This is a genomic window from Pseudonocardia terrae, assembly GCF_021343995.1.
Lineage (GTDB): Bacteria > Actinomycetota > Actinomycetes > Mycobacteriales > Pseudonocardiaceae > Pseudonocardia > Pseudonocardia terrae.
This window is the reverse complement of record NZ_JAJTTE010000052.1, coordinates 1-46575: the sequence shown is the minus strand read 5'-3', so window position 1 is coordinate 46575 and position 46575 is coordinate 1. Positions and strand designations below refer to the sequence as shown.

General features: G+C 73.6%; 41 protein-coding genes and 2 pseudogenes. 15 read left to right on the top strand and 28 right to left on the bottom strand.

The window, feature by feature from the left end; genetic code table 11:
- Positions 1-128 precede the first annotated feature (128 nt).
- The 6 genes from LWC33_RS27375 to LWC33_RS27350 form a co-directional block, all read right to left on the bottom strand.
- Positions 129-860: a DUF4389 domain-containing protein gene (locus LWC33_RS27375; RefSeq protein WP_372476703.1), complete on the bottom strand. Its 732-nt coding sequence runs from the start codon at positions 858-860 to the stop codon at positions 129-131.
- Between the two features lie 123 nt (positions 861-983).
- The gene (locus LWC33_RS27370) at positions 984-1664 is read right to left on the bottom strand and encodes a CBS domain-containing protein (RefSeq protein WP_233307564.1); all 681 of its coding nucleotides are present in this window, start codon (positions 1662-1664) and stop codon (positions 984-986) included.
- Positions 1661-2167, bottom strand: a complete 507-nt coding sequence (locus tag LWC33_RS27365; protein ID WP_233307563.1) for a universal stress protein — start codon at positions 2165-2167, stop codon at positions 1661-1663. Before LWC33_RS27365 ends, LWC33_RS27370 begins: the two co-directional genes overlap by 4 nt.
- Before the next feature lie 115 nt (positions 2168-2282).
- Positions 2283-2501 (bottom strand): DUF1918 domain-containing protein, encoded by a 219-nt coding sequence (locus tag LWC33_RS27360; RefSeq protein WP_233307562.1) that lies wholly within the window; start codon positions 2499-2501, stop codon positions 2283-2285.
- A 20-nt stretch (positions 2502-2521) separates the two neighbouring features.
- Positions 2522-4867: a phosphoenolpyruvate synthase gene (gene ppsA / locus LWC33_RS27355; RefSeq protein WP_233307561.1), complete on the bottom strand. Its 2346-nt coding sequence runs from the start codon at positions 4865-4867 to the stop codon at positions 2522-2524.
- Positions 4864-5817 (bottom strand): universal stress protein, encoded by a 954-nt coding sequence (locus LWC33_RS27350; protein ID WP_233307560.1) that lies wholly within the window; start codon positions 5815-5817, stop codon positions 4864-4866. Before LWC33_RS27350 ends, ppsA begins: the two co-directional genes overlap by 4 nt.
- Positions 5818-5990: 173 nt before the next feature.
- Between LWC33_RS27350 and LWC33_RS27345 the strand changes: the two genes are divergently transcribed.
- Together LWC33_RS27345 and LWC33_RS27340 are read left to right on the top strand one after the other, a co-directional pair.
- A complete protein-coding gene (locus LWC33_RS27345; RefSeq protein WP_372476702.1) occupies positions 5991-7025 on the top strand; it encodes an SPFH domain-containing protein in 1035 nt (344 codons plus the stop codon).
- Positions 7022-7918, top strand: a complete 897-nt coding sequence (locus LWC33_RS27340) for a universal stress protein (RefSeq protein WP_233307559.1) — start codon at positions 7022-7024, stop codon at positions 7916-7918. The genes LWC33_RS27345 and LWC33_RS27340 overlap by 4 nt, the downstream gene beginning before the upstream one ends.
- Before the next feature lie 206 nt (positions 7919-8124).
- Here LWC33_RS27340 and LWC33_RS27335 read toward each other — a convergent pair whose 3' ends face one another.
- On the bottom strand, positions 8125-8865 hold the full coding sequence (locus LWC33_RS27335) for a SpoIIAA family protein (protein ID WP_233307558.1): 741 nt from the start codon (positions 8863-8865) through the stop codon (positions 8125-8127).
- A 254-nt stretch (positions 8866-9119) separates the two neighbouring features.
- On the opposite strand from LWC33_RS27335, the pseudogene LWC33_RS27330 reads away from it, so the two are divergent.
- Positions 9120-11785 (top strand): annotated as a pseudogene (locus LWC33_RS27330) (cation-translocating P-type ATPase).
- A gap of 136 nt (positions 11786-11921) precedes the next feature.
- Here the strand turns inward: LWC33_RS27330 and LWC33_RS27325 are convergent.
- The 7 genes and pseudogenes from LWC33_RS27325 to LWC33_RS27295 all read right to left on the bottom strand — a co-directional run bounded on the left by LWC33_RS27325 (position 11922) and on the right by LWC33_RS27295 (position 21828).
- Entirely contained in the window at positions 11922-14252 is a 2331-nt protein-coding gene (locus tag LWC33_RS27325) for a GNAT family N-acetyltransferase (protein WP_233307557.1), read from the bottom strand.
- Between the two features lie 131 nt (positions 14253-14383).
- Positions 14384-14848: a universal stress protein gene (locus LWC33_RS27320; RefSeq protein WP_233307556.1), complete on the bottom strand. Its 465-nt coding sequence runs from the start codon at positions 14846-14848 to the stop codon at positions 14384-14386.
- A complete protein-coding gene (locus LWC33_RS27315; protein WP_255693103.1) occupies positions 14835-15266 on the bottom strand; it encodes a CBS domain-containing protein in 432 nt (143 codons plus the stop codon). Before LWC33_RS27315 ends, LWC33_RS27320 begins: the two co-directional genes overlap by 14 nt.
- 808 nt (positions 15267-16074) lie before the next feature.
- Positions 16075-16863 (bottom strand): hypothetical protein, encoded by a 789-nt coding sequence (locus LWC33_RS27310; RefSeq protein WP_233307554.1) that lies wholly within the window; start codon positions 16861-16863, stop codon positions 16075-16077.
- A gap of 106 nt (positions 16864-16969) precedes the next feature.
- Positions 16970-18418, bottom strand: a complete 1449-nt coding sequence (locus LWC33_RS27305; RefSeq protein WP_233307553.1) for a hydantoinase B/oxoprolinase family protein — start codon at positions 18416-18418, stop codon at positions 16970-16972.
- Positions 18419-18803: 385 nt separating this feature from the next.
- Positions 18804-20209, bottom strand: a pseudogene (locus tag LWC33_RS27300) (hydantoinase/oxoprolinase family protein); the annotation flags it as partial.
- 239 nt (positions 20210-20448) lie between these two features.
- Positions 20449-21828 carry a wax ester/triacylglycerol synthase domain-containing protein gene (locus LWC33_RS27295; RefSeq protein ID WP_233307552.1) on the bottom strand — a complete coding sequence of 460 codons (1380 nt, stop codon included), beginning with the start codon at positions 21826-21828 and terminating at the stop codon, positions 20449-20451.
- Positions 21829-22139: 311 nt separating this feature from the next.
- Here LWC33_RS27295 and LWC33_RS27290 point away from each other — a divergent pair, with 311 nt between their 5' ends.
- The 7 genes from LWC33_RS27290 (at position 22140) to LWC33_RS27265 (ending at position 27638) form a co-directional block, all read left to right on the top strand.
- Positions 22140-23216, top strand: coding sequence for a medium chain dehydrogenase/reductase family protein (locus LWC33_RS27290; protein WP_233307551.1), 1077 nt, complete (start codon positions 22140-22142; stop codon positions 23214-23216).
- 125 nt (positions 23217-23341) lie between these two features.
- Positions 23342-23965 (top strand): hypothetical protein, encoded by a 624-nt coding sequence (locus LWC33_RS27285; protein ID WP_233307550.1) that lies wholly within the window; start codon positions 23342-23344, stop codon positions 23963-23965.
- Positions 23966-24174: 209 nt separating this feature from the next.
- On the top strand, positions 24175-24987 hold the full coding sequence (locus LWC33_RS27280; protein ID WP_233307549.1) for a DUF6544 family protein: 813 nt from the start codon (positions 24175-24177) through the stop codon (positions 24985-24987).
- A gap of 167 nt (positions 24988-25154) precedes the next feature.
- Complete coding sequence (locus LWC33_RS27275) at positions 25155-25634, top strand: universal stress protein (protein ID WP_233307548.1); 480 nt, start codon at positions 25155-25157, stop codon at positions 25632-25634.
- 210 nt (positions 25635-25844) lie between these two features.
- Positions 25845-26303, top strand: a complete 459-nt coding sequence (locus tag LWC33_RS27270) for a pyridoxamine 5'-phosphate oxidase family protein (protein WP_233307547.1) — start codon at positions 25845-25847, stop codon at positions 26301-26303.
- A gap of 72 nt (positions 26304-26375) precedes the next feature.
- Positions 26376-26510, top strand: a complete 135-nt coding sequence (locus LWC33_RS35460; protein ID WP_255693098.1) for a hypothetical protein — start codon at positions 26376-26378, stop codon at positions 26508-26510.
- Positions 26511-26627: 117 nt separating this feature from the next.
- Positions 26628-27638 carry an acetylxylan esterase gene (locus LWC33_RS27265; RefSeq protein ID WP_233307546.1) on the top strand — a complete coding sequence of 337 codons (1011 nt, stop codon included), beginning with the start codon at positions 26628-26630 and terminating at the stop codon, positions 27636-27638.
- On the opposite strand, the gene LWC33_RS27260 is transcribed toward LWC33_RS27265, so the two are convergent.
- Both LWC33_RS27260 and LWC33_RS27255 read right to left on the bottom strand, forming a co-directional pair.
- Positions 27599-29119 (bottom strand): hypothetical protein, encoded by a 1521-nt coding sequence (locus LWC33_RS27260; RefSeq protein ID WP_233307545.1) that lies wholly within the window; start codon positions 29117-29119, stop codon positions 27599-27601. The genes LWC33_RS27265 and LWC33_RS27260 overlap by 40 nt on opposite strands.
- Positions 29112-29627, bottom strand: coding sequence for a cyclic nucleotide-binding domain-containing protein (locus tag LWC33_RS27255; protein WP_233307544.1), 516 nt, complete (start codon positions 29625-29627; stop codon positions 29112-29114). The genes LWC33_RS27260 and LWC33_RS27255 overlap by 8 nt, the downstream gene beginning before the upstream one ends.
- Positions 29628-29778: 151 nt before the next feature.
- On the opposite strand from LWC33_RS27255, the gene LWC33_RS27250 reads away from it, so the two are divergent.
- Both LWC33_RS27250 and LWC33_RS27245 read left to right on the top strand, forming a co-directional pair.
- On the top strand, positions 29779-30195 hold the full coding sequence (locus LWC33_RS27250) for a pyridoxamine 5'-phosphate oxidase family protein (protein ID WP_233307543.1): 417 nt from the start codon (positions 29779-29781) through the stop codon (positions 30193-30195).
- A 411-nt stretch (positions 30196-30606) separates the two neighbouring features.
- Positions 30607-31254: a hypothetical protein gene (locus LWC33_RS27245; RefSeq protein ID WP_233307542.1), complete on the top strand. Its 648-nt coding sequence runs from the start codon at positions 30607-30609 to the stop codon at positions 31252-31254.
- 109 nt (positions 31255-31363) lie between these two features.
- Here LWC33_RS27245 and LWC33_RS27240 read toward each other — a convergent pair whose 3' ends face one another.
- A complete protein-coding gene (locus tag LWC33_RS27240) occupies positions 31364-32914 on the bottom strand; it encodes an AAA family ATPase (RefSeq protein WP_308191017.1) in 1551 nt (516 codons plus the stop codon).
- A 259-nt stretch (positions 32915-33173) separates the two neighbouring features.
- The gene (locus tag LWC33_RS36630) at positions 33174-33371 is read right to left on the bottom strand and encodes a helix-turn-helix transcriptional regulator (protein WP_372476701.1); all 198 of its coding nucleotides are present in this window, start codon (positions 33369-33371) and stop codon (positions 33174-33176) included.
- A 96-nt stretch (positions 33372-33467) separates the two neighbouring features.
- On the opposite strand from LWC33_RS36630, the gene LWC33_RS27235 reads away from it, so the two are divergent.
- Together LWC33_RS27235 and LWC33_RS27230 are read left to right on the top strand one after the other, a co-directional pair.
- Positions 33468-34091, top strand: coding sequence for a helix-turn-helix domain-containing protein (locus LWC33_RS27235; RefSeq protein ID WP_233307540.1), 624 nt, complete (start codon positions 33468-33470; stop codon positions 34089-34091).
- Positions 34084-35241, top strand: a complete 1158-nt coding sequence (locus LWC33_RS27230; protein ID WP_233307539.1) for a tyrosine-type recombinase/integrase — start codon at positions 34084-34086, stop codon at positions 35239-35241. The genes LWC33_RS27235 and LWC33_RS27230 overlap by 8 nt, the downstream gene beginning before the upstream one ends.
- A gap of 43 nt (positions 35242-35284) precedes the next feature.
- Here LWC33_RS27230 and LWC33_RS27225 read toward each other — a convergent pair whose 3' ends face one another.
- From LWC33_RS27225 to LWC33_RS27210, 4 genes are all read right to left on the bottom strand, one after another.
- On the bottom strand, positions 35285-35974 hold the full coding sequence (locus LWC33_RS27225) for a response regulator (RefSeq protein ID WP_233307538.1): 690 nt from the start codon (positions 35972-35974) through the stop codon (positions 35285-35287).
- A gap of 1 nt (position 35975) precedes the next feature.
- Positions 35976-37184: a sensor histidine kinase gene (locus tag LWC33_RS27220; protein WP_233307537.1), complete on the bottom strand. Its 1209-nt coding sequence runs from the start codon at positions 37182-37184 to the stop codon at positions 35976-35978.
- Between the two features lie 227 nt (positions 37185-37411).
- Positions 37412-38146 carry a phosphoglyceromutase gene (locus tag LWC33_RS27215; RefSeq protein ID WP_372476700.1) on the bottom strand — a complete coding sequence of 245 codons (735 nt, stop codon included), beginning with the start codon at positions 38144-38146 and terminating at the stop codon, positions 37412-37414.
- Positions 38147-38187: 41 nt separating this feature from the next.
- Positions 38188-38712: a MarR family winged helix-turn-helix transcriptional regulator gene (locus LWC33_RS27210; RefSeq protein ID WP_233307536.1), complete on the bottom strand. Its 525-nt coding sequence runs from the start codon at positions 38710-38712 to the stop codon at positions 38188-38190.
- Positions 38713-38775: 63 nt separating this feature from the next.
- On the opposite strand from LWC33_RS27210, the gene LWC33_RS27205 reads away from it, so the two are divergent.
- Positions 38776-39276: a VOC family protein gene (locus tag LWC33_RS27205; protein ID WP_233307535.1), complete on the top strand. Its 501-nt coding sequence runs from the start codon at positions 38776-38778 to the stop codon at positions 39274-39276.
- Positions 39277-39280: 4 nt separating this feature from the next.
- Here the strand turns inward: LWC33_RS27205 and LWC33_RS27200 are convergent, their stop codons facing one another.
- The 6 genes from LWC33_RS27200 to LWC33_RS27175 all read right to left on the bottom strand — a co-directional run.
- Complete coding sequence (locus LWC33_RS27200; protein WP_233307534.1) at positions 39281-40042, bottom strand: GntR family transcriptional regulator; 762 nt, start codon at positions 40040-40042, stop codon at positions 39281-39283.
- A gap of 70 nt (positions 40043-40112) precedes the next feature.
- Positions 40113-41291, bottom strand: coding sequence for a DUF4349 domain-containing protein (locus LWC33_RS27195; protein ID WP_305080897.1), 1179 nt, complete (start codon positions 41289-41291; stop codon positions 40113-40115).
- Between the two features lie 242 nt (positions 41292-41533).
- Complete coding sequence (locus tag LWC33_RS27190) at positions 41534-42004, bottom strand: type III secretion system chaperone family protein (protein ID WP_233307565.1); 471 nt, start codon at positions 42002-42004, stop codon at positions 41534-41536.
- A gap of 47 nt (positions 42005-42051) precedes the next feature.
- Positions 42052-43371: a D-inositol-3-phosphate glycosyltransferase gene (mshA, locus tag LWC33_RS27185; RefSeq protein ID WP_233307533.1), complete on the bottom strand. Its 1320-nt coding sequence runs from the start codon at positions 43369-43371 to the stop codon at positions 42052-42054.
- A gap of 30 nt (positions 43372-43401) precedes the next feature.
- Positions 43402-46350 (bottom strand): sacsin N-terminal ATP-binding-like domain-containing protein, encoded by a 2949-nt coding sequence (locus tag LWC33_RS27180; protein ID WP_233307532.1) that lies wholly within the window; start codon positions 46348-46350, stop codon positions 43402-43404.
- Positions 46351-46370: 20 nt separating this feature from the next.
- A partial coding sequence (locus tag LWC33_RS27175; protein WP_233307568.1) for a hypothetical protein occupies positions 46371-46575 on the bottom strand: 205 nt, incomplete at its 5' end.

The following is a 46575-nucleotide window of genomic DNA, read 5'->3' as shown; positions in this document are numbered from 1 at the left end:
GCCCGCCGCGGGGAATCCCCGGCGGGCGACGACGACGGTGCCCGCGGCCGCCCCCGCCGCGGCGGCCAGCAGCACCAGGAGCAGGCCGACCAGCCAGACGGCTTCGGATATTCCCCAGGTTCCCCACATCATCGGGCCGCTCCTGCCGTCGGCGAGGCGATCTCCACGGGCCCACCCGGTGGCACCGGCGGCGCGGGGACCGGCTCCTCACCGCCCTGGTCGAGCCGGAACGGCGGGTACGCGTCGGTCATCAGGGCCGCGTACGCGACCACGCGCAGCACCCACCGGTCGAACCCGAGCACGAGGTCGAACAACCCCCGCGGATAGCGCCCGCTGCACAGCAGCGCCACGAGGACGAAGAGGACCAGCACGCTGACCAGGCCACCGTCGAAGCCGATCGCCCCGGTGGTCCCGATGCGCCACACGACGGTGCCGCCTGCTCCGATCAGGAAGACCAGCACCAGATAGTGCGGGAGCGCCAGCAACCACCACTTCACCAGCACCAGCCCCCGCGACAGCCGCTCGGGCCGGTCGATCTCGAGGCGGGCCGGATAGTCCGGGACGTCCGCGAGGGTGAAGGGTGGGTAGCGGTCCGTGCCGTTGGCGGCGTAGCCGTAGTACGCGACCCGCCAGCCCCAGCGCAGCACGCCGAGGTTGAACCCGAAGACCGCGCGGGGATAACGGCCCGAGACGAGTATCGCGACGAACGCGACCACGGTCAGGACCCAGAACGCGAGGCCCAGCACGACCAGCACGATCAGGTGCGGCACCAGCAGGAGCCATTTGACCAGCCACAGCCAGCGCGACGGCTCGCCCTCGAGCCGCCCGGTGACCCGGACCGGATACGCCGTGTTCGTCATGTGAGCACCTTCCGCCGGGCGGGTCGTCGGTGGCAGGGACGGCGGGCCCGGCTGCCGAAGCCGGAGGACCTGCCCGGCACGGGCCGGACGGGACGGACGCCCCGGTCGACCCAGCGGAGCCCCTCAGTGGACTGGCCCCGCCATCGGTTCGTTCCGCTCGTCGGGGACGAGTTCGTCGTGCACGGCGACGACCCCCTCCAGGCGGCCCACCAGAGCCGCCAGCCGCAGAGCCCGACCTCGATCGGGCACGCTGCCGGCGAGGGTGACGACGCCGCGGTCGACTCGGACGGATACAGCGACCGCCTCGTCGTCGAGCACTGGGCGAAGGACCCCGTCGACGATCTCGGCGCGCAGCTCCGCGTCGTCACGGAGGTACACGCTCAGGATGTCGGTGCGACCCAGAACGCCGACGACGTGCTCGGCGGCCCCGTCGAACTCCGTGACGGCGAGCCAACCCACGCCCCGTTCCCGCATCCGGCGGGCGGCCTCTGCGACGGAGGCCTCGGGTCGGACGGTCACCACCGCGGTGCTCATCAACGTCCGCGCGGTCGTCGGTCGCCGTGGGTCCCTCCACTGCGGGCGCTCGTGCCCGACCCCCCCGTCGCCGCGCTCGGCGGTCCGCAGGAGATCTGCCTCGGACACGACCCCGAGAAGGCGGGTGCCCTCTAGCACCGGGACGGCCCGTACGGCGTGAAGGGCCAGCACCCGGGCCACCTCGTCGAAGTCGGTGTCAGGCCCGACGGACACCACCCAGGTCGACATGACGTCGCGAACAAGGGTTCGCCGCAACGGCGGCTCGCTCATGGCGTCCTCCCCACCACCCGGGTGGTCCCTGCCGAGAACTGCGCCGTCCGCGGAGGGCGGACCACGGTGACCCGGCAGGGTGCGTGCAGTACGCACTGCAGACCGACGGAGCCGAGCAGCGCGCTCGCCAGACCGCCTCGACCGCGATGCCCCACGACGAGGTCGTCGGCGTCCTCCGCCTGGGCGAGGAGCACCGCGGCCGGTGACCCCGGCAGCGCCAGCACGTCGACGGGGACGTCGCGGACACGTGCGTCGGCAGCGCTCAGTGCGGCGCGGGCCGCGACGACCGCCTCGCCGAGGCCGCTCTCGATCCTGTCGATGATCTCGGCCGGCGTCGGTGGCGCCGCCGCCCGGTCGAAGTCGGGCCAGTGGTCGGGCGCCTCGAACGCCATGACGACCCGGACCCGGGCGCCTCGTCGGGCGGCGTCGCGCAGGGCGTGTTCCAGAGCGGTGCGCGAACCGGCAGAGCCGTCCACTCCCACGACGATCGTCGGTGCTCCCACGATTGCTCCTCTCCGTGTCCGGCCTCGTGCCGGCGTCGAGGACGAGGCTGCCGGGAGCGGGACGCCGGCCGGCACGGTCGCTGGTCCCCGGCGCCGGAGCCGGTGGACCCCGGGGTCAACGGCCGGTGGCCCCCTCGGCCGGGTGGGCGGGGTGCCGTTCCAGATGGGCGTCGGGCGGCGGGAAGACCAGACTCTCGTGGTCGTCGTCGAGCCAGCGCACCCGGTAGGGCGGGGACCCGTCGGGGTGCACCAGACCGACGATCTGGCCGCGCCGACCGTGCGACTCGTGCGGGGCGGGCGGCACGATCAGCCAGTCTCCGATCCGCGCCCGCATCACGCCTCCTGCCATGGTGATCACGACCCCACCGGCGTCCGCCGGGCCGACTCGAGGAGCACGCGTCGCTCGGCGGTCGCGATCGCTGCGCGGGCCGCGCCGACCGCGTCCGGGTTGACCGAGATCGATGTGATCCCCGCGCGCACCAGGAACTCGGCGAAAGCCGGCTTCCGGCTCGGCGCCTGCCCGCACAACGACGTCGGCACGCCCAGCGTCGTCGCCTGCTCGATGATCGACGAGATCGCGGCGAGCACCGCCGGGTCCGACTCGTCGTACAGCTCGGCCAACCGCTCGGAGTCACGGTCGACGCCCAGCAACAGCTGCGTGAGGTCGTTGCTGCCGATCGACACGCCCTCGATGCCCAGGCCCACGTATTCCGGGAGCCAGTGCACCACCGACGGCACCTCCGCCGTCAGCCACCGCTGCAGGCCCCGCTGGCGCCCCAGGGGGCTGCGGTCGACGAGGTCGAGCACCGCAGCCAGCTCCCATCGGGTCCGCACGAACGGGATCATCAGGTGGACGTTGGGGCACTGCTCGCGGACCCGGGCCAGCATCCGCAGCTCGACACTGAACAGATCCGGCTCCCGCAGGTACCGGTACGCGCCCCGGTAGCCGATCATCGGGTTGCGCTCGACCGGCTCGTACTCCTCACCGCGCCGCAGTCCGCGGAACTCGTTGCTGCGCAGGTCGGTGGTGCGGTAGAGCACCGGACGCGGCGCGAAGGCCGTTCCGATCCGGGCGACGGCGCCGGCCATCGCCTCGATGAAGCCCGCCTCGTCGCCCGCGGCGAGCACCGCTCGGGGGTGCCGCCCGTCCAGCGCCGACGTGAGCGCGAGCTCCGCCCGCAGCAGCCCGACGCCGTCGACGTCAAGTGCCGCGACCCGCTCGGCCGCCTCGGGCATCGCCAGGTTGACGTGCAGCTCGGTGCCCGTGGGAATCCGCACGGACGCGGCCCCAGGGCCCGCGGCACGGTCCTCGGCAAGCGCCGCGGGGAGGGCCCGCGCCCGGTCACCCCTGGTCACCTCGCCGGTACCGCCGTCGACGGTGACCAGGTCACCGTCCGGTAGGTCGGTCGTGGCGGTGCGCGCGCCCACCACGCACGGGATGCCCAGTTCGCGGGCGACGATCGCCGCGTGGCAGGTCACGCCCCCCTGGTCGGTGACCACAGCGGCGGCGCGCCGCAGGGTCGGCAGCCAGTCCGGGTCGGTCCGAGGTGCGACCAGCACGTCCCCCTTGCGCAGGCGGTCCCCGTCGCTCGGCTCGTGCAGGACGCGAACCGGGCCGGCCGCCCGGCCCGGCGCGGCGGCGAGGCCGGCTGTCACCACGGTTCCCGGCGGTGGGCCCGTGGGCTCCGGTTCTGCAGGAGGTCGTGGTTGGTTCAGTTTCGTGGTGATCGGTCGGGTCTGCAGCAACCAGAGCTGCTGGGCAGCCATTGCCCACTCCACGTCCTGCGGCAGGCCGAAGTGCTCCTGGACCCGCACGGCGAGCCCTGCGACGGCCTGGGCCTGCGCGTCGCTGAGTACCCGGGCCCCGGCCCGCTCGTCGGTGAGCCGCACGGTCACGCCGCGACCGTCCGCCCCCCGCACGATCTCGTGGGTCTGGTGCCCGACCCGCACCGACTGGACGGCCAGATCGGGCAGGGCCAAGACGTAGGTGTCGGGCTCGACGGCCCCGCTCACCACCACCTCGCCCAGCCCGAAAGCGGCCTCGACCACCACGCGATCGCGACGTCCGGTTGTCGGGTCGCCCGTGAAGGCGACCCCGGCCCGCTGCGCGTTCACCATCAGCTGCACGACCACCGCCACCGCGGGTGGCGTGTTGTCGCCGAACTCCGCGCGGTAGACCAGTGCCCTCGGCGACAGCGCCGAAGCCCAGCAGTCCGCGATGCGCTCGCCGAGCTCGCTCGCGCCGCGGACATCGGTGAACGTGGCGTGCACGCCGGCGAACGAGGTCGTCGAGCTGTCCTCGCCCAGGGCCGACGAACGGACCGCCACGCTCACCGGACCCAAGTCCTCGATTCCCAGGCCCGCGTACGCCGTGTGCACCTGCTTGACCAGCTCGGCGCAGAGCCCTGCCTTGCGTACAAGCTCTTGCATCCGCTGGCACAGGCCGGCGAGGGTCGTCTGGCGCTGCCGCTCGAAGGCGGCGCGAATCGCCTCGCTGTACAACGTCCCGAGCTCCTCGTGGACGCCTGCGGCCGCCATCGAGTCCCGGTAGGCGTCGGCGGTGACGGCGAAGCCGTTCGGCACCGGGAAGCCCGCCGCGACCAGTTCACCGAGGTTGGCCGCCTTGCCGCCGACCAGGTCGGCGTCCTTCGCGGTGACCTCCGAGAGTGGGCGCACCCAGTGTGTGTCCGGCGGTGTCATCGTGCGGCCTCCTCGATGTGGCGATCGTCGACCGGCTCCTCGCCGGTCGCCGGAGCGTGGACGACCGCGACCGGACACGGAGCGTGGTGCAGAAGGGCCTGGCCGACCGAGCCGAGCCGCAGCCCATGCGCGCCGCCGCGCCCGCGCGACCCGACCACCACGAGGGCAGCCGCCGCAGCCTGCTCCATCACCGCCTTGACGGCGTTCTCGCGGACCAGCACGCGTCGCACCTCGACCTCCGAGAACTTCTGCTGCCATGGCGCGAGGGCCCGGTCGAGCACCTCGCGCTCGTCGGCCGCGATCGCGTCCCAGTCCAGGAACGGCTCCAGGAACGGGTCGACGGCGGCCTCGCTCCAGGCCCGTACGGCGACGAGGGGACCGCCGCGGCGCGCGGCCTCGGCGAAGGCGAAACCGAGCGCGGTGTCCCCGAGGCGTGTGCCGTCCACCCCGACCACCACGCCCCAGCTCCGGTCGGTGCTGCCACGCACCACGACCACCGGGGACGTGGCCTCCGCGGCCAGCGCGACCCCCACGGAACCGAGCAGCAGACCCGTGAACCCGCCACGTCCCCGATGTCCGACGACCACCAACGCCGCGGTGCTCGACTCCTCGATCAGGACGGCGGCCGGCATGCCGCCGATCACCTCGCGGTCGATCTCGACGTCGGTCGCGATCGTGGCGGCGACGCCGGAGGCCGTGTCCAGCGAGGTCCGGGCGGTTCCCATCCGCGTCTGGTGGTGTCTGTCCGCCTTTCGCGGAGGGAGTACCAGATCGGCACGCGGCGGACGGACCACGGCGACCAGGCGCAGCCGCAGGTCGCGCTCGCGCGCCTCCGCCACCGCCCAGCGCACCGCCTCCAGCGCATGGTCCGAGCCGTCGATCCCGACGACGACCGTGCCGCCGACCGTGCTCGCCATAGGTCCTCCCGGTGTCCGGTCGCCCGCTGCCACGGTCGGTCCGCGACGTCTCGGAGCACAGCGGCGCTCCGACCCTCTCCCGCGAGGTCGAAGGACCCGGCCTGGAGGGGGTGGGCCCAATGCCGGATCGAGCGAGGCCCGTCGCACCTGCAGACGGGGCCCGTCGCACCTGCAGGCAAGGCCGGCGTGGCGTCACGCTCCGCGCCATGACCACAGTGACCTGGATCATCGTGGCGGCGGTGCTCGTCGTGCTGCTCGCCTTCCTCAGCATCCGGCTCGTGCAGCAGTACGAGCGCGGAGTCGTCTTCCGCTTCGGGCGTGCCCTCGACGAGGTCCGCCAGCCCGGCCTGCGGTTCCTCGTCCCCGTCGCCGACCGGATGGTGAAGGTGAGCACCCGCGTCGTCGTCCTGGCCGTGCCGGCGCAGGGCGCCATCACCCGGGACAACGTCACCGTCCAGGTCGACGCCGCCGTGTACTTCCGCGTCGTCGACCCCGTGAAGGCCATAGTCAACATCGAGGACTACCGCAACGCCGTCTCGCGGGTCGCCCAGACCTCGTTGCGGACGGTGATCGGACGGGCCGACCTCGACACCCTCCTGTCGGACCGACAGCGGATCAGCGCCGAGCTCAAGAGCCTCATCGACGCGCCGACCGAGCAACCGTGGGGCGTGCGGATCGAGCTGGTCGAGCTTCGCGACATCGCGCTGCCCGAACAGATGACGAGGTCGATGTCGCGGCAGGCCGAGGCGGAGCGGGAGCGCCGTGCCCGGGTGATCGCCGCCGACGGCGAGCGGCAGGCGTCGGAGCAGCTCAGCGCGGCTGCCGCCAGGATGTCGGGCACCCCGGGCGCCCTGCAGCTCCGCCTGCTACAGACCGTGGCCGACGTCGCCGTCGAGAAGAACAGCACCCTCGTCATGCCCTTCCCGGTCGAGATCCTGCGCTTCTTCGAGGAACGCAGGCACGAGATGCAGGAGGTTCCCGCCGCCATGCCGCCGCGCGAGCACGACCAGGCGCAACCGGTCCCTCCGATGCCCCCGATGCCCCCGATGCCACCCGTCCCGCCGATGCGCGATCCTGCCGACCTGTGGCGGCGCTACCCGGACTACCCCGACGTCTCCTTCCCCGCCGATCGGCCATCGCACGTCCCGACCCCGGCAGAGCGCGACGCCGGCCTCGTGACCACCGCGGAAAGGACCGACGAGGCGGACACCCGCACGGAGGTCCCGCAGTGGACCCGATGAGTGCGGCGCCGATCGCCGGCCCCGTCGTCGTCGGGACCGATGGCTCCGGCGGGGCGACCAGGGCGGTGGCGTGGGCCGCGGAAGAGGCCGACCTGCGGGGTCTGCCGCTGCAGGTCGTCTGCGTACTCGCCCGTCATCCACACGTCCCGGCTCCGGAGGCGGACGCCCTGCTCCGCCGAGCCGCCGCCGTCGCGCGCATCAATTCCGACGGCCGGCCCGTCGAGTCGCGGATCGCGGTCGGGACGCCGGCGTACGTCCTCGCCCGTCTCGCTGCGGACGCCGAGCTGCTGGTCGTCGGGAACCGCGGAGGCGGGCGCGCCCTGCCGACCCTCGGTACGACCGCAGCACGACTGGCGCGTACGTGTCCGTGCGCTCTCGCGGTCGTGCGGGCGGCACCGGGTCGCCCGGTGCCGGACCGCGGACGGCCGGTGTTGGTCGCGGTCGACGGCCGGCCCGGCAGCGCCGCCCTCGTCCGCCACGCAGCCCGACTGGCGGCGAACCGGGACGCGGAGCTGCAGGTCGTGCATGTCTGGAAGGAACACGCCGCCGAGGTGATCCGCCGGCTCGGCCGGCGGGAGCGTGTTCCCCATCGGGAGGAGGCCGAGCGGGCTCTGGAGGACATCGCCACCACCGTCGCCGCGGATCACCCGGGCCTGCGGGTGCGGTGGACCGTCGAGCGAGGTGGCGCACCCTGGTCGGTGCTCGAACTCTCCGACGTCGCCCAGCTCGTGGTGGTGGGCCGCCACCACGGCAGGACCGTCGGCACGCCGGCCACCGTGCTGCTCCAGGCCTCGAGCTGCCCGGTGCTGCTGGCTCCGCAGTCGCTCACCGTGCCCTCGATCGGCTCGACCGTCGCCCGGGCCCACGGCAGTGTCACGCGATTGGGCAGGTAACGCCGAAGCCGTACACGAAGGAACCGGGACCGCAGTTGCCGATGGGCGTTGTCCTCCCATTGCGGGTGCGGCCCCCGTTTTCGCACTGTGTCTCCACGGTCGGCCGCCGCGTGACGGAACACATGTGCCGAAGGCGCGCGGGCGCGGGCCCGACCGCCTGGGTGATTCCGGGCCCACACCCTGCCGGTCGGCAGGGCGTCCGCCGGTCACGAGCCCGCGGCCCAGACCTGCGCCGTCTCGAGAGCCGCGTACCCGAACGCGCGGATCTCGGGGTGCATCACGCGGCCGACGACCGACGCCACGGCCTCGGCGGCCGGGACGTCCGTGGCGAGCGCGAGACGCTCGACCTTGCCCTGGTGACCCACCACGAACCGGACGTGCCGCAGCAGGCTGCCCAAGCTCGTCCAGCCCGGCACCCTGCGAACGTGCAGCACGATGCCCGGCAGCTCGCCGTGCTCGTGCATCCACGGGTCGACGGTCGCCGCGAGGCGCTCGAAGTCCTCGATCCGCAGGGCCTCGCTCACCTCGGCCGTGACGACACCCGTCGCCGCATCGAGAGCGACCTCCATCATGGCCCCGGCCGGCAACGCGGCGAGCCACTCGGCAGCCGGGCCACGGTCGGCCTTCGGGAAGACCCGCATCGGGAACGGAACCATGAACGCCGCCCACTGCGTGGGCGTCCGGATCCAGGAGCGATCGGTGACGACCGCGACCCCGTCGAAGGAGCCGACCGTCCGTAGGCCGAGACGGACGTCGTCCACCACTGCCGGCGGGGTCAGCCCGGTGAAGTCGTCGTCGATCTCGATCAGGCAACGCAGCTGATCGCCGGCCCGCACCGCCTCGTCGATCATCGGTGTGATGACGTCCTCGTAGTCCTGCGGGGTGAGGCGGCCTCCGACCCGCAGGCCGACGACGCCGTCGGGCAGGTCGGTCAACTTCTCGATCATGTGGGTCCTCCGAGGGCTCCAGCGTCGGTGCGACGAGAGTCGTGCCGCCAGCGTGGGAGATGGCCGGTCGCGATCCGCGAGGCCGAAGGTCCGCAGTAGGTCGCCGAAGTCCTCCGCGGCGTCGGTACCTCTGGCCTCGCACGGGCGTGCCGCACTTCCGACGACCCTGGGGAACGGGCCGAAGGCCCCTGCGCGCGGCGACACCGCACCGGGTTGCCTGGACCGGACCGCGGAGATCGATCCGGAGCACCCCGATGACGAGCAGCACGCGGCACGGCGCCGCGATCCCCACCACGTCTCGCGAGGCCGACCCTCGCGAACCGGTCGAGGTGCTGCTGCGGGACCTGCGCTCCTCCCGGGCCGGGCTGAGCTCGGCGGATGCCGGCCGCCGGCTCGACCGCTACGGCCCGAACGTGCTCGAGCAGCACCGCGGACGCGACTGGCCGCGGGCGTTGCTGCGCCAGTTCACCCACCCCCTCGCGCTGCTGCTGATCGCGGCCGCTGCACTGGCGTTCGGGTCCGGGACCGCCGAGTTGGGCTGGGCGATCCTCGCGGTCGTCGTGCTCAACGCGGTGTTCGCCTTCGTCCAGGAGACGCAGGCGAGCAGGGCCGTCGAGGCCCTCGGCCGTTACCTGCCACCGCGGTCACGAGTGCGCCGCGACGGAGCCGTGGGCGAGGTCGCGGCCGCCGACCTCGTTCCCGGCGACGTCGTTCTGATCGCCGAGGGCGACCGGGTGCCAGCGGACGCCCGTCTGCTGTCGGGTGCGCTGGAGGTCGACGCCGCCGCCCTGACCGGCGAATCGGTTCCGGTGGAGCGGGACGCCGCCGCAGTCGACACGGCGGACCGCAAGCTCGATTCGCCTGTGCTGGTGTTCAGCGGCACCGCGTGCGTGGCCGGCGCCGCCGAGGCCGTCGTGCACGCGACCGGGCAGCACACCGAGATCGGCAGGATCGCGGCACTGACCGGCCGCCGGGGGCCCGACGAGAGCCCGCTCGAGCGGCAGGTCCGCCGGGTGGCCTACCTGATCGCCGCGGTCGCGGTCGGCGTCGGGATCGCCTTCCTGCCCCTCGGCGTGCTCGCCGGGCTCACGTGGACCGAGGCGGCGATCTTCGCCGTCGGCCTGCTCGTGGCGAACGTGCCCGAGGGACTGTTGCCGACCATCACCCTGGCCCTGGCCGGCGGCGTCCGGGCGATGGCCAGGCGCGGGGCGTTGGTCAAGCGGCTGTCCGCGGTCGAGACCCTCGGGTCGACGACGGTCATCTGCACCGACAAGACCGGCACCCTGACCGTCGGACGGATGACGGTGCAGGAGGTGCGCGACCCCCTCGGGCTCCCGCTTGCCGCACCGACCCGGGCCATGGCGGTCGCGGTCGCCCGCTGCGCGACTGCGGACGTCGCGGCTGAAACGGGCGACCCGACGGAGCTCGCGCTGCTGGTGATGGCCGCCGACGCCGGTGCTGACGTCCGCGTCGACACTCGGGAGCGCGATCGGCAGGCCCTGTTCGCCTTCGACGCCCGCCGCCGGACCATGGCGACCCTCGACGTCCTCCCGGAGGGACGGTGGATCCACGTCAAGGGCGCACCCGAGGCCGTCGTTCCCCGCTGCATGCTCGATCCTGCCGACGCGACTGCGGTGGAGGCCGCCGTCGAGGGCATGACCGGCCGGGGCCTGCGCGTACTCGCCGTCGCACGTCGTGCCTGGACCGAGGACGTCCCGCCGTCGCGGGAGGTCGCCGAGGGCCCCGGCCTCGAACTTCTCGGCCTGGTCGGGTTGCTCGACCCCCCGCGGCCCGAGGTGGGCGCCGCGGTCGCCGCGTGCCACTCCGCCGGGATCCGGGTCCACGTCGTCACCGGCGACAACGGCCGCACCGCCGCGGAGATCTCCCGCCGGGTCGGGCTGCGCGCCGACCGCGTCGTCGACGGCGACGAGCTCGACGCGATGACTGATCCTGCCCTGCATCGACTTCTGGCCGGCGAGGGAGAGATCGTTTTCTCCCGCGCCGCACCCGAGGCCAAGCTCCGGATCGCCGATGCGCTGCGTGCCGACGGGCAGATCGTCGCGATGACCGGCGACGGCGTCAACGACGCACCCGCCCTGCACCACGCCGACATCGGCGTGGCGATGGGCCGCGAGGGCACCGAGGTCGCCCGCGAGGCCGCCACCATGATCCTCACCGACGACAACTTCGCCACCGTCGTCGCCGGGGTCGAGGAGGGGCGACGGGTCTTCGACAACGTGCGCAAGTTCGTGCTCTACATCTTCGCCCACGCCGTGCCGGAGGTCGTGCCGTTCCTGCTGTTCGCGCTGTCCGGCGGGCTGGTCCCGCTGCCGCTCACCGTGCTGCAGATCCTCGCCGTCGACCTCGGCACCGAGACCCTGCCCGCCCTCGCGCTCGGCCGCGAGAAGGCCGAGCCCGGGCTCATGGAACGCCCGCCACGACCCCGAGGTCGCGGGGTGATCGACCGGCGGATGCTGCTGCGTGGGGAATCATGGGCCTGGTCTCCGCCGTCCTCGGGCTCGCCCTGTTCCTGCTGGTCCTGTACCGCGCCGGCTGGACACCCGGCGCCGACACCGGACCCGGCGCTCCGCTGCACCACGCCTATCTGCAGGCCACCACGGCGAGCTTCGCGGCGATCGTGGCCTGCCAGATCGGCACCGCCTTCGCCGCCCGCACCGACCACACCTCGTTGTGGCGCATCGGTATCGGCAGCAACCGCCTGCTGCTGGCCGGGATCGCCTTCGAGCTCGCCTTCGCCGCTGCGGTGATCTACGTGCAGCCACTGCAGGCCGTCTTCGGCACGGCCGACCTCCCGGGCTGGGCGCTGTTGCTCCTGCTGCCCATGCCGGTGATCGTGTGGGGCGTCGACGAGTGCTACCGCTGGGCCGGGCGCCGGCGCGGTGCGCGCACTGAGCGTTGACGGGTGGAGGTGTGACCGCCCGGATCCGCGGAGGGGGTAGCGGATCCGGGCGGCCACCGTGGACGGTCTGCCCGGGCACGCGGACGGACCGTCGAGCCGTCGGCGACAGAGCGCGAGACCGAGGTGCCCCGTGCGGTCAGGTTCCCTCTGGCCGACGGCTCGCGGGGTGGCCGAAGGTCCTCGTCGTCACCGCAATGGGCCTGTCCGCATCGGCGAGGCCGCCGGTCTCCGAGCTACCCAGCGCGTAGGGTCGCCGCGCTGCGCCGGCGGGCGGCTCCGAGGCGAGGAGCTCCGCACCGGGCCGCACGAAGGGCTGGACCAGTACTCCCTCCAGGGCCGCGCCGAAGCGTTCGTCGAACGCTCCGAAGGCATCCCGCACCCCGGCGTCCGACCGGACCCCTACGACCACGCCGCCGGCCCGGCTGCGATGCACCAGCCCGGGTACGACGGCCTTGAGCACCACCGGGCCGCCGAGCTCTCGACGGCGTGCCACCGCCGTGTCGACATCGGCCGCGAGCTGCAGCTGCGCGACCGGGATCCCTGCCGCGCACAACAACTGCTGAACGGAGAGCGCTTCCATCCAGCCACCGTCGTCGGTCGCGGAGCGTGCACGGGCCAGGAGCCGATTCCCGTTCATCCGGTCCGGTTCCGGGGCTTCGACCGGATCGGCGAGGCGACGCGATCGGCGGAACAGGTGGGAGACGACCCGCGCAGCGGCGCCGACCTCCGCGTAACACGGCAGGCGGCCGCCACCGATGTGCATCACTTCCACGCCCGCGCCCTGTCCGGGACGCACGACCAGGACGGGCGCACCACCATCTGGCGCTCGCATCTCGGCGAGCGGGTCGCCCAGGTCCGTGGCCACCCCCACGGCGAGGACCGCGTGCACTCCCGGGTCGGCATGGACGAGCTCCACGACATCGGCGAACGTGGCCGCCGGCACGACGGCCGTCGTGTCCACCGGGCCCCGGACCGCTGCACCCACCGGCAGACGGTCCTGCAGACGGTCCTGCGTAAGTGGTGTGAGTCGAGCGCTGCCCAAGGACTCGCGCGCGAGCGCGTCGGCCGCAAGTACGCCCAGCCCGCCGGCGTTGCTCACGACGGCGACCTGCGAGCCGAGGACGGGCGGACACCAGCAGAACGCGGCGAGCAGCTCGGTCGCCTCGGCGAGGCTGTCGACCGCAGCAATCCGTCCCCGGCGGAGCTGCGCGTCGAGCACCGCCCGGGAGGTCGCCGTCGAGGCGGTGTGGGTGGCCGCAGCACGGCGGCCGGCGGCGCTGCTCCCCGCCCGCACGGCCACGAGAGCCAGGTCGGGCGCGACCCGGCGGGCCAGCTCCGCGAAGCCGGCAGGTCGCCGCAGTGCCTCCGAGTGCAGCACCGCGGCCCGTGTCCGACCGTCGCCCGCCCACCAGGCGAGGAGGTCGTCGGGCCCGACATCCGGGGCGTCGCCCAGCGAGACGACGGTGGATGCTCCGAGCCCGAGTCGATCGAGGTCGGCGAGCTGTGCCACGACCACTCCCCCGGACTGGGCGGCGACCCCGATCGTTCCAACAGGTCGTGGGCCCGGTGGGCGCAGGCCGGCGAACAGGGCGTCGAGGGCCACGGCAGGGTCGGTGTTCGTCAGTCCCAGGCAGTTGGGACCGACGAGCCGCATGCCGTGCCGGGCAGCGACCTCGCGCAGGAGCTCGGCCGGTACTCCCGACGACACCACGAGCAGCGCCCGCACCCCCCGATCCCCGCATCGTCCGGCGACGTCGAGGACCGCCGGGCCCGGTACGGCCAGGACCGCCAGGTCGACGACGTCCGGCAGCTGGTCCACGGAGCCTGCCCACGCGACGCCCGGCTCCGGAGCGCCGTGCGGGTTGACCGCGGTCACGGCTCCGGTGAAGCCGCCGCTGCGGACCCGGTCGAGCAGGGCGCGACCGACGGACCCGGGGCGGTGCGAGCCGACCACCGCGACGGAGCGCGGGGCGAGGATCGGCCGCAGCCCGGCCGCGTTGGCGGCCCGCATCCGCTGCGCCATCCGGTCGGCGAAGCCCGCCGGCGCCTGGGGCGAACAGTCACCGAGCTCGATGCCGAGCAGCAGGTCGGACCCCGAAGCCAGCCGCACGACGGGCAGGCCGAGGTCGTACAGGACTCGCAGCACGTCGGCGTTCTCCGCTGCCACGAGCGCGAGCAGCATCCGAAGCCCGGCCGCCCGGGCCCTCTTCACGAGCTCCTCGATCAGGAGGGTCCCCACGCCGTTGTGCTGGGCGCCGTGGGCGACGACCAACGCGATTCCGGCCGTCCCGCGCTCCCGCTCCTGGACCGCGTGGCCGACGCCCACCAGCCGGCCCGATGCCTCGACACCGACCGCGATGACGCCGGGGGCGAGGATCGAGTCCGCGACCGCCGCCGGGCTCGGGCCGCCGGAGGCGAGGAACCGATGCCGGCGATCGGCTGCCGGGAGCTCGTCGTGCACCCGCATGATCTCCGCGCGATCAGCCGGGCCCAGGACCCGAAGGACAGCGGACGTCCCGTCGGCCAGCACGACCCGCTCGCCGCGAACCGGAGCAGAGCCCCCACCGCTCTCAGCGCTCGAGTTCGCCCTGCGATCGATCACGAGGACTCGTGCACCACGAGCACGGGACAGTGGGCGTGGGTCGTCACGTGCTGGGCGGTCGAGCCGAGCAGCAGGCCGACGAAGCCTCCGTGCCCCCGGCTGCCGACGACCAGCAGCTCGGCGCCCTTCGCCGCGTCGAGAAGCACGGCCGAGGCGTTCCCTTCGGCCACCTCGGTCCTGACCACCCTCACCTGCTCGGGCGGGAGGGCGTCCCGGACGGCGACGTCCAGCGCCTGGCGGGCGAGCTCGGGCCAGTCGCTCCAGACCTGGGCGACCACCATCGGCCCGTGGTGCACCGGGATCGACCAGGCGCTGACCGCTCGCACCGGCGCCCCGGTCAGTTCCGACTGCCGCATCGCCCAGCGCAGGGCTTGGAGCGACGAGGGCGATCCGTCCACCCCCACGACGATCTCGCCGCGCCCCGCGTCCGACGCGGCCGGGTCATGGTCAGATGCGGTCATTTGCCGACCGTCCCGACGCGATCCGCCCAGCCTTGTTCCGACGACAACGCCGGTCGGCGACGAGCCGCAGGACGTCGCGCGGCGTGAGGATCCCGACGACCGCGTCCGCATCCACGATCGGCACGGCGCGCAGTCCACTATCGAGCATCGTGGCCACGACGTCCGCCAGGTCGTCGTCCGGGCCGGCGGAGACGGGCCGGTGCGTCATGACCGCGCCGACCACGCATTCCGGGTCGATCTCGACCATCCAGCCGTTGGGCAGGGACCGTGCACGGGTCAGATCGGCCTCGCTCACGACTCCCACGAGACGCCCCCCGTGATCGACGACCGCGGCCGCGCACTGCCCGTGGGCGATCAAGATCGGGGACGCCGCCTGAAGCGGCGTGTCGGGCCGCAACGTCGTGGCCGACGCACTCATCGCGTCGCGAACCTTCATCACGTCCTCCCGGCCCGGGGCCTTGTACCGCGGAGCGTCACCTTGCCCAACCATCGGCTGATGACGAGATGCGCGGCACGTGCCGAAGGACCTGCGCCCTCGGACCAGCGACCCGATACGGCGGACCGTCGGTCCGCAGCACCGGGGAGCTGCAGCACTGCTGACCAGGCCGCGCGATGGCCGACCCTGCGGCCGTGATGGACGACAACGCAACGGCCGCCGGCTCCCCGCTCCCCTCGACAACTCACTGCACGGTGCAGCTCAGTGGCGGCATCGCCTCCGACCTCGCTGCCTACGCGAGCTCGGCCGTCGGCCGCCTCCTCGAGCACCGCGGCCGCGCCACAGCACCGGCTCACGTGCACGTCGTGAAGCATCGTGATCCAGCCCGCCCGCGGCCGGTCACGGCCCGCGCCGTGGTCGACCTGGACGGGACTGCGGTCGCCGTCCACGCCTCCGCGGCGAGCCCGCGCGCGGCCGTCGATCTGCTCGTCGCGCGGCTGGCGCGCCGTCTGGAGAGGGTCAGCCGGCCTGCCCGCGGCGCCGCCGCCTTGCACGCCGTTCTCGCGCGCTTGCGCTCGGAGGGCCCCGGCTCGGAGAACGTCCGGATCGAGGTGGTGGAGCGGGACCCGATGGCGCCTGCTCCTCGCCCTGCGGGCCCGCGGCGGCGGCCCCGCTCCGCCTCCGCGAGAGGCGGACAGCCGGCACCTGAACACCGCCGTCGAAGCGTTCCGGGCAAGTCATCCCGACGTGCGGACGCGGACGGCCCTCATCGAGGCAAGTGTCGCGGTGCTCAGGAGCCGGACGGCGGGTGGTCGGCGGTCGGCCCGGCCGGGTAGGGATCGCTGCTCAGGAGCCGGACGAGCTCGGCGGTCCGCTCCCGGAAGACCCGCCAGCGCCGTTCGTTGTCGTGCACCAGCCGCGACGACTCGCAGCACAGATCGGCGGCACGGGCGATCACCTCCGCCGCGGCGTGCAGACGTCGGGGGCTTACGCGCGCCCCTGCGAGATCGATCCGGACGGCTCCGGGAGCGAAATCGACGCCGTCGAGCATGTCGGCGGCACGACGCAGCTGGAGGGCGATGAGGGTCTGCATGTGCGCGGCGAGCCAGTCGTTGCTGATGATGCGGTGCCGCTCTCCCATCACGTCGGCCAGCTCGTCGAACTCGAGCAGCGTGGCGGCGGCCTGCCAGCTGCTCGCCATCGCGGTGGCCAACCACTCGCCACCGGTGGCGAAGCCGTCGGCGTCGAGGCGCAGCTCCCCGATCAGTTGGGACAGCTCCACGGGGCGCCCTTCGCCCTCCATGAACAACGCCCCGTCGAGGGCGATCGCGGCCTCGCTGTTGAGGTCCTCGGCGCCCTCGTAGGGGTTCCTCACGTGACCGGCGCCGGGCGAAGCGGTCTCCCACCGGTCGGCGAGGGCCTGCAGCGTCCGCGCATGACGCTGCAGCCGCAGCGCGGTCTCCAGGGGAGCCGCCGAGTAGAACCGTTCATGCTGCTTGTGGAAGCGCGACAGGTTGAGGATGGCCTGGAGCAGCGTCGACGCGCGTGCGTGCTGCGAGGTCCCCTCCGTCGTCGACATCGTCCGATCCTGCCCGCCCCACAGTGTGCGGTCCCAGGGTCCTCATGCCCGGCCCACAGCGCCGATCGGCTCTGCCCACTGCGCGGGAGAGTCGCCGAATCTCACCTCAGGCCGGCTCGCCCCAACCGCCGCCGCCCGGAGTCTCGATGCGGACCCGCTCGCCACTCCGCAGTGTCCAGGTGCCCTTGCTCGGTAGCTCCTCCCGGGTGCCGTCGACGTTGATCCGCACGTTCTGTCCGACCGCGCCGTCCCGTCCCCCCTGCAACCCCCACGGGGCGTGGGTGCGGCGTTCGGACTGGATCGTGAGGACGCAGTCCGCGAGCACCTCGATCTCCCGGACCAGGCCCTCGCCGCCGGGGTGCGCACCGGCGCCGGCCGACCCGCGACGCAGCTCGTAACGCCACACCCGGAGCGGGTAGTCCAGCTCCATCGCCTCCGCGGGTGTGTTCTGGGTGTTCGTCATGCCGGTGTGGACACCGGACATGCCGGGCCGATCCGGCGTTCCGCCCTCGCCGCCCCCCAGGGTCTCGTAGTAGCTGAACGGCGCGTCCCCGCTCGCGCCGAGCAGGAGGTTGTTCATGGTGCCCTGCCCGGCGGCGGGCACGCGGTCCGGAACCGCGTGCGCGAACGCACCGAGCAGCACGTCGACGATGCGCTGGCTGGTCTCGACGTTCCCGGCGGCCGTGGGAGCGGGGAACCGGGCGTGCACCACCGACCCCTCCGGAGCCCTGACGTGCAGGGACCGGTAGCACCCGCCGTTGGGCGGTGCGCCGGGGTCGGTCAGCATCCGGAAGACGAACATCGCGGACGACAACGTCACGGCGAACACCGCATTGCAGTTCACCGACACCTGAGGATCGCTGCCGTCGAAGTCGATCGACACCTCGTCCCCGTCGACGGTGACGGTGACGCGGATCCGCACTCCGTCGCCGATCTCCAGAAGGTCGGAGTGCGTGTACTGGCCGTCCGGAATCGAGGCCACGGCCGCGCGCACGCGGCGGTCGGAGTAGTCGCACACCGCCGCCATCGACTCGTGCAACCGTTCGGGGCCGAGACGCCCGGCCAGTTCGCGCAGCCGCACCGCGCCGACGTGGTTGGCCGCGAACTGGGCCCTCAGGTCCCCGCGGCGCTCCCGTGGCGTCCGCGAGTTCGCGGCGATCAGCCGCACGACGTCCTCCCGTTCGCCGTCGCCGTCGGCGATGCGGATCGGCGGGATCCGGACGCCCTCCATGGCGATCTCCGTGGCGGTGGCGGGCATCGAGCCGGGAGCCGCACCGCCCACGTCGGCATGGTGCGCCCGGTTGGCGACATAGCCGAGCAGGCGACCCTCGGCGTCGCCGACCGCGGCGACGATCGTCAGGTCGGGCAGGTGGGTGCCGCCCATGTACGGGTCGTTGACGCAGACCTGCTCCCCGGGAGCAAGTTCGCCGTAGGCGTCGAGGACTGCACGGACGCTCGCCGGCATCGACCCGAGATGCACCGGGATGTGCTCGGCCTGCGCAACCATCTGTCCGTCCGGGTCGAACACCGCCGCGGAGCAGTCCGCCGGTCTCACCCGCCACTCCGATGGCCCGAGTGCGCTCCTCGGCCGGCCGTCCCTGGTCCCAGTCACCCGGCGGGTCCGCGAGGACGGGCGATCCGGTGGCCACGACCCGCAGCGTGACCACGTCGACCCGCTCGTCGCGCATGGCGTAGCCGTAGGCCTCCTGATGGGCCGTGTGCAGCAGCTCGGCCACGTCGGTGTCCTCGTCCCCGACGGTGATCCGGAGTTCGTGCGACTGCCCCGTGTAGCGCGCGTCGGCCACTCGTGTCAGATGGACACCGCCCGGCACTCCCTGTCGGATCAGTTCGGCCTGGGCCTCCTCCGTCAGTGCCTTCCAGGTCGCCGACAGGTCCGCACCGGCCTCGGCCATCACCGTCCGGGACGCCTCGTACCGCGGCGGAGCGAGGAGCAGGCCGAGCGCATTGAGGACGCCCGGCGCCGGCGGCACGACGACCGCGTGGCACCCCAGCTCCTTCGCCAGCGCGGCGGCGTGCAGCGGACCTGCGCCGCCGTAGGCGACGAGTACCAGCCGGGACGGGTCGACGCCCCGCTCGGTGCTCACCCGACGCAGCGCGCGGGCCATGGTTGCGCGGACGACGGCGAGCATGCCGTGCGCCCCGCCCGCGGACTCCGGTAACGCGTCGAGGGCCCGGCGTGCGGCGTCGACGTCGAGCCGCAGCCCGCGCCCGAGCTCTCGGTCCGGGTCGAGGTGCCCAAGCGCACAGTGGGCGTCGGTGACCGTCGGTTCCTGCCCGCCACGGCCGTAGCAGACCGGGCCGGGATCGGCGCCCGCCGACCGGGGCCCGACCCGCAACGCCCCGCCCCCGTCGATTCAGGCGATCGACCCGCCTCCCGCCCCCACCGAGTGGATCCCCACCGCCGGAGTGCGGAAGGGCAGCCCCCCGATCTGCGACGCGGTCGACACCTCCGGGACGCCGCCGCGGATCAGGCACACGTCCGTGGAGGTACCGCCCATGTCGAAGGCGATCGCGTCGTCGAATCCCGCGGAGCGGGCCACCGCGCCGGCGGCGACCACGCCCGCCGCAGGGCCGGACAGCAGGGTGTGGACCGGCGCGGCGGCGGCATGGGCGATCCCGGCCGTGCCGCCGCTCGAGGTCATCACGGTGATCGTCGCGTCCGGCAGGCGCTCGGCGAGGTTCGACAGGTAGCGGCGCATCACGGGCTCCACGGCGGCGTTGAGCACGCAGGTGGACGCCCGCTCGAACTCGCGGAACTCGGCGAGCAGGGCACTCGACCGAGTGACCGGGACCCCCAACCGCTCCAGCGTCTCGCACAGCCGGCGCTCGTGGTCCTCGCCGGCGTAGGCGAACAGCAGGCTCACCGCGATCGACTCGGGCTCGCGACTCGCGACCTCCGCCAGCACACGCTCGATCTCCTCGTCGGTGAGCCCGACAACCGGTGCGCCGTCGGGACCGGTCCGCTCGACGACGGTCACGACGCGGTCCCGCGGCACGAGCGGCTCCGGCCGGGTCACCGCCAAGTCGTACAGGGCGGGCCGGTCCTGCCGACCGATCTCGAGCACGTCGGCGAATCCATCAGTGGTGACGAGGACGGTGCACGCGGTCCGGCGCTCCAGGACCGCGTTCGTCGCGTGGTGCCGTGCGGCAGGAGCCGCGGCGCGTCCCCGGACCGTGCCTCCCGGACGCCCCTCTCGACGCCCTCGGCCTGGTTCCTCGGCGTCGTCGGCACCTTGACCGCGCGTGGCCGCTGTCCCTCGGCATGCACTACGACGTCGGTGAACGTCCCGCCCACGTCGACGCCCGCGCTGACCGGCCCCGTCATGGCGTCCTCACCCCGCCATCCTCGTCCTTGCACCGCCGCAGCGGCGGCCACGCGGATCGTGTGCCTGCGTGCAACGCTCACACGGGACATCGCACACGGTCAGGGTCGAACGACCCGGCGGCCGCACAGAATCACACAGCGAGTCCGACGATATCGCCGCGAATCGCGTACATCCGAGCTGATCATGGTGGACAAATCGGCGTCCGTCCGCCTCGTCCGACTTCCTGTGGTCGCGAACCTCACGGGCTACTCCCGGCAGGGTCGCTTGCGAGCCCCGCGAGGTCACGCAGGGCGGCGAAACCGCGCTCCATGCCCCCGGTCATCACTTCCAGATCGGTGACCGCGGCGTCGGCGTTGACCGACACGACGAGCTCGCCCGCGTACGACAGAGCTGCGACGGACAGCGCCACCCCGGGGCTCAGCGGCGCGATCGGTGTCGCGCTCAGCAGCCGGGAACCGGTCAGCCACAGCGGCGCCGATGGCCCGGTCACGTCGGTGACGGCGAGGGTCACCCGTCGGCTGCCGGCGCGCCGTGCCCAGCACAGCACCCACCGCGCGACCGGGAGGGGCAGGCGCAGATCGCTGACGTCTTCCGGACCTTCGCGAAGCCGGGCCTTGCCCACGGAGGTGGCGTCGTGGATCAGCGTGAGCCGCCGTGCCGGATCCGGTTCACCGACGGGCAGGCCGACGACGAGCATCCGTCCTACCTGGCGGTCGGCCCGGCCGGTGGTGGCGGGCACCATTGCCCGCAGCACCAGACCAGGGATGTTCTCCCCCCGCAGGGTCAGCAGCGCACCCAGCCCCTCGGAGACAGCGGCGAGGACCAGGTCGTTCACTGTGGCACCGAGCTCATGTCCGCAGTGCCGCAGCGGCGCCAGCGGTTCACGGACGATCCCCAGCCTGCGATCGGGCCCGATGTGTCGGGGTAGTGACGTGATCGGCTCCGGCCCGGCGAAGGCCGCCATCGCGGTGTGTAGCTGCCGCAGCCCGTGCACGCCGGTGGGCCGTCGCCGGGCAGGTCGCCGGGGTAGGCGCCGCAGGGCCTCGGCGGCCTCGTGCCGCCTCTCGCCCCGCAGCTGTCGGTGCGAGGGCAGCGGCGGCGGAGACGGCGTAGCCACCGGAACCGGCTGGACCACCGCCTCGGGTCCCGAGTCGAACAGCGCCCCGGCCAGCGCCACCCCGGCAGCACCGTCGGCGAGAACATGCGACACCACCACGAGCACTGCAGGCTGCTCCACCGCGCGCCCGCCGACGATCTCGGCCCGCCACAGCGGCCGGTCCGGGTCCAGCGGCCGCGCCGCTCGGGCCGCCGCCCAGCTCGGCAGGTCCGTCCCGGCCGGCAGCACCGTCACCTCGACATGGTCGAGCGGGGCGAAGGCCGGATCCTCGACCCAGAACGGCCGGCCCTCGCCGAGTCGGGTCCGAACAACCCGCCGGTGCAGCGACGCAACCCGACCGGCCCGGACGGCGAGTTCCCCGCGAATCCGCTCCAGGTCGATCGTGCGGTCGACCCGCCGGAACGGCCCGACCTCCAGGGCACCGAGCAGGCCGATCTGCATCGGGGTGTCGCCGCCGAACCACGTGTACATCAGCTCGTCGAGCCGGAGCCTCGCCAGCACGGCACGCACGCTGATGCACGCAGCCCGCTCCCGCCAGGGACCAAGGCAACCGTGCGCCCGGGTCGAGCGGCGGCCGGGTCAGCCGGCCCATCGGCGCCGCGACAGCACATGCGCGAGCTCGCCGTACCGGGACACGCTTCGTGCCCGCGCGATCGACGGCTGTCCGCGAGCGCATGGTTCCGGCCGGGACGTCGTCCTGAGCAGATCGGGGGGCAGCCGGAGGACCCCTCCCCGACGGGGCCATGGCCCCTGCTCCCCTCGCGGGCGCCGGAGTGCGATGACGCCTCGGACGTTCGGTGAGGGAGCCGGCCATGAAGCGCGTCGTCGTCGATCATTTCGGTGGGCCCGAGGTCCTCACGACGGTGGAGGACGACGCGCCGCGGCCCGGCGCCGGGGAGGTCCTCGTCAGGGTCCTGGCCGCCGGCGTGTCCTTCACCGACGCGCAGCTGCGGGCGGGCACCTACCTCGGTGTGCCGAGACCGCCGTTCACCCCCGGCTACGAGCTCGTCGGGGTCGTCGAGGCGCTCGGCCCGGGCTGCTCGCAGCTGCGGGAAGGCGATCGCGTCGCGGCGCTCACGGTATGGGGCGCCTACGCCGAACTGATCTGCCTACGGGAGATGGACGCGGTCGAGGTGCCCGGCGAGCTCGACCCGGCCGAGGTGGTCGGCCTCGTCCTGCCCTACATGACCGCCTATCAGCTGCTCCACCGGACGGCGCGGACACGCAGCGGCGAGCGCGTCCTGGTGCACGGGGCCGCCGGGCGGGTGGGCACCGCGGTCCTCGAGCTCGGCGCCCTGGCCGGGCTGCGCCTCTACGGGACCGCCTCGGCGGCCGACCGCGCCACGGTCGAGCGGCTCGGCGCGGTGGCCATCGACTACCGCACCGAGGACTTCCTGGCCCGGGTGCGGGAGCTGACCGGGGACGGGGTCGACGTCGTGCTCGACGGCCTCGGCGGCAGGCTGTCGCTGCGGTCGTTCCGCGCGCTGCGCCGGGGTGGCCGGCTCGTCGTCTACGGCCACTACGCCACGTTGGCGGGTGGACGGAAGAACCGGCGCGGCTGGGTGGAGTGGTACGCGGCGACCGCCGGGGTCGCGCTGTGGGGCCTGCTGTCCCCCGGCCGGCACGTGTCGACGTACCGGATCCAGAAACTGCGCCGTGACCGCAAGCAGTGGGTTCCGATGGCCCGCCGCGAGCGGGCGCTTCCTGTCGGCGGCGGTCCGCGGGACCCGGAGGAGTTCCGGGAGGACTTCCTCGCGCTGCTCGAGCTGCTGCGCGCGGACAAGATCCACCCGGTCGTGGCCGAGCGCCTGCCGCTCGACGACGCCCGTCGCGCCCACGAGCTGCTGGAGCGGACCGCCGGGACCGGCAAACTGGTGCTCCTGCCGTGAACACGCCGACCGCTTGCCCGGCACTCCGCGAGTCTTCGACCGGCTCCGCTGAGAGAGACGAAGGGCTCTACGCCGCTGTGGGCCTGCGGAGGAGGGTCGAGGCCGTGACGACGGAGGACCCACTTGTGACCACGGCTGCATCCACGACGGCGACCGCGATGCTCATCGACCGGTACCTGCCGCTGTACGACACGACGGTCGTCGCGCACACCGTGGCCGACGCGGATCTCGCTGCGACCTGGCAGGCACTGTGTAGGCTGGACCTCGCGCAGGTGCACTCGCCGGTGATGGATGCGGCGATGGCCGTTCGCGGGCTGCCCGACCGGCTCGCCCGGCTCGGCGGCCGTCCGGCTTCCGCCGCCCCGCCGTCCCGGTTGCCGCTGCGTGGTGGACCGTCACTGCCGGGGTGGCTGTCCCTCGGCGAGGTCGCCGAGCGCGAGATCGCGCTGGGTGCGGTCGGCCGGTTCTGGACGCCCGTGCTCGAGTGGTACGACGTCACCGGTATGACGCCGGAGGGGTTCGCGGCCTTCGCGCAGCCCGGCTGGGGCAAGATCGCCGCGAACTTCTCGCTGCGCCCCTACGGCACGCCGCGCACGCTCGTCTCGTACGAGGCCCGCACCCTGGTGACCGAGCCGGACGACGTGCGCCGGTTCGCCCGGTACTGGACGCTCGTGCGCCCCTTCGTCGGCCACATCATGCGCGCCATGCTCGCCACTGTTGCCGCGGACGCGGTGCGTCGACCGGCGTGAGTGGGTCGCCCTCGCGCGGTTCTGACGAGCAGGGCCGGACATAGTGGGCCAGGGAGTCGATGCAGCCCCGCCCGCGGCCACTCCCGGCTGGACTACCTCGCATGTATCGGCTACGAACAAACCACCAAGCCGCTCCCGCGATCTGAACCACACGCCGCGCCACCGCCACGTCCATGCCCCTGGCCGAGGAGCCGAGGTTGCCCACGCCCGTGTCCACGTCCGAACACGCCGCTCCGGCCCGCCGTCCACCCCGCGCGTTTCTGCGCCGGGTGGCGGCGGCCCGGCTGCCGACCGCGCAGGTGTCCACGGCACCGGTGACCGAGGCCGAGCTCGCCGGGCTGCCGCGGGCCGCGGTCCGCTACCTGACGGCGATGGGCGTGGTCGGCCGGCCGCGGATCTGGTCGCTGCGGGCGCACTTCACCGGCCGGTTCCGGCGAGGCCCCGGCCGGCCGTGGATGCCGTTGGACGCCTGGCAGTACAACTCCGCCCTCGAGGTGGCCCGGCTGTTCCGGATGCGGCTCACGGTCGCCCGGGTGCTGCCGATGTGGGGGTGGGACACCTACCGGGCCGGCACCGGCCGGATGCTCGGCAAGGCGCTGGGCCTGGTGACCGTCGCCGACGGCGCTGGGCCCGAGTTCGACATCGGCGAGCTGACCACCTGGCTCAACGACGCGGTACTCCTGGCGCCCGGGATGCTGCTCGACGGCCGGGTCTCCTGGGAGGACGCCGGCGAGGACGGCTTCCGCATCTCGCTGACCGACGCCGGCCGGACCGTCAGCGCACACGTCTCCCTGGATCCGCAGGGACGGCCCCGCGACTTCCGCACGCAGGACAGGTGGGCCGACCTGCCCGGTGGGCCGGTGCGGGCCCTGTGGAGCACCCCGATACTGGGCTGGACCGAGGTCGACGGGTGTCCCCGGATGACCGGCGGGGCGGCCGTGTGGCACCTGCCCGACGGCGAGTTCCGCTACGGCGAGCTGTCGCTGGTCGAGCTGGCCGTCAACGTCGCTGCGGGCCGTTGACCGAGGTGCGCCAGCGACCCGCCCGTCACGACCGGGCCGCAGCCACGGGAGTCCGAGACGCCTCGAGCCGGCAGAGAGTGAGCCGAGCGGAGTTGTGTTGGCGGGCCTGTGGCTGGGCATCGCCGGGGGATGTGAGCGCGAAGCGCTCCTGGCGGACGGAGGACGGGATGGACGAGGCGGGCGTCGTCGCGGTCGGGGTGGACGCATCACCCGAGTCGGAGGCGGCGCTGCGGTTCGCCTTCGCCGATGCGGCGCGGCGCGGGGCGCGGCTGCACGTCGTCGCCGCGGTCCCGGTGGCCGAGTACTGGGGTGGCTGGCGCGGTACGGCGGCGACCTACACCGGACGCTGGCCGTCAGCGCCCGAGGACCTGCTGGCCGACGCGCGGGCCGATACACAGCGCATGGTGGACAAGGTGATCGCCGCCAATGCCGGCCCGCCGGTGCCGGTCGTGGTCGAGGCGAAGGCCGGGCACCCCGCGCAGGTGTTGCTCGACGCGGCGCGCGGGGCGGACCTGCTGGTGCTCGGGCACCGGGGACGCGGTGCGCTTGCCAGCGCGGTGGTGGGCTCGGTCGGGCTGCAGTGTGTGCTGCACGCGCCCTGTCCGGTCACGATCATCCGGCCACGCAGGGAGCCGCCCGATGGCTAGACCACCTGGAGCCCACGTCGACTAACACACCTTCACATGCCGGCTCGCGTCGACGCGAACGGGACCTCGCTCCTCCACCCCGTTGTCGAGCCAATCACGTGGATCTCGAGGCTGCACGTGGTAGTCGGGTCGTAGCGGCTCGGCGCGGTGACGCGACCTTGTCGGGGCGACGGTAAGCGCAGTGTCGGTTCTTTCGAGAGGATGCTCAGGATGACAGAAGGTGGACGCGATGCAGAGCTGCAGGTCCTCGACGCCGACGAGTGCTACCGCCTGCTCGCGGCGGAGCAGATCGGGCGGCTGGGCGTCAATGCCGAGCATTATCCGTTGATCTTCCCGGTGAACTACGCGCTCGACGGCAGCGTCCTGGTCATCCGCACGCATCCCGGGACCAAGCTCACCGCGGCCGATCACGCCAACGTCACCTTCGAGGTGGACCAGATCGACAAGCAGACACGGTCCGGCTGGAGCGTGCTCGTGCGCGGGCTCGCCGAGGCGCTGACCTCGGAGCACGGCGCCCGGCTTGTCGAGCGCACCCTCGCCAGCGGGGTGGAGCCGTGGGCGCCGGGTGACCACGGGCGCTGGATGCGACTGATCCCGCAGGACATCAGCGGCCGCCGCATCGTCCCGGGCCAACTCCCCCCGCCCTTCGAGCCCGGCGCCTACCTCTGACGTCGATCCTGTGGAAGGTGACCCGCATCGAGGGTCCTGGCGGGCGCGTTCACCAGGTTGCGCGCCCGCGGCGTGCGCGTAGTCGCCTCGAACCTCGCCAGTGGCGTCCGCGTCGAGCTGGAACGCTACGGCGTCACCCGGGACGCCTGGTCCGACACCTCGGGCGAGGCACTCGCCGCCTACGCAAAGGAGACCAGCGGTGGCTGAACGCGCGGGATGGGTTGGCGCGGCCGCGAACCCGCCGCAGGCAGCGGAACTACCCCGACGGGTCGGGGGCCACTGCCGCGGCGCCCCGTGGACCTTTGCTGCAGAGACGGCAGCGACATGGACGCAGATGTAGGCGCGCTCGTGCAGACCGGGGCTCTGACCCGTCCCCCGGATCTCGAGGCGTTCTGGGCGACGACGCTCGCGCAGTTGCGCGAGGTCCCCCTCGACCTCCGCCGGGCTCCGCGCCCCGCGCCGACGGCCGGCACGGTCGCGCACGAGCTGCGGTTCAGGTCCTGGGGCGGGCAGCCGATCCACGGGTACGCGATCACCTGGGAGGGCGCGACACCCCGGCCGCTGGTCGTGCATGCACACGGGTACCGGTCGCAGGCCGTCCCCCGGCTGGAGTGGGTCCGCGCGGGGTGCCACGTCGTGGGCTTCGACGTCCGCGGATTCGGCCGTTCCCTCGCGGCGGTCCCGGCACCGGCGGCGGGCTGGCTGCTGACGGGCGCGCGGCGGCCCGAGACGTCCGTGCTGCGCGGCGCGGTGTGCGACTACGTGCGGGCGACCGATGTCGCCACGGCCCTACAGGTGCCGACGCTGCGCGCGGTCAGCCACGGGGTCAGCCTCGCGGGAGGGTTGGCGCTGATGGCCCAGGCGGTGGCGCCGCGTGCGGACCTGCTCGTGCTGGGAGTGCCCACCTTCGGCTGGGCGGAGGGACGCCGCCTGCTCGTCGAGGCCGGTTCGGGCGCCGAGGTGGCCGCGTTCCTCGAGCAGCACCCGCAGTACCCCGAGGACGACCTGCAGACCGTTCTGGCCTACTTCGACGCCGCCCTGCTGGCCCCCCGGGTCGGCTGCCCGACCGTGGTCGGCCTCGGTGTGGTCGACCGCGTGGTACCGCGCGCCACCGTCGAGGCGGTCGTCGCGCAGTTCCGGGCGCCTGTCGAGGTCATGACCTTCCCGGTGAGCCACGACGCCGGCCCGGGCATGCGCGCCTGGGCCCGGTTCGACGAGCGCTGGCTCGAGCTGGCCGTCGGCGGGGTGCCGAGCGGGTTCGGGCGGGCCGGGTCCGGGCCGGGCCGTTCCCCTGGTCAGCGCAGCGCCGCCGCCTCGCGCACCCAGCCCCGGTAGCGCAGGGTCAGCTCGTCGTCGACGAACCGTGCGACCTGCCCGGGATCGGTCGGGTCGGCGACGACGTCGGACATCCGGAACGGCTCGGCGATCACGGCGCCGAGCACAGCCCGGCTGAGTCGCTGGTCGAAGTTCGCGACCGCCACCGGGACGACCAGCGGTTCCGGGTCGAGTCGGCCGGCCAGCCGGAACGCGCCCAGGCGCAGGTGCGTCGGCGAACCGGCGGTGGGACCGGGCCGGCCTTCGGGGCAGATGACAAGGTCGGCGCCGGCGCGCAGCGTCGCGGACGCCTCGGCCACGAAGCGCTCGTACCGCTCGGCCCGCTGCTCCGGGCTCGGCCGGCCCTCCTCCCAGGACGGAACCATCACGTAGCCCAGGCGATCGTAGTAGCGCGCGTGCCCCGTCTCGTGCCAGTGCGAGTCCCGCACCACGCGGACCGGCGCCCGGCCGTAGGTCCGGTAGAGGATCATCGACGAGACGAAGTGCGTGTCGAGGATCAGGCTGAAACCGTTCGGCAGGCGGTTGCCGGGGTGGCTGTCCAGGTGATTGCACAGCACGACGTTGCCCGGCCTCGCCGGCAGCCGGTCGAGGCCTTCGATGCGGTACTCGGTGTGGGCGAACAAGTCGACGAGCGCCCGACAGGACCGAGCCCGGACCTCCGCGGGATCGAGGTCCGCCGGTGCCGAGGCGACCGCCTCGTAGACGCGCTGCAGGCCCAGGTACACCCGCAGCTCCCGGCGGACGCCCGCGAGCACGTCGAGCGCCTCCCGCGCGATCTCGGCCTCGACCGCGTCCGGCCCGTCGCGGATCACCTCGAGCGCCCGGAACGCGTCGACCACGGTCGGGCGGGAGCGCAGGTAGCCGGGGATGCGGTGGAGCGGCGAGGTCACCCGCAGCTCCTCGGCCCGGTGCTCGACGAGCGCAGCGACCGCGTCCGTCTCGTCGTCGTAGCGGCCGGTCACCAGGCGGGTGTGCTGGCGCCGCAGCTGCCCGCCCGCCAACCACAGCAGCAGCTCGTGCAGCCGCGCCGCGAACGCCTCGTCGAGGCGACAGGACGCGTCGATCACCTCCCGGTCGACCCGCAGCAGTCGGGTGCGGGTGGCGGCGTGCGCGTCCCAGCGGTAGCGGTCGGGCCGGACGATGCCGTCCCAGCCGAGGGGGTAGCCGGGCGTCGTGACCGACCGCCGCACGATGCCGTCGACCACGACGGCGGTGCTGGTGTCGGTGCTGGTGTCGGTTGCGTCGATCCTGCCGTCTCCGCCGGGACGGGTGCCGTCGCGGGACGCCGGGCCGAGGACGATCTCGCCCTCGACGAGGAACCACAGCGCCGCCCCCCGCTCGCCCTCGCCGTGCAGGCGTGCGCCGGCCGGCAAGGTCACCCAGGTCGCGTGCTCGGCGAACAGATCCCGGTCCCCGTCGTGCAGCTGCTCGAGCAGGGCGAGCCCGGCGAACCACCGGCGCACCGCCGCGACGTCACGCATCCCCGAAGCCCTCCGGCCGCCGGGACGGCACCGAGAGCTCGCGCGCCTCGTCAGACTCGGCCGCGGGGCGGGCCAACCGGGCCTGTAGGTCCCGCGTGCGGTCCGCCAGCGCACCCGCCACCAGTCCGCACACGGCCGCGGTCCAGCGCGGCGGCCCGGCATGCACCACCGCGAGCGGCACGGTCACGATTCGCGACTCCGCGTCCGCACGCACCGTCGCCGTCGACCGTCCCGGCGCGACCAGGCCCGACCAGCCGAAGACCCGCCCGGGCTCCTCCGTGGTCTCGACCACCAGGTCCCCGGTGCCCGCGAAGTCGATCAGGGTCGCGATCCGCCCACGGACGAGCACGATCAGGTCGGCGACGACGGCCCGCTGCCGCAGCAGGACCGTGCCCCCCGCGACGTCGTGCACCGTGGAGCAGCGGTCGAGCTCGCCGACCAGCTCGGCCGGCAGCGCGGCCCCGCCCGGGAGCAGGTCGCCGAGCAGCGGCGACGGCCCCGCACCCATGCCCCGATCATGCGGTCCGGGCCGCCGCCGCCGGCAGGGACCTTCGACCCTGCGTACATCGCACGCACGTCGGGAACACTCGCCCCCCGCCAGGCGAGGCCGCGGGGGCGTGGCGGTCGAGCGGCAGAGACCACGAGCCGTGGGGTCGACGATGTCCGAGACCGAGATCGCGCTGGCGACACTCAGCCCCGACGAGTGCCGGGCCCTTCTCGTCACCCATCGTCCGCGGCTGGGTCGGCTGGCCTTCGTCGCGGACGACTGGCCGCTCGTGCTGCCGGTGAACTTCGCCGTCGACGGCGACGCCGTGTACTTCCGGTCCGCCGCGGGCAGCAAGGTCGCCGCCGCGGCCCGCTGCGAGCGGGTGGCCTTCCAGGTCGACCACGTCGACGAGGTGTGGGAGGAGGGCTGGAGCCTGTTGGCGTTGGGCCGGCTGCACGTGGTCGACGAGCCTGCCGAGCTCGCCCGGGTCCGCCGGCTCCCGTTGCGGCCGTGGGCGGGCGGCGACCGGCCCTACTTCCTGCGGCTCGACGTCGTCTCGGTGTCCGGGAGGCGCATCGCCTGGCCCTAACCTAAGCCCTCGCCGGTCGGGCAGACCAACAGGATGGCGGCCCGCGCCATCCTGACGGCCTCCCGGAGGGCTACCACGCGGCCGCCCGTGGGCGGAGCCTGTGTAGCTCGTCCGGCGGTTGGGTCGAGGGCTGCCCACCGGGGTCCGCGCGGTCCGGTGCTGCAAGGTCGACGGGATGGCACTCAGCGGGCAAGCGCGTGCTGCGCGAGGCCCAGAAAGGCATCATGAGCCCTGGTACGACTCGTTACGGATGAGCACCTGTTAGCGCTCCGAACAGCGAGAACGGCCCTCGTCGACCTGCTCGGCAGGGGGGAACCGCGTCCACACCGAGCGCTCGTCCGGTCGCCGTAACACGAAGATCAACCAACGCGAGCTTCCAATGACCGTGTGTGAGAGCCGGAGGACTCCCCGTTGGCGCGACGGATCGGTGGCAAGGGTGGCGGGAGCGACAAGGGCAGTGGCGGGGATACTCCTCTCGCCATCGCCCTCGGCATAGCCCTCCTGGCCAGCGCCGGCGGGGCGACCGCGATCGGGAGCGCCACATCCTCCGGTGGTGCATCAATCTCCGCCGGTGGCAGTTCCGGAGCACGGAGCGGGTCGCGAGTCAGCAGCAAGAACTCGACCGCGGCGGAGGCACGCATCGTCCGGCAAGGTGTCCGCCTGAGCGGGAAGGTCACGGACGACTCCGCGGCTTGCGCGGCCAACTCCTACGGGCAGGTGCAGGACTTCTTCCGCCGGACCCCCTGCGCGGCGCTGCATCGCGCGTACTTCGAGCTGCGCGACCGGAAGGGCGACGCCGCCATCGTCGCGGTGTCCTGGGTCGAAATGCCCGACGAGCCCAGCGCGCGTGCGCTCAAGCAGCTCATGGACACCAGCGGTACGGGTAACGTGACCGAGCTGTCCCGAGAGCGCGGCAAGTACCGCACAATCCGCTACATCGGCGACGCCTACGCCTCCCGGCGCGACGGGCCCGTCGTCATCAATGCTCAGGTCGAGCCCGTCGCCCGAGGGTGGGCAGGGCGCGCTCTCACCAGCATCGCCACCAACGCCGCGCAGTAGACCGCGGCTGGCCACGACCGCTGATTAGCACCGACTCCCCTGACCAAGGCGACAACACGACAAGCCGACGTGCGCGCACGTGCTCGTGTCGGGATGACGTCTTCCCTGGTCAGGTCGGAGGCGGGTTGTCGTCTTGCCGCCTTGGTGCGGTGTCGAGCGTCCAGGTCCAGCCGGTCGCGGTCCGGTGGGTGGAGACGTGCGCGCGCTTGCGGGCACGCTGCAGGAGGCGCTCGTTGAAGCCGTCCGCCTTCGCCGCCCGGAGGATCTCGCCGGCGCCGGCCGAGCCGGCTCGCTTCTCGTCGGCGAGATAGCCGAGCAGCCACGTCACCGCCTCGGCAATGAGCGATCGGTCGTCCCCCTCGGGGCCGGCCGCGAGGAGCTCCTCCGCCCGTTGGGTTGTCTCGCCGTGCCACTGCACCCGTGCGACCTGCGTGGTGCCGTCTGGGGTGTCCACCGCTGCAGGGACGAGGGTGACTGCGAGGGAAGGGGCGTCGCCCGGGGCGAGATTCGCCTTCGTGGAGGAGATGACGAGCTGATGGGTGTCCTCGTCGCGGGCCACCGCCAGGACCGAGCGCGCCACCTGCGACCAGGCGATCGAGCCCAGGATCAACTTGCCGGTGTCCGCGGACTCCCGCTTGCCGAAGTGCACGATGCCTACGACGGCAGCACCGGTGTCCGCGGCCAGCTTGGAGATCGGCTCCAGGCCCCGCCGCATCTGGCGGTCGCGGTCGCCGTCCAGTGCGCTGTCGAGGACCGACGTCGCCGCGTCGAGCACCACCAGCGCAGCCCCGAGTTCCTCGATCTCCTCCGTCAGCAGCTTGGTGTCGTGCGGCAGGACCAGTGGCGACTCGTCGTCGGAAGGCGTGACGGCGTCGAGGAAGACGACCCGGTTGAGGTCGGCGCCGGCCGCGGCAAGGCGCGGGACGATTGTGCTGTCCCGGGCGTCCTCCGAGTTCACGTAGATGACGTATTTGGGCTCGCCCCGGAACTCGCCAGCCAGCTCACCCCGGGTCACCTGGGCAACCAGATCGACCGCCACCGTCGACTTACCAAGCCCCTCCCGACCGGCCAGCAGCGTCAGCCCGCCCAGCACGATGCGATGCGACCACAGCCACCGGAGCCGGCGCATCGTGACCGCGGAGGCCGGGGTCCGGCGAAGGCAGCGTTGCCGACCGGCTCGCCCACCACCGGCGACCCCGTCGAAAACGTCCCGCGCCCGCTCGATCAGATCCTCATCCGGGTCTGCGGGCAGGGCGTATGCCAGTTGCGAGACTCGTGTAGCTGCATCGATCAGCCGACGCCGGACCGCCTTATCCGCGACGATCTCCGCGTAGTACGCCACGTTGGCCGGCGTCGGCACGCTGCTCATGCACTCGATCAGGTAGGGCGCCCCGCCCAGCTTGAACAGCCGATCGCCAAGTCGATCCGCGAGCGAGATCGCATCCACCGGACGGCCCTCGTCCCGCATTTTCAGCATCGCCCGAAAGAGCTCGGCGTGTGCCGGCCGGTAGAAGTCCTCGGGCACGACCACAATCGCCGCCCGCTCGAGCGCATCGGAGTGATGCAGGACGGCCCCGATCACCGCGCGCTCCGCTCCGAGATCTGCAGGTGGGAGACGCTCAGGCCGTCCGTCCTCAGCGTTGGCCCCGTGAGTTATCACGCCGTCCTCCGGCGGACCTCAGTTCGCCGGTTCGCGGCGGGATCAACCTCGTTCGGCGCTTCCAGCAAGTCGGCACTGAGCATCCGCTCAGGTCCCCCGAAGCCCGAGGATAGACACGGCGCCGGGCCGTACAACGGACCTTCCGAGGCGAACGCACGAGAGGCGCCAGTCGCCCTCGGCGGTTGCAGGCGAAGGCGTACCACCGCCCAGCGCTGACAGGCAGTCGCTTCTCGATGGCGCTGCCGCCCTGGCGGGTGAGTCATGCAGCGCCCTCAGGAAGGGATGCGAGGCGCTGAGCCTCGACCCATGCGTCCAGCTCGTGTTCGTAGAACACCACCCGGCGGCCGATCTTGAAGGAGGGCGGGCCTTCCCTCCGCCGACGCCAGTATCGAAGCGTGTCAGGGCTCCGACCAAGCCGTGCTGCAGCCTCGGAGATGCTCAAGATCCGGCCGCCCATGAGGGTTCATCCTTCCTGCGGTTCAGCAATCAACCCCCACCAGAATCACTTTGGTGTACTCTGCTGTCAACCCCAGCGGGTCTGTATCGTCAGTGCGTGACGGGATACAGCTCCGACCTGGTCGAAGCCGCGGACGCTCACTTCGGTCGTCGCCTCCGCGCGTTGCGAGAGGAGCGAGGCTTGTCGCAGCAGCACGTCGTCAACGCACTGCTCGAACACGGCATTGCGAACTGGCACCAGACGACGGTTGCCAAGATCGAAGCTGGCACCCGACCCGTACGTCTCAGCGAGGCCATGGCTTGTGCAAGCCTCTTCGATCTCACCGTTGACGAGATGCTCATCGACCCGGAGAGCGAAGAGGCCCGTGACCGCTGGAGCCGCGAACTGAGCGCACGCCGCCGCGAGCTCGACTTGGTTGAGCAGCTGCTGCTACAGCGACGCCGCGAGATCGAAGATGCCCAGGCCCGACTCGAGGACGTCGCCGAAAACCGGCAACAGGACCCGGGGGCCTCGGCGACTTCGGAGCCAGACACCACCGGGGAGGAATCGGCGGGCCTGCCGCCGTCAGCGTCCCGCTCGTTCTACTCGAAGTCGGGTCCCGAATGGGGCACCCCTGCCGCTTACGGTTGGGACCCTGACAACTGGCGCAGGCTCCGCGACGAATCGCTTCCGTCCACGAAACCCGAGAACCGGCCCGGCGAAGGCGAATCTCGTGGGTAGCCTCGCTCGTCGCCCTGACGGCCGTTGGCGAGCTCGCTACAGAGATCCCGATGGACGTGAGCGCGCCAAGCACTTCAGCCGCAAGGCGGACGGCGAACGCTTCCTCGCGATGATCGAGTCATCGAAGCTACGAGGGACCTACGTCGACCCCTCGGATCGGACGACGGTGGCCGAGTACGCAAGGCGCTGGGCGTCGGTTCGCCCCTATCGCCCCTCGACCGCCCGGCGCATCGACAGCCAGATTCGCCTCCATGTCGAGAACACGTTCCTCGGAAGCCGGCGCATGGCAAGCGTGCTCCCCTCGGACGTCCAGGCATGGGTCACTCAACTCGCGGCACAACTTGCGCCATCGACCGTGGAGCTGACGGTGAACATGCTCAAGGCCATCTTCGCCGCGGCTGTGCTCGATCGCGTCGTGGGTAGCTCGCCGGTGGTCAGGCTCGCCCTCCCCAAGGCCGACAAGGACCGAGTCGTTCCCCTCACTGTCGACCAGGTGCTCGAGCTTGCCGAGACCGTGCCGGCACGGACACGAGCCATGGTGCTGACCCAGGCCGGCCTCGGCCTACGACTCGGGGAGCTCCTCGCCCTGCGCCAGCAAGACGTGAACTTCCTGGGTCGCACGGCCCGGGTGGAGCACCAACTCGAGGACCGAACAAGAGCCCGGGTCGATCCGAAGACCCCGCGGTCGAGGCGCAGCGTTCCGCTGCCTCAGTTCGTCGCTGACGCGTTGGCTCGGCACATGCAGCAATGGCCGCCGCTCGAGGACGGTTCGCTCTTCTACGGCCACAACAGGCGCCCCTATCACCATGCCTTCTACGGTGTGCGCACGTTCAAGGTGGCGGTGAAGAAGCTCGCCGGCGAAGAAGGCTCCACCTTCCCCCCGTCGACCACCACTCACGATCTTCGACATCACTACGCGAGCGTCCTACTGGCCGGGGGCGAGTCCGTAGTCGCCGTGGCAGAGCGACTCGGCCACGACGACGCCAGCATGGTCCTGAAGGTCTACGGACACCTCATGCCCGAATCGGAAGACCGCACGCGCAAGATCATCGATGCGGCCTGGTCAGCGACCTCCACCGAGGTGACCTCGGTGGCACTCGGTGATCCTCTGACGGACTCAGCGCGGACCGAGAGGGGGCAGTCCTCATGACATAGGCCTCTGAGCTGCGTGAATAGCCAGCCAGAGCCCCTCCTCAGCTCTCGAACTTGTACCCCAACCCCCGCACGGTCACGAGGTGCTGCGGGGCGCTGGGGTCCTTCTCCACCTTCGCGCGCAGGCGCTTGACGTGGACGTCGAGGGTCTTGGTGTCCCCGACGTAGTCCGCGCCCCACACCCGGTCGATGAGCTGGCCGCGGGTGAGCACCCGGCCGGCGTTGCGCAGCAGGTACTCGAGGAGGTCGAACTCCTTGAGCGGCAGGGCGACGTCGCTGCCGTCGACCGACACCACGTGCCGCTCCACGTCCATGCGCACCGGACCGGCCTCGAGCACGCCCGCGCCGTCGGCGTCGGCGGAGCCGCCCTCGCCACCGCGGCGCAGGACCGCGCGCACCCGGGCGATCAGCTCGCGGGCGGAGTAGGGCTTGGTCACGTAGTCGTCCGCGCCGAGCTCGAGCCCGACGACCTTGTCGATCTCGCTGTCCCGCGCCGTCACCATGATCACGGGGACGGCCGAGCGGGAGCGCAGGGCCTTGCACACGTCCGTGCCGCTCATGCCGGGGAGCATGAGGTCGAGCAGGACGATGTCGGCGCCGTTGCGGTCGAACTCCTCGAGGGCCTCCTGCCCGGTCGTCGCGACGGCCGCGGTGAAGCCCTCCTTGCGCAGCAGGAACGCGAGCGGGTCGGCGAAGGACTCCTCGTCCTCGACGATCAGCACCCTGGTCATCTCATCCTCCAGCTCGGCCGGTCGCCCCGGCCGGGTCTCGGTCGGGGACCGGCTCCGCCGCGTGGTCCTCCGGGGTGGAGGCCGGCGCAGCGGCACCGGCGGCGGGGAGCCGCATGGTGAAGGTCGATCCGGTGCCGGGGCGGCTCCACAGCCGCACCTCGCCACCGTGGTTCGCGAGGACGTGCTTGACGATCGCCAGGCCGAGCCCGGTGCCGCCGGTCGCGCGGGAGCGGGCCGGGTCGACCCGGAAGAACCGCTCGAACACGCGGACCTGGTGCTCCGGCGCGATGCCGATGCCGCGGTCGGTCACGGCGATCTCCACCCAGCCCGCCTCGAGCCGGCGGGACACCGAGACCGACGCGTCGGGCGGCGAGTAGGCGATGGCGTTCTCGAGGAGGTTCGACAGGGCCGTGACCAGCAGCGTCCGGTCGCCCGCCACCTCCAGGCCGGAGGGCTCGTCGACGGAGATCTCGATGCCGGCCGACTCGGCGGACAGGCGGGAGCGACCCAGCGCCTCGTCGACGACGTCGTCGACGTCGACGTCCTCGAGGTCGGGCAGCGCCTCGGCCCCGGTCAGCCGGGACAGCGCGATCAGCTCGGTGACGAGCGCACCGAGCCGGGTCGACTCGCGAAGGATCTTGGCGGCGAAGCGGTTGACGGACTCGGGGTCGTCGACCGAGTCGAGCACCGCCTCGGCCAGCAGGCCGACCGCACCGACCGGCGTCTTCAGCTCGTGGCTCACGTTGGCCACGAAGTCCCGCCGGGTGGCCTCCAGGCGCACGGCGTCGGACATGTCGGCGGCCTCGACGAGGGTGAACCCGTCGCCCAGCGGCCGCACCACGGCGACGACGGCGGTGGGCTGGCGGCCGCGCACCTCCAGCGGGGCGAGGTCCACCTCGACGTCGGTGGAGCCCTCGAGCACCTTCTGGCAGGCCGCCCAGGCGCGCGGGTCGGGCCGCCCGGCCCGGACCACGCCGAGCTCGGCGGCGCGCCGGTTGTGCAGCACGACGTCGCCGCTGCCGGACAGGACCGCGAGCCCGGACCCGGTCGACCGGAACACGCGCTGGAGGAGCTCGGCCAGCGTCGGCACCCGCCGACCGTCCGGCCGCGGCCGGGCGGGCCGGGCGCGGCGCCTGCCGATCAGGACGCCGGCCCAGAGCCCGGCGGCGAGGGCGACGGCGACCAGCACGACGGACGCCACTGCGTTCACACCCGCATCGTAGGCAGCCCGACCAGGCCCGACGCCAGCGTCACCGGCCCCGAGTGAGCCGCCTGACTACCCGGACGAGGAGTTTTCCGCTCTCGTTCACGGGCCGTTCACCCCACGGGGGAGGGGCCGGCTCAGCTCCGATGTTCGCCGCTCCCCGAGCTCCGCTCAGCTCCGATGCTCGCTCCGCAAGCTCCGCTCAGCTCCGATGCTCGCTCCGCAAGCTCCGCTCAGCGACCCTGGTTCGCGACGCCCTTGATGGCCTCCTCGGCCGCGGCCGGGTCGAGGTACTCACCGCCGGGCACCGTGGGCTTCAGGTCGTCGTCGAGCTCGTAGCGCAGGGGGATGCCGGTGGGGATGTTGAGCCCGGCGATGTCGGTGTCGGAGATGCCGTCGAGCTCCTTCACGAGCGCCCGCAGCGAGTTGCCGTGCGCCGCGACGAGCACGACCTTGCCCGCGCGCAGGTCCGGGACGATCGCCTCGTCCCAGTACGGCAGCATCCGCGCCACGACGTCGGCGAGGCACTCGGTCAGCGGCGCCTGGATGCCGGCGTAGCGGGCGTCGCCGTCCTGGGACCACTCCGAGCCCTTCTCGATCGGCGGCGGCGGGGTGTCGTAGGAGCGGCGCCAGACCATGAACTGCTCGTCGCCGAACTCCTCGCGGATCTGCTTCTTGTCCTTTCCCTGCAGGGCGCCGTAGTGCCGCTCGTTGAGCCGCCAGTCGCGGCGCACCGGGATCCAGTGCCGGTCGGCGACGTCGAGCGCGAGGTTCGCGGTGTTGATCGCCCGGCGCAGCACCGACGTGTGCACGACGTCCGGCAGCAGGCCCTTCTCCTTCATCAGCTCGCCACCGCGGCGGGCCTCGGCCTCGCCGACCTCCGAGAGCGGGACGTCGACCCAGCCCGTGAAGAGGTTCCTCAGGTTCCAGTCGCTCTGACCGTGGCGCAGCAGCACGAGTGTGGGCATGCGCGACAGCTTGCCAAACGGGTGCGGGTCGGCGCTGTCGGTCAGCGCTGTCGCTCCGGGCACACTCCGGGGAGGGGCACGGCCTCCGGGTCGCGGGTGAGACGGCCGAGCATCGCGCGGGCGATCCCCTCCAGCTGGGTGACCTGCTCGGGGGTGAGGGCGTCGAAGAGGTTCTCGCGGACGGTCCGCACGTGCCCGGGGGCCGCCGCGCGCAGCGCCGCGAAGCCCTCCTCGGTCAGCGTGCAGAAGGTGCTGCGCCGGTCGTCCGGGCAGGGGCGGCGGCACACCCAGCCCTTGCGCTCCAAACGGGTCACCGCGTGGCTGAGCCGGCTCTGGCTGCTCTGTGTGGCGGAGGCCAGCTCGCTCATCCGCAGCGTGTGCTCGGGCGCGTCGGAGAGCATGGCGAGGATCAGGTAGTACGCGTGGGGCATGCCGGACTCGCGTTGCAGCTGCCGGTCGAGCGCCCCGTCGAGCAGCGTCGTGGCCGCGACGTACGCCAGCCACGCCCGCAGCTCGGCGGGCGAGAGCCAGCGGGTGTCGTCCATGTGGACCAGCTTACGCCGCATCGCTTGAACATTCATCTGTCGACGGTCTACGGTGTGATTGAAATTTCACAGAAAGGCAGGCTCATGCCCGTCCAACGCCTCAACCACGCCGTGCTCTATGTCCGCGACGTCGACCGCAGCGTCGCCTTCTATACCGCTGCCCTCGGCTTCCGGGTGGTCTCCTCGGTGCCGGGGCGAGCGGCGTTCCTGCAGGCCGAGGGCTCGTCCAACGACCACGACCTCGGCCTGTTCGGCGTCGGCGAGACCGCCGGGGACACGACGGCCGGGCGCGGCGCCGTCGGCCTCTACCACCTCGCGTGGGAGGTCGACACGCTGGCCGAGCTCGACCGGATCCGCGGCGTGCTGCGCGAGCACGGTGCGCTCGTCGGCGCGTCGGACCACGGCAGCACCAAGGCGCTGTACGCGAAGGACCCGGACGGGCTGGAGTTCGAGGTCAGCTGGCTGGTCCCGGCGGAGCTGCTCGGCCCGGACACCGGCATGCGCACCGCGCCGCTGGACCTCGAGGCCGAGATCGCACGCTACGGCGCGGCGACCCCGGGCGGGATCGGTGTGTCCGTCCGGTGAGTCCTCAGCTCGCGGGAGCCCCGACGAGGTAGCCGTCCCGGGCGCTGAACTGTGCGGTCAGGGTGAACCGGTCGCCGCGGACGAGCGTGTGCCGCCACTCGACGGGCCGCCCGCCCGCGCTGCCGAGGCGCTCGATGGCCAGCGCGGCCACGCCGGCGTCGACGCCCAGCAGACGCCGCTCCTCGGCGGTCGGCACGACCGCGCGGATGTTCTCCCGACCGCCCGCGACCCGCAGCCCGCAGAGCCGCTCCAGCTCCGGGTAGACGCCGGTGTGCGTGAAGTCGACGTCGAGCAGCGGGGCGGCCACCTCCTCCGGCAGCCACACCCGGTCGACGGCCAGCGGCTCCCCCTCGGCGAGCCGGAGCCGCTCGAGGTGAACCAAGGGCGTGGACTCCTCCAGCCCGAGCCGGGCGGCGATGACCCCGTCCGCGCGGACGTCCAACGTCCGGACGACACTGCGCTGCTCCCGGCCGGTCGACTCGACGGCGGAGAAGAGGCTGTAGAGCGAGCCCAGCTGCTGCTCGATCTCCAGCGGCGCGGCCAGCCGCGGTGCGCGGCCCCGGCCGGCGACGACGACGCCCTCCTCGCGCAGCCGCCGCAGCGCCTCGCGCACGGTGTGCCGGCTGACCCCGTACTCGGCGACCAGGGCGAGCTCGCCGGGGAAGGAGCGGTCGAACTCGTGGGCCTCGAGCCGGGCGCGCAGATCCGCCAGGAGCTGCGCCCACAGCGGCTCGGCGCCCTTGCGCACCAGGGGGCGCGCGGCCATCGCGTCCTCCCCGGATCGACCGTCGGTGTTCGAACGAGGGTAACCCGCGCGCGTCGCGACCCGACCGGTCTCACCCCCTTGCGGCGGGCTCCGCGGGCGGCTGCGACGTCCGGCGGCGCGCCCGGTACAGCCGGCGGCCGAGTACGACCAGCCCGGCGAGCACCGCGACGACGGGCAGCATCGGCACCACGAAGCCGAGCGCGGCCGACGACGCCCGGCCGATCGCGCGCAGACCCTCCCAGCCGACGGCCAGGCCGCCGAGGAAGCCCGAGGGGCCGGGGACGGCCGCCGGCGGCACCGGCAGCAGAGCGATCTCGACGGTCGCCAGTGCCACGGAGTCCTGCAGCACGGCGAGCCGCCGCTGCAGCGACTCCAGATCGGCCTCTCGCGCTGCCAGCTCCGACTCGATCGACACGATCTCGCCGATGGTCGTCGCCCGGTCGAGGAGGGCGCGGACCCGCGTGACGCTCGCCCGCTGCGCCGCGACCCGGCCCTCCAGATCCGCGACCGGCGCGCTGACGTCCGCGGCCCGGCCGGTGCGGGAGGTCACGTTGCCGAGGCCGGCGAGGCGCTCGGTGAGGGCGTCGAGCCGGTCGGCCGGGACGCGCAGGGTGAAGCCGGCCGACCCGTTCGCGGCGCGCTCGTCGGCGACGAACCCGCCGGTCGCCGCGACCGCGGTGCGGACCTGCGCCGCGGCGGCCACGGGGTCGCCGACCTGCACGGTCAGCTCCGCGGTGCGGACGACGTCACGTCCGGCGGCGACGTCGGTGAGCGGGGCCTGCCGCCCGGCCGCGCCGGCGGACGCGCGGGCACCGGCGGACGCGCGGGCACCGGCGGAGCCGGCCGAGGGCACGGAGCCGGCGGCGTCGGCCGAGGGCACGGAGCCGGCGGCGTCGGCCAAGGGCACGGAGCCGGCGGCGTCGGCCAAGGGCACGGAGCCGGTGGCGTCGGCCGAGGGCAGGGGGCCGGCGGCGTCGGCCGGAGGGGCGGGCCGGGCCGCGCCGGGAGCGGCGGGTGCGGCGGTCTCGGGTACGGCGTGCCCGGGTTCGGCGGGTCCGGGGGCGGCGGTCACACCGCTCGACGAGGTCGCACCGTCAGGCCCGAGCGCGATCTCCGGACGCGCCACACCGCTCGGATCCACTGCCGCACCCGAGGAGCCGCCACTCCCCCGCAACGCCGCACCCGTCACGACCGACGCCGACGCCAGCACCACCACGCCGGCCGCCACCCAGACCGCCCACCTGCGCATACCCCGCCCTCCTCAGTCCTCGAAACGAGGACGGAGGAAAGCCGCGATCCGGTTGCATCCGGCCAGGACGCACTGTGGATCCACAACGCGGCCAGAGGCCCCGGGAACGGACGTCATGGATCCATAACACCTGCGCAAGCCCCTCCACCCGGCGTTATGGCTCCATAACGCGCGCGCAAGCCCCGCCACCCGACGTTATGGCTCCATAACGTGCTCCGGCGCCACGACCGCCCAGCGCAGGCTCACTCGAAGAGGTGCTCGAAGGCCTTGAGGTTGGCCAACGACTCCCCCCGCTCCGTCCGCCAGGCGTACTCGCGGCGGATGGAGGTGGCGAAGCCGAGCTCGAGGAAGGTGTTGAAGTCGCCGTCGGCGGCCTCGAGGACCTGGCCGAGGACCCGGTCGAGCTCGTCCGCGCTCACCGCGACGAACGGGATGCGGCCGACGAGGTGGATGTCGCCGACCCGGTCGAGCGCGTAGTGCACGCCGTAGAGGCGGGCGTTGCGCTGCAGCATGAAGCGGTAGACGCCCTCGTGGTTCTCGTCGGGCTGACGACAGACGAAGGCCTGCACGAAGACGGTCTGCTCGCGGACGACCAGCCAGGTCGGGGTGTTGAGCCGGTTCGTCCCCTCGAGCGTGACGAGGTACTGGCCCGCCTCCCGCCGGTGGTACCCGACCTCCAGCTCGTCGAGCGCCTTCCCGACGGCCGCGTCGATCCGCTCCGGGTCGAGCTCCGTGCCGCCGGTGTCGATCTTCTCCGTGCTCACGCCTCGATGATGCCTGCGACCAGCCGGTCCCGCAGCCGGGCCCGGTACTCGCGGGCGGCGTCGGCGTAGGTGGCCAGCAGCGCGTCCGTGGTGCGCTCCCAGGAGAACTCGCGGGCGTGCGTCACGGCACCGCGGGCGAGCCGTTCCCGGCGGGCGGGGTCCAGGGCGACGGCGGCCAGCGCGGAGGCCCACTGCCCGGCCCCGTGCCCGGGGACCAGCAGACCCGACCGCCCGTCCGCGACGGCCACCGGGAGACCACCGACGTCGGCCGCGACGACCGGCGTCCCGCAGGCCTGCGCCTCCAGCGCCACCAGCCCGAACGATTCGTTGTGGCTCGGCACCGCGATCACGTCCGCGGCGCGGTAGACGCGCCCCAGCGCCGGGCCGCACTGGGGCGTCAGGAACCGCACGACGTCCGTGATCCCCAGGTGCGCCGCCAGTTCCTGCAGTGCGGTCGGCTCGCTCAGCCCACTGCCCGACGGCCCGCCGACGACCAGCACGACCAGGCGCTCGCGCAGCGCGGGGTCGCGGCGGAGCATCTCGGCGGCGGCGCGGAGCAGCACGTCCGGGGCCTTGAGCGGCTGGATGCGCCCGACGAACCCGAGCACGACGGCGTCGTGCCGCAGCCCCAGCGCCTCCCGCGCCTCGCACCGGGAGGCGGGGCGGAAGCGGTCGAGGTCGACGCCCGGCGGGATGGCGACGGTGCGCAGCGGGTCGGCGTCGCACAGCTCGACGAGCTGGCGCACCTCGGTGTCGGTGTTCGCGACGAGCCGGTCCGCCTCGGCCACCACCTGGTCCTCGCCGATCACCCGGACCATCGGCTCGGGCTGGTCGCCCTCGGCGAGCGCGGCGTTCTTCACGCGGGCGAGGGTGTGCGCAGAGTGCACCAGCGGCACGCCCCAGCGGTCCCGGGCGAGCCAGCCGACCTGGCCGGAGAGCCAGTAGTGGGAGTGGATCACGCCGTACCAGCCGGGCTCGTGCCGGGCCTCGGTGCGCAGCACGCCGGCGGTGAACGCGCACAGCTGGCCGGGCAGGTCGTTCTTGCCGAGGCCCTCGAAGGGCCCGGCCGCGATGTGCCGGACGAGCACCCCCGGGGCCAGCTCCGCGACCGGCGGCTGCTCCGACGAGGTGGCCCGGGTGAAGATCTCGACGGGGATGCCGCGACGCGCCATGCGGGTGGCGGTCTCGGAGATGTAGACGTTCATCCCGCCGGCGTCGCCCGTGCCGGGCTGCTCCAGCGGGGAGGTGTGGACCGAGAGGATGGCGACGCGACCCCGGACCGGCGGGGGTTCCTTCGTGTCGGCTCGGTTTCTCACATGCTTCTTCCTAGCACGAGATCGGGAGGGTCACCCGCCGTCGGCCGTCCGTCCGGACAGGGTCAGCAGCGCCCGCACGGGGTCCGCGGCGTGCACCCGTCCGGCCGCGTCGACCCAGGTCGGGACGCTGCGGCGGCCCTTCACCGGCCGGGTGAGGTCGACCTCGAGCGTGTCGTGGACCCACAGCTCGCCCGCCGGCACCGGCAGGCCCGCTGTGCGGCAGGCCACCACCACCTCGGGCAGAGCGGACCACCGTACCGGCCGGCCGTCGCCGACCACCTCCCCCGCCACCACGTCCGAGGCGAGTGGCAGGTCCAGGATCTCGGCGAGCGCGTGCGGTTCCCCGCCGACGATCAGGTCGTGCGCCGGCAGCACCGCCGCGGCCCACGGGGCGTCGAGCACGACCGCGTCGTCGACGCCGACGACCGTGCCCGCCAGGGAGCGGACCCGGTCGGGGAGGTGGAGGGCGTCGACCTCGACGGCCCCCTCGGCCACGGCCGCGGCCAGGGCGGCGTGGGCGTCGGCCGCGAGCGCGGCGTCGACCGTCCGGCGGTCGTCGGCGAGCCGGTCGAGCAGGTCCGCCGCCTCGTCCGTGGTCGCGACGGCCGGCTCCGCCCGGACGCCGATCGCGGCGAGCAGGCGCTCGTCGAGCTCGGCCGGGACCGGGTCGTAGAGGCCCGCGAGCCGGTCGGCGCCCGGCAGCCGCCAGTGCCCGGGGTCGTGCCCGCCGAGCAGCGCGTGGCGGGCGAGCCACCAGCCGGTGTAGCCGCCCGCCTCCAGCACCGCGGCCCGCGTCTCCGGCCGCCCGGCGAGCAGCGCGAGGGCCGCGGGCCAGGCGTCGTCGGCGACCAGGTCGAGGTCCCGGACCCCGACGACACGGGTGGGCTGGGCCCCCTCGTCCCACCACAGGTCCTCGTCGTGCAGGTCGTGGTCAGGCCCGGTCGACTCCTCGTCGGCGACGACCGCGAACCCGTCGAGCACCCCTGCCCCGACCAGCGCCCCCCGCGGGATCCGCGCGGCCCAGGCGGGGTCGAGCACGCCGATCGGCGCCTCCGGGTCGAACAGCGGCCGGACGGCCGCGTCGGGGAGCATCAGCTCGTCGGCGCGCGACGGCAGACCGTCGGCGTCGGGCAGCGCGAGCGCACCGAAGCCGGGGACGGCGGTGACCGCGAGCAGGCCGAGCACGGCCTCGGCGAGCGGCGCGATGTCCAGGCCGGCGTCGGCGTCGTCGAGCGACCGCTCGACGGCCTCGCGCAGGGCGGGATGGTCGAGCAGCGCCGCCGGGTCGGTGGCGGCGGCCCCGAGCCGCTCCAGCAGCGGGTGGACCGCGGCCGGGTCCGCCACGTGCAGTCCCGGGAGGGCGAGCTCGGCAACGGCCCGGGTGCCGTCGTCGAGGCCGGTGCCGTCGGAATCGGTGCCGTCGGAATCGGTGCCGTCGGGATCGGTGCCGTGGCCGCCCGGGAGCAGGACGCTGGGCGGCCCGGCGACCAGCCGCCCGTCGAGCAACGGCACCGGCAGGGCGCGCAGCTCCTCGGACAGGCCCGGCACGGTCTCGACCGCGGGAGCCAGGGCCGCGTACAGCTCCCGCCACCAGCCCGGGTCGCGCTCCACGCCGTGCAGCCGCTCCGCCAGCCCGGCCGCACCGAGCCGGCCGACGCCCAGCTCCCCGAGCGCCGCCGCGTGCCGGGGCTCGACGGCCGCGAGCCGGGCGAAGGTCGGATCGGCGTCCGCGAGCAGCGCGGGGAGACCCGGTGCGCCGGGCAGGTCGAGCCACTCCGCGCGACGCGGCACGAGGTCGTCCCCGCCCGGGAGAGCGGCGGGCAGCCAGGCGTCCTCGGCCAGGGCGTCGACGACGGCGGCGCGCAGCCGGCCGTCGAGCTCGGAGAGCGGGAAGCCGGGCGCGGGCACCAGATCGAGCCGGCGCTCGGGTGCGACGGCCCGGATCAGGTCGAGGTAGGCCGCGGCGGCCGCGGCGAGCACCGCGTCGGCGGTCGGGCCGCTCCGGACGCGGCGGCGGTCGGGGTCGAGCGGCAGGTCGGCGATCAGCCGGGCGGGCAACCCGAGCCGCTCGACGGCTGCGGTCGGCGCGTGCAGGACCTCGCCGGAGTCCGGGCCGAGGGGGGCGGGTTCGCCCAGGACGTCGACCGGCAGCGCCCAGCAGACGCCGCGCTCGCGGCGGTGCCGCTCCTCGACCGCCGCGCCGGGTTCGGTCGTGATGCTGCTGCGGACCACGCGGTAGTGCCGGTCGCCGACGGTGGTGATCCCGTCGGCCTCCCGGCGGCGCAGGACGGTGGGCTCCCCGTCCGACGGCGCGATGACGACCTCGGCGAGGTCGGGCAGCGCGAGCAGCAGGTCCGGCGCCGCGGCGCGGGCGCGTTCGAGCAGGTCGGCGGGGTCGAGGCCGGGGCGTACCGGGAGCCGGACCTCGGTGGCGTACCCCGGGGGCGGCCCCGGCTCGTCGTGCTCGACGGGCCAGACAAGGCGCAGCACCGGCACCTGGCCGCCGCGGCGGGTCAGCTCGGCGGCGGGGCCGGGCAGCTCGCGCACGGCGGCGGCGGTGTCGGCCGCGGAGAACCGCACGCCGGTGCCGGGCCCGGTGACCAGGCGCGGGGCGTCGGAGACGGGGAGCACCGCGGCGAAGCCGACGCCGAAGCGGCCGGCCGCGCCGGGGTCGTCGCGCTTGGCGGAGGCGCGCAGCGAGGCGAGCGCGGCGACCCCGTCGGCGTCGAGCGGGGCACCGGTGTTCGCGACGCGCAGCTCCCCGTCGGCCGCGGTCAGGTGCAGGCGGCCGGGGACGCCGGCGGCACGCGCGGCGTCGGCGGCGTTCTGGGCGAGCTCGACGAACCAGGTCTCGGCGTCGCCGCCGAGGACGAGGTCCTCCTCGGCGTTGGCGTCCTCGCGGAAGCGGGTGGGCGAGTCGGCCCAGGCGGCGAGCAGCGCGGTGCGGAGTGCGCCGGTGCCGAACGGATCGGCGCCCACGCGCTCCGCGGTGGCCTCGGTCAGGAGGTCACGCCCTCGTCGGAGGCGGGGGTCGCGGTCTCGGAGCCGGCCTCGGCGGGCGGGTCACTCACGGCGTCGGTGGAGGTCTCGGCTGCCCCGCCGGCCCGGGCGTCGGCGGCCTCGGCGGTCGCGGCGGCGGTCTCGGTGGTCGCGGCGGCGGCCTCGGCGGCCGGCTCGTCCGGCGCCGCGACCTCCTCCACCGCG

Bases quoted from the DNA above. Each gene is read 5' to 3' on its own strand.
- LWC33_RS27375 (WP_372476703.1), bottom strand. From the start codon at position 860: ATGACGAACACGGCGTATCCGGTCCGGGTCACCGGGCGGCTCGAGGGC.
- LWC33_RS27370 (WP_233307564.1), bottom strand. From the start codon at position 1,664: ATGAGCGAGCCGCCGTTGCGGCGAACCCTTGTTCGCGACGTCATGTCG.
- LWC33_RS27360 (WP_233307562.1), bottom strand. From the start codon at position 2,501: ATGCGGGCGCGGATCGGAGACTGGCTGATCGTGCCGCCCGCCCCGCAC.
- ppsA (WP_233307561.1), bottom strand. From the start codon at position 4,867: ATGACACCGCCGGACACACACTGGGTGCGCCCACTCTCGGAGGTCACC.
- LWC33_RS27345 (WP_372476702.1), top strand. From the start codon at position 5,991: ATGACCACAGTGACCTGGATCATCGTGGCGGCGGTGCTCGTCGTGCTG.
- LWC33_RS27340 (WP_233307559.1), top strand. From the start codon at position 7,022: ATGAGTGCGGCGCCGATCGCCGGCCCCGTCGTCGTCGGGACCGATGGC.
- LWC33_RS27335 (WP_233307558.1), bottom strand. From the start codon at position 8,865: ATGATCGAGAAGTTGACCGACCTGCCCGACGGCGTCGTCGGCCTGCGG.
- LWC33_RS27325 (WP_233307557.1), bottom strand. From the start codon at position 14,252: ATGCGGGTGCACGACGAGCTCCCGGCAGCCGATCGCCGGCATCGGTTC.
- LWC33_RS27320 (WP_233307556.1), bottom strand. From the start codon at position 14,848: ATGACCGCATCTGACCATGACCCGGCCGCGTCGGACGCGGGGCGCGGC.
- LWC33_RS27315 (WP_255693103.1), bottom strand. From the start codon at position 15,266: ATGAGTGCGTCGGCCACGACGTTGCGGCCCGACACGCCGCTTCAGGCG.
- LWC33_RS27310 (WP_233307554.1), bottom strand. From the start codon at position 16,863: ATGTCGACGACGGAGGGGACCTCGCAGCACGCACGCGCGTCGACGCTG.
- LWC33_RS27290 (WP_233307551.1), top strand. From the start codon at position 22,140: ATGAAGCGCGTCGTCGTCGATCATTTCGGTGGGCCCGAGGTCCTCACG.
- LWC33_RS27275 (WP_233307548.1), top strand. From the start codon at position 25,155: ATGGACGAGGCGGGCGTCGTCGCGGTCGGGGTGGACGCATCACCCGAG.
- LWC33_RS27270 (WP_233307547.1), top strand. From the start codon at position 25,845: ATGACAGAAGGTGGACGCGATGCAGAGCTGCAGGTCCTCGACGCCGAC.
- LWC33_RS27265 (WP_233307546.1), top strand. From the start codon at position 26,628: ATGGACGCAGATGTAGGCGCGCTCGTGCAGACCGGGGCTCTGACCCGT.
- LWC33_RS27260 (WP_233307545.1), bottom strand. From the start codon at position 29,119: ATGCGTGACGTCGCGGCGGTGCGCCGGTGGTTCGCCGGGCTCGCCCTG.
- LWC33_RS27255 (WP_233307544.1), bottom strand. From the start codon at position 29,627: ATGGGTGCGGGGCCGTCGCCGCTGCTCGGCGACCTGCTCCCGGGCGGG.
- LWC33_RS27250 (WP_233307543.1), top strand. From the start codon at position 29,779: ATGTCCGAGACCGAGATCGCGCTGGCGACACTCAGCCCCGACGAGTGC.
- LWC33_RS36630 (WP_372476701.1), bottom strand. From the start codon at position 33,371: ATGGGCGGCCGGATCTTGAGCATCTCCGAGGCTGCAGCACGGCTTGGT.
- LWC33_RS27225 (WP_233307538.1), bottom strand. From the start codon at position 35,974: ATGACCAGGGTGCTGATCGTCGAGGACGAGGAGTCCTTCGCCGACCCG.
- LWC33_RS27215 (WP_372476700.1), bottom strand. From the start codon at position 38,146: ATGCCCACACTCGTGCTGCTGCGCCACGGTCAGAGCGACTGGAACCTG.
- LWC33_RS27210 (WP_233307536.1), bottom strand. From the start codon at position 38,712: ATGCGGCGTAAGCTGGTCCACATGGACGACACCCGCTGGCTCTCGCCC.
- LWC33_RS27205 (WP_233307535.1), top strand. From the start codon at position 38,776: ATGCCCGTCCAACGCCTCAACCACGCCGTGCTCTATGTCCGCGACGTC.
- LWC33_RS27200 (WP_233307534.1), bottom strand. From the start codon at position 40,042: ATGGCCGCGCGCCCCCTGGTGCGCAAGGGCGCCGAGCCGCTGTGGGCG.
- LWC33_RS27195 (WP_305080897.1), bottom strand. From the start codon at position 41,291: ATGCGCAGGTGGGCGGTCTGGGTGGCGGCCGGCGTGGTGGTGCTGGCG.